Raw genomic sequence first — 56,523 nt, 5'->3', positions numbered from 1 at the left:
GAATATCGACAGCATGGCAGACTGGAAGCAATACCCCATCCTGACGGCAGTAAAGAAAAACAATTTCTATGCAGTCAAGGGGGACTGGCTTAATCGCGCCGGGCCACGCATACTCGATGGTACCGAAGCACTTTGCAAGCATCTGGTCACAGCAAGAAGCAAATAGGCGCTGGCAGCAAAGAATTACTTTTCAAGCGATAATGTTTGCCTTGCTTGCTGCCGCAAGCCTTACTGATTGCTTCTCATGCGCCAAGGTATTTTGTTTGCTGGCTCCGCGTATTTTCTCTGGGGCTTGTTCCCCATCTATTTCAAGACCCTGCACGACATACCGGCACTGGAAATTCTGCTAAACCGCATGCTGTGGTCACTGCTTTTTCTGGTTGGCGTACTGACCTGGCGCAAGCAATGGGCCTGGGTCAGTACCGCATTCAGGCAACCAAAACTGATAGGCGGCTTTGCACTTAGCGCCGTACTTTTATCCGCCAACTGGTTTGTGTATATCTGGGCAGTCAATCATGGTCACATCGTTGATGCCAGTCTCGGTTATTTCATCACACCTCTCGTCAATATCCTCATAGGCTCAGTCTTGTTGCGGGAGAAACTGCGCCCTGGTCAATGGCTGTCGGTAGCATTAGCTGCAGTAGGCGTCGCCTGGTTGACAATACAGACTGGTCACCTGCCATGGATAGGCCTGGTGCTGGCTACGACCTTTGGCACTTATGGCTTGCTGCGCAAGACCTCGGCCCTGGGTGCACTGGAAGGCTTGTCACTGGAAACCGCCCTGCTCTTTCCGTTTGCCTTTGGCTGGCTATGCTGGATGACTTTTCATGGACAAAACAGCTTTGCCTCCAGCAGTATAGACATCAAGATGCTGTTGCTCATCAGCGGCCCAATTACCGCCATCCCCTTGTTATTGTTTGCTGCTGGTGCCCGCCGCATACCGATGACGACCCTGGGATTATTGCAATACATTTCACCACTGGTGCAGTTATTGCTGGGTGTCTGGCTATATCACGAGCCCTTCGACATCAACAAGCTGGCCGGTTTTATCGCCATCTGGGCAGCGCTGGTCGTCTATTCGGCGGAAGGTTTATGGCGCAATTTCCGCACTGTCAAAATTGGAGCAAAGCAAGGCAGTTAAGCGCCAATTGCTCCAAAAAGGCCATGTAAATGGATTCGTGTTAAACTGCCGCCTACGCTAGGGGTCCTGGAAATAATATTTCCGGGTGAGAGAGTCCCTTCTACCTGATCTGGATAATGCCAGCGAAGGGAAGCGCAAAGTCCCGGCTCTTCTTGCTTCTTTGTTTGCTCCCGCGCTGTCACCCACAACGCATTAAGAGCAAACAATGTCCAACCTTACTGTATTACGCCCCACCGTCATCGCACTCTCCATCGCCCAGGCTTTCCTGTTGCTCTCATCTGCCCATGCCCAGAGCACAGCTGGCAATGATAAATCACTGCCAGAAGTGACAATCACAAGCAGCAAAAGCAATGAAGCCAAAGTAGAACGCAGTAAGGTCACTGGTTTCATTGATGCAGCGCTACTGGATACGCCAAACTCAGTCAATGCCTTCAACACAGCTCAGATGCAGGACCTGCGCATACGCCAGACCACTGATGCGATGAAATATGACGCCAGTGTCAATGACGCCTATAACGCCATCGGTTATGCCGAGCAATTCTCGATACGCGGCTTTGCCCTCGATAACTCCAGCAGCTACCGCAAGGATGGTTTTGCCATTCCTGGTGATGCCTCTATTCCTTTGGAAAACAAGGAACGTATAGAAATCCTCAAGGGTATCGCAGGTTTCCAGGCTGGCTTCGGCACGCCGGGCGGTATCATCAATTATGTGACCAAACGCCCTGCCAGCTATGCGGTTCGTTCAGCCACTTTTGAAATCAGTGAGCGCGGTACCGTGTATGGCGCAGCGGACATCAGTGATAATTCCAACGACAAGCAGTTTGGTTTCCGCATCAATGCAGCGGGTGAACGTCTGCGCTCTTACGTCAAAGGTGCGGATGGTCAGCGCCAGTTCGTCTCTGCAGCATTTGACTGGCACATCACACCGCAAGCCCTGCTGCAATTCGATGCTGACTATCAGCATAAATCGCAATTGTCTGTACCTGGCTTTCAATTATTCAATGGTACGGATTTGCCACGCGGCGTTCCTGCTGACTTGATGCTGAATTCACAGCCTTGGGCCAGGCCTGTAGATACCCGCAACAGCAATCTGGGGCTGCGTTATGAGTACCTGATCAATGCTGACTGGCGTGCCAGTGTCGCTGTCAACAAGCATGAATTCAAACGTGATGACTACACTGCCTTCCCTTACGGATGTGGTGCAGCCAATCTGTACCCTGGCTATTGCGCGAATGGCGACTATGACGTGTATGACTACCAAAGCGTAAATGAATCCAAATCACTTTGGGGCACTCAAGCCCTGCTGAATGGTAAATTCAATGCGGGTGGCATGCAGCACGAACTGGCACTTGGTCTCAGTAATTCGCAGCGCAAGGATTATTTTGGTGACTACATCTATGACTATGCAGGCAGCAGCAATTTGTTCCACCCTGTCAGCGTCACGCCATCGGCAAATAAAACCGGCCCGGCTTTCTTGCGCCGCACAGACAAGGAATGGTCTGCATTTGTACAAGACATTATCAGTCTGCAAGATGACTTTAAATTGCATCTGGGTCTGCGCCATTTGAATATCTCGCGCACTCAGTTTGATAACCCTGGCTATGACCAGAACAAGCTACTGTCAACGGCAGCGCTGGTATTCAAACCGACGCTGCAAGTGTCGGTCTACGGCAGTTTTGCGCAAGGTCTGGAACATGGTGGCATCGCCCCTTTTGGCACCAGCAATGAAAACAAAATGCTGAACCCAGGCAAATCCACGCAAATTGAATTTGGTGTGAAAGCTGACGTACTGCGCGACCTGAGCCTGTCTGCAGCCATCTTCCGCATCAAGAAGCCGCTGGAATATACCAATAGCAGCAATACCTATGTCAGCAATGGCGAAGCACTGCACACAGGCCTGGAACTCTCTGCACAGGGCAAACTGACATCACAGTTGAATCTAGGTGCCAGCCTGACTGCGCTGGATGCTAAACAGCAAAACACCGGCTTCAGCAGTCTCGACGACAAGCGTGTCATGAATGTGCCACGCTTCAAATCCACTATTTATGCTGATTATGCAGTAGCAGAATTCAAGGGCTTGAATGTGAATGCAAGCTGGCAATATGCCAGCAGCAAGGCTTTCAGCCCGGACAATAGTGTTACTGTGCCAGGTTACCATCTCATGAATCTGGGTGCGCGCTATACCACGCAAATTGGTAATACAGCTACCACCCTACGCTTCAATATCGATAATGCGCTGGACAAGTTTTACTGGCGTGATGTAACGCAATCACTGGGTGGTTATCTATTCCCTGGTGCGCCACGCACATACAAAGTGTCGGCACAATTCGATTTCTGATACAGCATGCCCTGTTCAAAAAGCGATGTCAGATTTATTTAGCATCGCTTTTTTATTGCCCGTGGTACTAATATTCAATACCTTGTAGACAACGCGTTGCATGGCATCCAGACTATGTCATTCTTAGCTCGCATTCAAGCAAACCTATGGGTCGTGACATGTGGAACATCTTCAAGTATATTTTTGTGATCGCAGGCAGCCTGCTTGCCAGTCTTGCAGGTGCGGAAGAGGTATTGAAATGCCGAGCCAACTTCCCAGATTTTGGGAATGGCAAACGTCAGTTTGACATACAGATAGATAAACTGGCTGACGGTAAACTCACAGGGAAAATTGATGGCAAGCCCGCCAATCAGGATATCAAGATAAAAGAGTACCCGATATCACCTGTACTGGACTATGAAACAGATCCGTATTTAGCCGCCTTTGGCAAGCTCAATGAAGCAGAAATAGCCCTCATTCATATCCATAAATTGCAGCAGGATACATATGCAGGAAAAAGACCGCTCGTTTCATTTCATTTAAAGGAAGTGGTCAAGGTTCACTATTACGATATGGTGGGCGGAGCGGGCAGTAAAGCCAACAAATTTGGCGGCACGGTAATTTTCGAAGCCTATAACAAGTCTGGAAAACTCCTGGGCCGCGTATTCAGGTCCATCATGGTCACTGATTGCATTTGATTGTATCAATCCTTGCCTTGCACAATTGCGAGGGCAAGGATAGCTGAGCAAGACACAGCAAAATTACACATTTGCCCGAACCAAAAAATCCACACCTATCTCACGCCAGGCTTCAATTTCTTTTTGCAACCAGTAGGCCACTGTAGGATGAACACTGACCCAGTCACGTTTCATTTCCAGCTCAACCCTACCCTTCATTTTCAAACGCACATCTTCAAAATCAATTTCTGCACGTGAATGCATAAGCATCACCGCCAGGCGCAGGGCCAGCACTGCCTTGGCAAAATCCTGGTCAGCCAAGCCATCACCCACCTTGCGCAGATTACCTTTCTGACTAAGGATGAGCTTGCTCATCACTCTTTGCTCACGTGTGGTAAAGCCCGCCATGTCGGCATTTTCTATCATGTAAGCACCATGCTTGTGATAACCGGTATGCGAAATCACCATTCCCACTTCATGCAGGATGGCACTCCATTGCAATAAGTGCACATAAGTATCACCAGCCGGTCTTAATTGCAGATACAGCGACCTCACCATATCAGCCACCCGGTTTGCGCGAGACATATCAGTACGGAACAGATTGGCGAAAGACTGTACAGCAACCTCACGGCGATCGCGCTTTGTTGCACGCAAATACAAATCCCACATCACGCCCATGCGCAAACCAGCCTCGATCGGCAGCAAGACTGTGATATTGAACTCGGTCATGAGACCTATGAGTATGGCCAGGCCGCCTACTACCATGGCGACGCGCTCAGGTTTGATGCCGCTGAGCTCCAGCTGATCCAGCTGTCCGCATTGCACACAATATTGTTTGAGTGCATTCAGGCTCTTCAAGGTCAAAGTGCCGTCACCCAGGCCACCTTTGCTGATGGCATCAGAAATCGCCCGCATCGTGCCTGATGAACCATAAGCCTTGCGCCAATGTTGCGGCTGATAAGGCGGCGCGGCGTCTTCAAACATCGAACGCGCAGACAAGATGGCTGCCTCAAACGCGGCATCAGTCAGACGCCCATCGGGGAAGAAACTGGTGCTATGCTTGACCGTTCCTATACTAAAGGATTCCACCCGCAGGATTTGATGCCCCTGGCCGAGTATCACCTCGGTTGAACCGCCGCCGATATCAAGGACAAGGCGACGCTCTCCAGGTACGGCAACCGCATTCGATACCCCTATATAAATCAGGCGGCCTTCTTCTTCACCTGAAATTACTTCGATGGGGCAGCCTATGGCGGCCTCCGCCAGCGGCAATAATTGCGCGGCATTCTTGGCGATGCGTATGGTATTGGTGGCGACAACGCGCAGATTTTCTACCGGGTAGGCATTCAGGATTTCGCGAAAACGTGCCAGGCAATTAATCGCTTTTTGCATGGCATCTGGTGTCAGATTGCCATCCTTGTCCAGGCCAGCTGCCAGGCGTATGGGGTCGCGCGCGCTTTTGATGACTTTGATGACGTCACCTTCATGCCGCGCAATGTGCATGCGAAAACTGTTGGAACCCAGATCAACGGCGGCCAGCATGCTTTTTATCCTTTACTAATGATGAGTGAAGCGATCAAAAAAACGCCTGGAAAAACCAGATGCTTTACAGATTAAGCATAAATGATATTAATCATTTTTTATGACCTAACAGTGACCTTGATGAGCTACGGTGGCAAGTGCGCCACAAATGCTCACAACTGTACAAAAAATCTTCTCTGCATGGCTTCCAGTCCAGTCGTTTTCAATACCTCGGCCAGGCGCTCTGCCGGTCGCTTGGCTGACAAGCCTTTGTATTCTGCCACGATCAATTCGTTTTTCATCGAATGTTCCCATCCTACCAGTTCTGTGACCCTGACCTGATATCCATGTGCTTCCAGTTGCAGGCAACGCAGCACATTGGTGATCTGGCTACCGAATTCGCGCGTATGGATGGGGTGACGCCACATTTCTGACAAGGGGTTATTCTTTACTGCGTCACCCTTGGACTTGCGCAGCTCTGCCGCCACTTCTGCCTGGCAACAAGGCACCAGCACCATGAACTGCGCTTTTTTCTTGAGAGCGAACTGTATCGCATCATCCGTCGCCGTATCACAGGCGTGCAAAGCGGTGACAATATCGATTTTTTCTGGCAAGGCAGATGAAGTAATCGAATCAGCAACAGACAAATTCAAAAAAGACATTCCCGGAAAATCCAGGCGCTGTGCCAGCTCTGTGGAACGCTGCACCAGCTCATCCCGCGTTTCTATGCCATAAATCCTGGCCTTGCTTTGGGCCTGCTCTGACTTGAAGAACAAGTCATACAGGATGAAGCCCAGATAAGACTTGCCCGCACCATGATCTACCAGACTGATATCAGCATGGTCTTGCTGCAATTTCTGCAATAGCGGTTCTATGAACTGATAGAGATGATAAACCTGCTTGAGCTTGCGGCGGCTATCCTGGTTCATCTTGCCATCCCGCGTCAGGATGTGCAACTCCTTGAGCAACTCCAGCGACTGGCCAGGACGTATCTCGTGTTTTTCCTGCACTTCAGGCGCAGCCTGCTTGTTTGCACTGCCAGATTTTTTTTTCATGGTAATAAGCTCACTCAAAGGACAAGGCCATGATAGTCCCACGATCAGTAATATGGCAGGGGACCACGACACAGCTCTGGCATTGTCTTGGCATTACATATTATGGGGGAACATGCCATCAGCCGTGATGCAAAAACAAAAAAGGACTCAGGTTTGACACCTGAGTCCTTTGTTTTGGTAGGCCGTGCGGGATTCGAACCTGCGACCAACGGATTAAAATTCCGCTGCTCTACCAGCTGAGCTAACGACCCAAAACTGCTACATACTGCTAAAAAATTTAAAGACTTAGTAAAGTGACCTAAGTCTTTGGTATTCGTGGTAGGCCGTGCGGGATTCGAACCTGCGACCAACGGATTAAAAGTCCGCTGCTCTACCAGCTGAGCTAACGACCCGAAGACAAAGATTATAGGGGGTTTCGGGGTCGCTGTCAACGCTGCTGCCAGATTAAGAGGTAAGCTGCCCTATTTCAATGCAGCCAGACGGTTCTTTGCTGCCTGTGCAGCTTCGGTGTCAGGGTATTTTGCCAGCACGCTTTCCAGGACTTTTTTGGCGGCCGCCTTCTCTTTCAACTCTATATGGCAGGAAGCGATATTCAACAAGGCATCAGGCGCCTTGGGATGATCAGGGTAGTTCTTCACTACTTGCTGCATATTCAAAATGGTATTGCGGAAATCACGTTGCGCAAAATAAGAGAAGCCCAGCCAGTATTGCGCAGAACCGGCAAATGCCGATTGTGGATTATTCATCAAAAAACTGGAAAAAGCTGGTGTTGCAGCCTTATAGTCACCCGCCTTAAACAAGGCCATGGCAGCGTCGTAGGACCGTTGCTCGCTGACATCCACTGTCGCCTCCTGCCCATCCACTGTCATGCGCTTGGGCTCAACCTTGCGGACACGGTTATCAAGATCGACATAAAAATCTTGCTGACGCTTTTGGGTATTCGCCAGGTCGTTGGATAGGACCTCTATCTGACCACGCAATTTGGCAATTTCTGAACGCAGCAATTCATTTTCATTCGCCAGTTCCAAAGCGGTGCTTTTATCTGCCTTGCTTTCAAGCTTGGCATCGAGTCTGGCATTCACGGCATCCACTTTTGCCCGCAGGTCCAGGATGGCTTTACGTGCTTCATCATCATCAAAAATACCGGCAGATGCCGCAGATGGCAAAATTGCGCAGGATAGTGCCGCAGCGAGAAAGGTAGTGCGTAAAGAATTGAGTTTCATGGCAATCTGAAAAAATGGATACGCGCTGCACTTCTGGAAAAGAAACACAGCGCCAAATGCAAAGAAAGCCTCAACAGAGGCTTTCAAACACAAAATTACTTGTACAGAATATCGGAACGACGGTTTTCTGCCCAGGAAGCTTCATCACTACCTGTTGCCTTTGGTTTTTCCTTACCCAAAGAGACAGCTTCGATTTGTGCATCGGACACACCCAGCAGTGTCAAAGATTTGCGTACTGCTTCAGCACGCTTTTGACCCAGTGCCAGATTGTATTCGCGGCCACCACGTTCATCGGTATTACCCTGGATCAGGATATTGCGGTTTTTGTTCGCAACCAAATATTTGGCATGCGCTTCTACCACTGGCTTGAATTCATCTTTGACTGCGTAGCTGTCATAGTCGAAGTAGATGCTACGTTTTGCCAAGGCGCCTTGTGTCAATGGATCGACTACGGCAGTCACTTGCTTGACTGTGTTAGTGTCAGTTTGTGTAGTTGTACCCTTGTTAGTGGAATTATCTTCGATTTTCTTGTCTTCCAGAGGCACTTTGGAAGCACAGGCTGTCATCAAAACAACGCTGGAAATCAACATTGCGAGTGTTTTGGATTGGGATGTAAAACGCATTTTCTCTCCTGATTAAAATAGCTAAACAAATAGTCAAATACTGCTTATTTCATGAAGGGACCCCAGGTGGGCTCCCGAATATCTCCGGCCTGGACCGTCAATTTTTGCTTCACCTTGCCATCAATAGACACTACCGCGAGCGAGCCGCGGCGGCCTGACTCGGTTGCATACATAATGTAACGTCCATTTGGTGAAAAGCTCGGTGACTCGTCCTTGGTAGTGTCAGACAGCCTTAATTCCTGGCCGCTGGCTAAATCCAGTACATATAACTGGAATTTACCGTCGCGACGTGAAATATAAGCCAAAGTCTTACCGTCGGGGGATATTCTTGGAGTGATATTGTAGGTGCCGCCAAAAGTAACACGCTTGGCCTCGCCCCCACCTGCACTCATTTTATAGATTTGCGGGTTGCCACCGCGGTCGCTGAGGAAATAAATCGACTGGCCATCAGCAGCAAATTGTGGTTCAGTATCGATAGCAGAACTGGAAGTCAGTTTTTGCAGATTGCCGCCATTGGCATTCACCGTAAAAATCTGGGTCTGGCCATCGCGCGACAATGCCACGGCCAGCTTGCTGCCATCTGGCGACCATGCTGGTGCGGAATTATTACCCTTGAAATTGGCGATTTCAGTTCTTTCACCTGTGACCAGGTTTTGCACCAGAATTACGGGCTTGCGCTTTTCAAAGGATACATAGGCGACCTTGGTACCATCTGGTGACCACGCTGGCGAAATGATGGGCTCAGAAGAACGCAAGGCGATTTTGGTGCCTTCGCCATCGGCGTCTGCCACTTCCAGGCGATATTCAGAACCAGCCTTGGTCACATAGGCGATACGAGTTGAAAATATGCCACGTACGCCAGTCAGTTTTTCATAGATATCATCCGCAATGCGGTGAGCCGTCAGGCGTACATTGGCTGGTGGCGCGGTCACAGAAAAACCGGACAAAGTGCTGGATTTGACCGTATCAAGCAATTTGTAACGCACATCGAAGCGGCCATCGGCCAGGCTTTGCACACTACCTACTACCAGTGCATCTGCACCCTTGGCTTTCCAGTCGCCAAAATTGACAACGGCATTTTCGTTCAGGACAACATTGGCATCAATAATCTTGAAATAGCCACTGCGTGTCAAATCATCCTTGATGATGCTGGTCACTTGTTGAGGAGTAAGGGCCTCATCTGTGAATCCAGCAATAGCGATAGGTATCTGGTTGGAACCTACGCCAGATACTTCGACCCTGATCTGGGAGTAAGCAGGGGCAAGACCAGATAAATTAGCGACAGCAGCGATCACTGCCGTCACTGCAATTTTTTTCAACATGGACATCATCGGGTTTTATTCTTCCTTCATACGATAAACCAGCGTCAGGCTGGACGGGACTTGACCACTCTTGTCACGCGGGAAAGGAGCAGACTTTTCTATTCCTGCAGCCACCGCATCGTCAAAACTGGCAATCCCTGAGGATTTAACTTTGCGTATTCCACCACGGAGTGATCCATCTGGCAATAGGTTAATGCTGTATTCCACGGTAGGATTACCCGCAGTACTGTCAATTCCGCTGAAATTCGTGTTGGACCTGACCTTGGCGGCAATTTTTGCGATATAACTTGGATCACCGCGGGTGTTCCCGGTGGATTTTTCACTGGTCCCTGAGCCACCACTACCTGTATTCGCCGCCTGTTTGGTGACACGCGCGAGTTCATCTTTAAACAGCTTGTCCGTCTTTTCTTTTTCTTTGGCGGCCAATTTCTTTTTCTCTGCGGCTTCCTGGGCCAGCTTTTCTTCCTTGCGTTTTTGCTCGGCAAGTTTTTCTTGCTGTTCTTCCTTGCGTTTTTTCTCAGCCAATTCTCGCTGGAGCTCTTCTTCCTTTTTCTTTTCGAGCAATTTACGCTTTTTTTCCTGCGCCAGAGCTATTTCTGGGTCTTCCTGACGCACTTCTTCCTTGACCGGGACAGGCTCTTTTGGCTTTTCTTCCACAATAGGTTCGGGTACGGGGACAGGTTTCGGGGCAGCTTCACGGTTCGTTAAGTCCCAAATTTCTGCCACTGTTTCATTACTAGCCTTATTTTGCCAACTCACTCCCACCCACAAAAAACTTAACAAAACAGCATGAACAACAGAAGCCAGTGCGATGGCTCGCCAGTGTCCTGTCTGATGTTGATGAAAATCCGGATGTGCTTGATTGGAAACCTGATTCATAGTCCTTAAGACTTTATTTGCCCGACTTGGTTCCGGAAATGTTGACCACGTCAGTGACAAAAAATGCGCATTAGCTGTTGTAACAGCTGAAATTATAAACCGCATTCGGCTTTTTACCTCAGAGTTACTACCTATTGCCTATCTTAGCGCATAACAAAAAGCTAATCCGTGTAAAATTTACAGGCAATTTGCGCCCACTTTTGAAGAAGACAACATGAATACACCTTCATCTACCCCTCCTTCCGCATTAAAGCAGTTGAAAATTGACCGTGGCAGCAGTGCGCCAGGCAAAAAAATACGCTGGGGCCGCTGGATTACTGGCTTCGTTATCCTTGCCGGAGCAATTGGCTTTGCCCTGAAACCCGGCAAAATCGAGGTGCAAGTCACTTCTGTCATCACAACCTACCCTTCCCAGCAATATGCGCAACTGACAGCCTCAGGCTATGTCGTCGCGCAAAGGCGCGCCGCAGTAGCCAGCAAGGCCACTGGCCGCCTGATACAACTGAATGTACGTGAAGGCAGCCAGGTAAAACAAGGGGATTTGCTGGCCAAACTTGATGCCAGCGACATCCTGGCCGCCAAAGCCCAGGCCCTGGCTGGCATACGGCAAGCTGAAGCCAGCGTTGCCCAGGGCAATGTAGAACTACTGAATGCAGAATCCGAACTGAAACGCAGCCAGGGCCTGCGCACGCAAGGATTTTTATCTCCACAAGCACTGGACACAGCGATTAATCGTGTGAATATGGCAAAAGCCGTCATCAGGTCGGCGCAGGCAGCCGTTGGCGTTGCTCAAGCACAATTTAAAGTACAGCAGGTAAGCCAGGACTTTACGGAAATCCGCGCGCCTTTTGATGGCGTGGTATTGGTCAAGAATGCCAATGTCGGCGACATCATCACCCCCTTTTCAAATGCTGCGGGCAGCCAGGGTGCGGTAGTCACCATGGCAGACATGACGACGCTGGAGGTCGAAGCAGATGTATCGGAGAGCAATCTGGCCAAGGCCAAAATAGGATCTCCAGTTGAAATCACGCTGGATGCCTTGCCCGACAGCCGCTTCAAAGGCAGCATCGTCGGTATCGTGCCTACCGTAGACAGAGCCAAGGCCACGGTCATGACCAAGATACGTTTTGAAAAACTGGACTCACGCATCCTGCCTGAGATGAGTGCCAAGGTGACTATCCTGTCACAAACAATCACCGATGCGGATCAAAAACCCCTGCTTGCTGTCAACCCCAAGGCCGTCGTCGACCATGAGGGTAAAAAGCAAGTTTACCGCCTCAAGGACGATAAGGTGGAATTGATACCTGTCACGCTGGGCCGCAAGATAGGTGATAACGTCGAAGTCAGCAGCGCATTGAAGTCAGGCGACAGACTGGTGTTGTCCCCCTCTGAGAAAATAAAACCTGGTGCGCAAGTAGTGGTGGCGACAAAATGACCGCAAACAATGAAGAAGTGCTGATACGCATACAACAACTGGGCAAATCCTATGAGCGCGGCGGGCAACATATACCCGTGCTTGAAGGTGTAGACCTCGATGTGCACGCAGGTGAATTTGTTGCCTTGATGGGACCCAGTGGCTCAGGCAAAAGCACCTTGCTCAATTTGATTGCTGGCATAGACAAACCCACCAGTGGCAGTATAGAAATTGGCGGTATCGATATCGCCAGGCTCAGCGAGTCTGAACTGGCTGACTGGCGCGCTGCCAATGTCGGCTTTATTTTTCAGTTCTACAATCTCATGCCGGTGCTGACAGCGTTTGAAAATGTAGAGTTGCCGCTATTGCTGACGAGATTGTCCCGCAGCCAGCGCAAAGCCCATGTCGAAGCGGCACTGGGCATGGTGCGCCTGACCGACAGAATGGATCATTATCCGAATGAGTTGTCTGGTGGGCAGCAGCAGCGTGTTGCCATTGCCAGGGCGCTAGTGACTGACCCTACCCTGATAGTCGCTGATGAACCTACCGGCGATCTCGACAGAGTGACTGCTGGTGAGGTGCTGGATTTGCTGGAAGAATTGCATAGCGAGTTGGGCAAAACTATCGTCATGGTGACCCATGACCCGAAAGCTGCGATGCGCGCGAAACGCCTGGTGCATCTGGAAAAAGGCGTCTTGGTGCCGGATGAGGCCATGGACGCTGCTGTGCACTTGACTGCACATTGAAGATATAAAGAACACCCGCCATTATGTTCATCTTTCGCCTTTTACTGAAAAATGCATTTCGCCACAAGCTGCGCACCTTGCTGACCATGGTTGGCCTGGTCGTGGCAATTTGCGCTTTTGGCTTGCTACGTACAATTATCGATGCCTGGTACGCAGGCGTAGAAGGTACCTCCAGCACCCGTCTCATCACCCGCAATGCGATATCACTCACCTTCCCTCTGCCATTAAATTATGCCGAAAGATTGAAAACGGTGGATGGTGTAACAGGCATCAGTTGGTCGAACTGGTTCGGCGGCATCTATATCACCGAAAGAAACTTCTTCCCACAGTTTGCAGTGGAGCCCGCCAGCTATCTGGCGCTCTATCCTGAATATGTATTGAAAGACGAAGAGAAAAAAGCTTTCCTGCTTGACAGGCAGGGTGCTGTGGTTGGACGCAAGCTGGCCAATCAATATGGCTGGAAAATAGGTGACCAGATACCGATACGTGGCACTATCTTCCCCGGCACCTGGAACTTTACCTTGCGTGGCATCTGGGACGGCATTGATGCCAAGACAGATGAATCACAACTGCTGTTTCACTGGCAATTTTTGGCGGAATCGGTGCGCAAGCGGGCTGCCAAAGGGGCAGACTATGTCGGTGTGTATGTGGTACGCATTAACGAACCCAACAATGCGCCGATTATTTCTGAACGCATAGACGCCCAGTTTAAAAATTCACTGGCAGAGACACTGACGGAAACCGAGAAAGCATTTCAACTGGGTTTTGTCTCCATGAGCGAAGCCATCCTGGTCGCAGTCAACGCCGTCAGCGTCGTGATTGTCGTCATCATTATGGCAGTGATGGCAAACACTATGACCATGACGGCACGTGAGCGGCTGGCTGAGTACGCGACACTTAAAGCACTGGGATTTTCGCCCAGCTTTGTCGTCAAACTCTTGTTTGGTGAAAGCCTGGTGATCGCCCTGCTGGGAGGTGGGCTAGGCTTGCTATTGACTATCCCCATTGCCAATGCCTTTGCCAAGGCCGTGGGCACACTGTTTCCCGTATTCATGGTGTCTGATCTCACCATGCTGCTGCAATTGCTGGCAAGTGTGGTCGTAGGCGTCGTTGCAGCAGCCTGGCCTGCATGGAAGATGAGCCGGATAGATATCGTCAACGGTCTGAGGCATGTCGCATGAAAGCGATTCCATTCTCTTATATCGCCCGCAACCTGTGGGTCAGGCGCGTCACCACGCTGCTGACTGCGGGTGGCATGGCGCTGGTGGTATTTGTCTTTGCCACCGTGCTGATGATGAGTGAAGGCATACGCGCCACGCTGGTCGCAACAGGGCAGCCTGACAATGTACTGGTCTTGCGTAAAGGCGCAGGCGCGGAAATTAATAGTGGTATTTCGCGCGAGCAGGCCGCCATCGTCGAGAGCCTGCCCGGCATTGCCACTAACGGCGATGGTGAGCGACTGGTCAGCAAGGAACCAGTGGTATTGAATAATCTGCCCAAACGCAGCAATGGCAAACCCAGCAATGTCACCGTGCGCGGCACATCTGCGCTGGGACTGGAATTGCGGCCACAGGTCAAGCTGGTGCAGGGCCGCATGTTCCGGCCCGGCACCTCAGAAATCATCACTGGCAAATCCATCGCCAGTGGTTTCCGTGGCACTGATCTTGGCGAAACCTTGCACTTTGCCCAAAGAGACTGGGTGGTCGTCGGTGTATTCGATTCTGGCAAGACTGGCTTTGACAGCGAAATCTGGGGCGATGCTGAGCAAATGATGGCAGCCTTTCGCCGCAATGCCTATTCAACCATGGTGTTTCGCCTGGCCGACAAGTCGGCTTTTGAAAAAACAAAAACTGCCATTGACACTGACCAACGCCTGCAAATTGAAGCCAAACCGGAGATTCAATTCTATGCAGAGCAAAGTGAAGCGCTTGCCACCTTCATCCGCATCCTTGGCTTGAGCCTTTCCATCATCTTTTCCATCGGTGCCATTGTTGGGGCCATGATCACCATGTTCGCCGCCGTCGCCCAGCGCGTCGGGGAAATTGGTACGTTGCGCGCCCTGGGTTTCAGGCGCAGCGCTGTATTGATTGCTTTTCTATTTGAGTCACTCTTGCTCTCTCTGGTGGGCGGCTGTATAGGCTTGTTTGCCGCTTCATGGATGCAAGCAGTCGATATCTCAACGACCAATTTTCAGACCTTTAGTGAGTTAGCCTTCCAATTTAAACTGACGCCCGAGATCGCGGTCCAGACTATCGTGTTTTCTTTGTTTATGGGTTTTGTCGGTGGCTTCATTCCGTCATGGCAGGCAGCCCGAATGAAGATCGTTGATTGTTTGCGCGCCAGTTAATCCAGGCGCAAAAATAGCTACACCAAGTCGGGATTTTTTTGAAACTTTCATGGCTTTGTGCAGTCCATCATTCTTTAATCAGGATGAGTACAAATGATGGACAAACCCAACAAGCTCAGCATGCTGACTATTTCTCTGCATTGGATCATCGGCATCCTTATCATGGGTCTATGTGCAGCAGGTGTGTATATGACCAGGGCAGAAGCCTGGGACTTGTACCCCATTCATAAGTCCCTGGGCGTGCTGGTGCTTTCTGCTGCCCTACTGCGTGTACTATGGCGCATTAAAAATGGCTGGCCTGCACCCGTAGCGGATTATTCCCGACTCGAACATTTAGCAGCAAAAGTCGTCAAATGGGTATTGATCATTGGCACAATAGCTTTACCCGTCAGTGGCATGTTGTTTTCTGGAGCCAGCGGCCACGGCTTTGGCATATTCAGCCTGGTACTGGTTCCTGCTCAGCATATGCCTGGCAACCCCGCAGAAGTGTTGGCTTATAGTGAATTCTGGGCAAGAGCTGGTGCCAGCATACACCAGGCGACAGCCTATATCCTGATTGCGGCCATCCTCCTGCATGTGGCGGGCGCAGGCAAACACCACTTTATCGACAAGGATGCGACTCTAAACCGCATGCTGAACAAGTAAATTCTGCCATTTTAAAAGCGCCTATCTATGATGCAAAAAACCTGGATAAGCGGACTATTGTTCGCTCTTGCCCTGCCCGCAGCAATCGCACAAACCAGATCACCCGAATGGGATACATGGCTAACAAAAAACACCAGCGCGATCACAGATAAAAATGCCAGCGATGACTACGCCGACCTTGCTGCTTTTGGTGCAGCCATCAAAGATAGCCACATCATCCTGCTGGATGAGCAAAGCCATGGAGAAGAAAATGTCTTTGCATTGAAAGCCAGGCTGGTGAGATATCTGCATGAGAAACATGGTTACCAGGTGTTGGTGCTGGAAAGTGGTCTATATGATGTTGAGCACATCTGGCGAACTACCGATGCAGCCAACACCATTCGCTCACAAGCACCAGGCAATGTGTTTTACCTGTATGCAAACAGCCCTGCAATGCAAGGGCTATTCGAATATCTCCAAACTCAAAAACAGGGAAATTCTCCCCTGATACTATCGGGCATGGATAGTCAGCATACTGGCACCTATGCCAGACAATACCTGTTGAATGACCTGAAGAATCAACTTAACAAGACAGGCAATACCAAGTTGGGCAACAATATTTTCTGGAGTAAATTTGCCGAACTCAGCCTGGCCTTGTTCAACATGGACCGCACAGCACCCGATACCAAGACCCAGGAACAATATTTTCAATTCATGCAACAATTAAAAGCTGCTTTCCCTTCAAGTGAGCAGTATTTCTGGCAACGCATTGTTGCCAGTATCGAGGATCAGGCGAGGCGTTACTGGGGAAACAGACATGAACACCGCAGTGCGGTCATGGGCGAGAATTTGCTTTCCCTGCTGCAGCATCGCTATGCGAATCAAAAAATCATCGTCTGGGGGCATTTCGTGCACCTGAATCGTAGCGGGTTACCGCGCCATGGCAATCTTGGTCACCTTGTCAGCGATCGGTTTAAGGACAAGGCCTATGTTGTCCATTTCACAGGCAATAAGGGGAGCTACTACAATTTTTTCAATGATCAGAATACCCCAGTCCTGAGCTTCCCTGCCAAGACCATAGAAAATCATCTAGAACGCCAGCCAGGCCCTTATAACTTTACTGACTGGCGCAAACTACCACCACATCTGAAACAGGATGTGAGTATGCAAGCTGCGCTCAGCTCTTACATTCCTCAAGGCTTGTTTGAATTACCTGAAGCTGGAGCACATTGGCATGAACGTGTAGATGGAACTTTTTACCTGAACAAGATCACAAGCACAAAACCATGAACTTGTTGAGCAATGCTGCTTATATCGTGTTGATAAACGTCTTGTAAAAATCAACGAAAGCCCTGACCTTGCCAGGCATATGCCGCCCTGGTGGCAGTACGGCATATATGCCGCCCTTGGGCAACTCGTAGTCAGGCAGCAAACGTTGCAACTTGCCAGCCTTGATCGCCATGGCTGAACTCAATTCCTCCATGGCAGAAATACCCGCACCAGCTTGCAGCAAGGCCAGCAAGGCATTTGGCGAATCAACCTGCATGCGCGATTTCATGTGTATGGTTTGTACTCTACCTGAGGCATCTGCAATTTTCCAGGTCAATGGCGCAGGCAACAGGGACAGCGCAATCCATTGATGCTCGCTTAAATCCTCTGGTACTTTGGGTATGCCATGCTTTTTTAAGTAAGCAGGAGCGGCCACGATGAATTGCTGAAATTCACCGAGCTTGATGGCCCTTTGCGATGAATCGCGCAACCAGCCCATACGAAAAGACAGATCTATGCCATCTGCGACCAGATCAGATATGCGGTCACCCGTCCGCAAGTCTATACGCAAGTGCGGATGCAACCGGGAAAACTCTGCCACGGCTGGCGCGATAGACAAAGTCGCATGACTGACGCTGGCAGACAAACGCAGCAAACCTGTCAACTCCCCCTGCTCACTACCCACTTGCGTCAAGGCATCGCGCAAGCCCGCCAGCAAGGGCTGGCACTGCTCATGCAGATTGCGTCCAACATCGGTCAGTGCCATCTGGCGCGTAGTGCGAGTGAACAAGGCTGCTCCCAGTTGCCGTTCCAGCCGGTTTATTTGTACGCTGATCTTGGCTTTTGCCACATCCAGCCTGTCTGCTGCTGCAGTAAAACTGCCCGCCTCAACGACGGCATCAAATATGGTCAGGCTATTCAAATCTATTTGATCCAGTGTTGCCATGTTCATCCTTACATTGCGTCAATTGCCTGATGAGGTGCAAATCCACAACTTTAATTGATAACAAATTTAGAACAATGAATTATTAATTATCACATTTATCTAGTCAATAAAAAATGTCAGACTGCGCCTCATCAACACATTCATCAAGGAGAAGCAAATGAATATCGCCATTATCGGTGCCAGTGGTTTTATAGGATCCGCAATTTTGACAGAAGCATTGTCACGCCAGCACAAAGTCACAGCCTTTGTTGCCCACCCTGAGAAATTGGCAGCAACTAATCAATTGCAAGTGATTGCCACTGATGTGCAAGATCTGCAAACCCTGAGCAAGCAATTGACCGGATTTGATGCCATCATCAGCGCTTTCAGCGGTCATGCAAATGGCGACACCCTGAGATATTACGTCAGCGGCATCAGCAATATTATTCAGGCGGCCAGGGATATACAAACACCGCGCCTGCTGGTAGTTGGCGGCGCAGGCTCGCTGGAAGTTGCACCTGGCGTACAGGTATTGGATACACCAGACTTCCCTGAAGCGTACCGGGCATCGGCTGAAGGTGCGCGCACTGCATTGCAACTGCTGCGTCAGGAAACAACGCTCAACTGGACCATGCTCAGCCCCTCAGCCATGATTGCGCCTGGTCAGCGCACTGGACATTTCCGACTGGGCAAGGATAATTTATTGATTGCTGCAGATGGCAAGAGTCATATATCGGTAGAAGACTATGCGGTAGCGATGATCAATGAACTGGAAGTACCGGCAAATCAGTATCAAAGATTTACCGTAGGTTACTGATCTGGCGGTGAGAACATACTTAAGTATGACAGCTTATGGGGAAAGTATTTAGTAAGATACGTATTCATCTCAACTGAATCTGGCTTCCTGGACCAGGGTGTGTTGACATATCTTTTCGCCTAAAAGGCATGTCAACACACCCAAATAACCCTTGCAGCTTCCACCAACTCACAAACTTGAAGGTAACCGCATGAGCGCACTGGTAATAAAAGAATGGAAGACTGACACCAAACCTATCGACGACAAGAATAATTTCATCAGCATTACCGGTCGCCAAAGCGGTTTGATTGCATGGATTTTGTCGCTGATGGGCGTTGATCCTACCACCAGAATTTTGGTAGGCGTCGACAGGGTCGAGTTTACTGCGAATTCATTAGCGGGAACAGAGTCCCGTATGTTACCGCTGCAAGGCATTTGCTCAACTTATTATGGCTATCACAAGCCGTGGAAGCAGGCTTTGAGCTACTTTTCTATAGGATTTTTTATTGCATACTTCTTAATGGCGGCGCAGCTATTTACCCCGGCACTGTTAGTCATTTTCGCTGGTGCAGTGATAGGGTTGGTGTACTACTTTCTGAATCGAGAACTGACGCTGGGATTCGTTGAGAACAGTGGTGTCATTAGCGGCATACGCTTCAAGCGTTCTGTTATTGAAAATATTGATGTCAACGAGGAACAGGCGAAATCCGCATGCGTCATCATACAAAAACTGATAGAAGCGAAAGAAAAACGTAGCAAGGCTACGGCTAGCTGAACAGCGACTGAGCGACTCCATCATCAGTCCTGCGTATTGCATTTATTCCTCAATGAGGCCGCATAAAATTTATGCGGCCTCACTTCATTTAGGCCTCACCCTTGTGTCCACCAAAAATGCATCGGGACATTGAATACTTGTCAATATGTTGAGGCTGAAAAGTGGTTGCTGCAGAAATCCTGTGTCATGAAGCGACCTGAAGAAATTTTTAGCGCTTGTAACTTACCAATGATGGAAAAACCCATTAAGTACCAGATTTCAGTACTAATCGTTCAAGCATACTAAGCCTGGCATATTCTATTGGCGTAGTTTTTTTATCTTTGCGAGACTTCGCTCCGAGCTCTCCGCCGGAGAGTAGTTGTGCGGCAGGACTGCCGCCCGGACTGTTTAGCTTCCATTGATAAAAGGATTACCATGAAACATATTTTCAAACTGACAGCCATCGCGTTCTCCAGCTTCATGGCCATGTCGTTTTCTGCTCACGCACAAGATAAAACGGCGCAAGAGCCTGAGTCTACAGCGATAATTGGTGCTGGTGTGTTCTATGCGCCTGAATACCTGGGTGCGAAGAAACATCGCTTTGGCCCTGCTATCTATGGCGAATACCAAAACAAAAACGGATTTTTTGTCAGCACCGCGCGCGGCATAGGTTATGGTCAGAAAGTCGGTGATTTCTCACTTAGCGCAGGAATAGGCTATCGCGCAGGCCGTGAAGATTCACGCGATTCGAAAAAACTGTTCAGTTCAGATGACTTGAAAGGCATGGGTGATATTCCTGGCTCTGTCACAGCCAACCTGCATGCAAGCACCACCTTTGCTGGTGGCATCAATGCCAGTTTTGGTGCCAACCTGGCGTTGTCTCATAGAGAAAATGGCAATTCCTACGAATTTGGCTTGTCCGCCCCGATATTCCAGACTACCTCAGACAAAGTTGAAATTGGTGGCAGCCTGACTTATGGCGATGCTAAATATAACCAGACTAATTTTGGTGTAACTGCCAAGCAAAGTACTAATTCAGGCTACAAGACATTTAACGCAAAGGCCGGATTCTCGCAAGCGCTGGGCACTGTCTCATGGACACATATGATAGACAAAAACTGGTCTGTACGCAGTGCCGCAGGTGTTTCTCAAGTGATGGGTGATGCTGCAGACAGCCCGTTGACGAAAAAGAAAACCAGCCCGATATTGATGACAACAGTAAATTATACTTTCTGACTTGCATAATGTAATTCTTGCGTGAGTACAGGCCCTGACGATAGAGATACATTATCAACAGGGCCAGCATCGCTAATGAGCCAGCGACTACACTGAGATAGTCACTTTTTGACGCGTAAGGCCGTGACGACACCAATAATCAAAAAAGTAATCCCCAGCAAAACTATGGGTTCTGGTATGCGCTTACTCAGAATGAATGCATAGGCCAGCGCTGCCAGCGTTTCAAACACAATGAGTTGCCCTGCAAGGTTGGTAGGCAAGCATTTGCTGGCCTGGTTCCAGCACATCGTGCCTAGCCATGAGGCAAACAAACCAATAATCAACATCAGAGTGATGAAGTATTGTGGCCGGGGGCCGAATGGCATGGAAAAATCCTGCCCGCTGACACTCATGTATATCCATAAGCCCAAATAACCGAGCACAGCAAGCGGCAAAGTGGCAACACCTTGGGCACTGGCCCAGACTCTGGGATTACGGTCAGGGTGGTGGCGCAACCAGTCCGCATTTCTTAAGGGGTACCAGGTCCAGCAGGCCACGGCAACAAGGGCAAACAGGCCACCTATGATATACGTCCTGATATCTTTGTCGGAGGCCGCCTGCAATACGCTTATTTCCACACTGTTGACGCAGGCCACGCCAGCAAAAATAATCATTAGCGATGGCAGCATGCGTCGCCAGGCAATGCTTCCATCGCGCTGGGCATTACGGTAATTGGCAGTGATGGCAATCACAACAGGCAGCGTGCCTATCAACATGGTGGGCAGCGGCGCACCTGAGCGTTGTATGGCGCTGGCCAGACACAGGTAGTACAGGATATTGCCCACCGCTGCCAGCTTCAGTGCCTCTATCCAGTCGGACTTCTTCAACAAGCGTAATTGACGCCTGTCCATCCAGGCTATCGGCAGCGTAATCAGGCCAAATGCGAGGTAGCGGCCAAATGATTGCAGAGCTGCCGGATACTCGGGCAAGAGCAAAGGGCCAATAAATACCAGGCCCCACATCAAACCTGCTGCCATTGCATATAAAACACCGATACCCATAAAGTCTACCCTCAGAAAAGAGTCAGCTTAGAACATCTTGGGATGGCAGTCTTGTACCAGATTGCGCTTAGAACCTGTTTACGATCTTACTGCGCGTGCGTGATCGGGGCGCATCTGCTGCTGATAACGTGCAGGTGTCACGCCATAGCGACGCACGAATGCCTTGTTCAAATGTGACTGGTCTGTCAGGCCAGTTGCAGCTGCCACCTGTGCCGGTGGCAAGCCCTTGGCCAATAGGCATTTGGCCTCGTACAAACGCAATGCCATCAGCATTTGCTGTGGCGTCGCGTGATATTGCGCCTTGAAGCTGCGCAAGAAGTGAAAGGGGCTTAGTCCAGCAACCTGCGCCAGTTGCTCAAGGCTGATGCGATCTGCCATGCAGGCACGCATATAATCAAGCACCGCAGCAAAGCGTTGCTTAGCCAGAGATATTGGTGCTTGCGGCGCACTGGCATAGCGTTTGAATTCGAACAAAATATCAAACAAGAGGCTGTCGAAACTCAACTTGTCCGTGGCTTGCCAGATTTGCTCCAGCATGACACCCAGCTTGCGTGCGCTAATAACATTGTGCGCAACTGCATCCTTGAACCACCAACCGCGTTCACCCGTGACTTCTGCGACGACTTCAGGGTCTATATACATCATACGATAGCGCCAGCCGGTATCTGTCTCTGCCCTGCCGGTATGCAATTCGTCCGGATTCATCAGAACCACGGAGTCTTGCGGTGCCAGATGATCACTACCCAGATAACGGAAACGCTCTACCCCGCTGGCAATAGACCCCAGGCCAAAAGCTTCATGCGTATGCGGCTCGAAGGCATGAGCAACGATATGTGCGCGGTATAACTCGACTCCGGGCCGATGTTGTACCCTTTTGAATTCTGCACGGTCACTCACATGTTCAAAGCTTTCAGGCACACCGGGCATGGACAAAGCGTCCTCATTGCCCTGAAGGCCCTGTTGTATGCTGATATGGATGTCGGCTATGTTCATGAGATATCTTGCCTGCTTTTACAGTACCGTTTCAACACCACGGTTAGCCAGTTGATCAGCTCTTTCATTACCAGGATGGCCGGTGTGGCCACGCACCCAGCGCCAGTCAATTTCATGGATGGTGCGGGCGGCATCGAGTTGCTGCCACAGATCGACATTTTTTACCGGCGCCTTGGACGCTGTTTTCCAGCCCTTGGCTTTCCAGCCGGTAATCCATTCAGTGATGCCCTTCAACACATACTGGCTATCGGTGTGCAGAGTGATATGACAGGGGCGCTTCAATGCACCCAGTGCCTGTATCACTGCCATCAATTCCATGCGGTTATTGGTGGTTTCTTTTTCACCGCCAAATAATTCTTTTTCTTTATTACCCGCTATCAGCAAAGCGCCCCAGCCACCAACGCCAGGATTACCCTTGCAGGCACCATCTGTGTAAATTTCTATATTATCCATTTGATTCTTTTGATTTGTTTGCCACTGGCAAGGCATGTGCACCGGATACCCGTTTTTGCTTCCATGCGGGTCCTATCAAATGCATGCCTTTTACTCTTTTCACGGCCTGCAATATATACACCGCGCCAAAATAAGGCCACCAGCGTTGTCCTGCTTTTTCCATGAAACGATAGCGTTGCAGCCATTTTTCTGATTTGACAGGCGGCGCATAGCAACCAAAATCGCAGCTTCCCACTTCCATATTCAATAACTTAAGCCAATCCTTCAAACGCGGTGGGCTGATAAATTCACCCTCTTTGGGCAAGAAATAATTCTTGCTCAAGCGCCCGGTCACCTGCCTTGCCCCCCACAGGCTGGCGCGGTTAAAGCCGGTGATGATGACCCTGCCTTCAGGTATCAGGACCCTTTCCACCTCGCGCAATATCTGATGTGGCTCTTGAGCAAATTCAAGCACATGCGGCAAGACGATCAAATCTATGCTGTGTGCGTCAAAAGGCAATTCGGCAAAGTCATGAATGACAACGACAGGCCGCTTTTGCCCTGGCTGACTTTCATCCGGCAAGCGGGAATTGGTCAGCCAGCGGTGTGGCATGCGGCTGGCTGCCAGCGCATCAATCTGTGGCAAACCTATCTGCAAGGCATTGAAACCAAAGATGTCCACCGTCAATTTATCGAGCATGGCCTGCTCCCATTGACGGATATAGCGACCTGCTGGCAGCTCTAACCATGATCCAAGGTCTATAATGTTTTTTTCCAAAGCATCCATGCCTGATATGAAGAATTCCCTGAGTATATTGACTGTCCCCGCCTTTGACGACAATTATCTATGGATTATCCATGATGACCGACATGCTGCCGTGGTTGATCCTGGCGACGCCATGCCAATTTTACAAGCTCTGGCGCAACATCAACTGACATTGTCCGCTATTTTACTCACTCATCACCATGCAGATCATATTGGCGGTGTGCCGCGCCTGCTGGAACATGCGGATGTCCCGGTATTTGGCCCAACTATAGACAAGATCGCTGTAGTCACCCAAAAACTGCGACAAAGTGATGTAGTGACCGTCCCTGGCATCAATCTGGAATTGAAAGTGCTGGATGTACCTGGCCATACGCTAGGCCATATTGCCTATTTCGCACCTGAACAACATTGGCTGTTTTGTGGTGACACACTGTTTGCCGGAGGTTGCGGCCGCCTGTTTGAAGGCACACCTGCACAGATGCTGCATTCTCTGGACCAACTGGCTGCCCTGCCAGATGACACGGCAGTCTATTGCGCCCATGAATATACGCTATCCAATTTACGCTTTGCCAAAGAAGTAGAACCAGGCAACCAGGATTTGCTTGAGCGGATCAAACGCGAACAGGCCAGACGTGAACAAGGCATACCTACCGTGCCCACCCAGATAGGACTGGAAAAACAAACCAATCCCTTCTTGCGCAGCCGCGAAACCAGCATCATCAATCGTCTTTTGGAAAGCGGCAAAATCCCTGCCTCACAAAATGATGTCAGCCACTTCGCCGCCTTGCGTGAATGGAAAAACCGCTTTTAAGAACCATGGCAATGCATTTAACAGAAATAAATACAAACTCCCAAGCAAAATCTTTGGCCCTGTTTTGCAAGGTCGTCGATAACTTTGGCGATATAGGCATTTGCTGGCGCATGGCCAGGCAACTGCAGCAAGAACATGGTATCGCCGTCACGCTATGGGTAGATGATTTGCGCAGCTTCCAGCGCATCTGCCCGCAAGTGACTACAGATTCCAAAACACAGGAAATCGCTGGTGTCACCGTCAGGCATTGGCGCGATCAACAAGGCTCATTCACGGTTGCCGATATTGCCGACATCGTCATCGAGTTTTTTGCCTGCGACATACCACCCGGCTATATTCAAGCCATGGCTACGTGCGAGCCACGGCCAGTCTGGCTCAATCTTGAAGGCCTGACAGCCGAAGAGTGGGTGGAAGGCTGCCATACCCTGCCCTCGCCTCATCCGTCTTTACCATTGACCAAACATTTCTTCTTCCCTGGTTTCAATAGCAAAACTGGCGGTCTGCTGCGCGAAGCCCGCCTGGATAGTGAACGTACAGCATTTCAATCAGATCCAGAGGCCATGACAGCATTTCTGCAGCAATTGGGGCTGACTGAAGCTGAGATCAGTAACACAAAAGTATCGCTGTTTTGCTACCCGCATGCGCCGGTAGCAGATTTACTCGAAGCATGGCAAAGCGCAGATACACCTGTCACCTGCCTGGTGCCTGAAGGTGTCGCCGCTGAAACCGTAGAAACATTTTTGGGACAAGCCGCCAAAGCAGGTGTCAGCGTGATCCATGGTGCATTAACAGTCCGCGTCTTGCCATTCATACCGCAAACCGATTACGATAAATTGCTGTGGGCTTGCGATATCAACTTTGTCCGTGGTGAAGACTCATTCGTCCGTGCCCAGTGGGCCAACAGACCCTTCATCTGGCATATCTATCCCCAGGATAAAAATCTGCATCATAAGAAGTTGAATGCATTTTTAAAAACTGCTACATCTGCAACTGCCAGCCTGGCTGCCTTGTCACACGCGTGGAATGCAGTAAGCCATTCCCCCTTGGACTGGACAGAAATATGGCAAGACTTTCAAGTGGATTTGCCTGAAATTGCACGGCTTTCTGGCATCTGGCAGAAAAAAATGCAAGAAAATGGGGATATGACGAGCAATTTGTTGAAGTTCGTCAACGCAGTTAAGGTGGCAAGCCAAAAAGATGCAGTATAATGTTGGGTTAATTTTTAACCTGTTTTAAATCTCAATCAAACGTGGGCTTGCGGTGATTTTTTGCCAGTAGGCAACAGATGATTTTTACGCAACCTACTTTTTACGTATACTCGCTATGAAATTTGCAAAAGAAATTCGTGTTGGCAACATCATTATGGTCGACAGCAAACCAATGATCGTATTGCGCTCTGATGTCAATGGTTCCAGCCGTACAGGTTTCACTTACAAGTGGAAAATGAAAAACCTGTTGACCAACAGCCCACAAGAAAACGTCTTCCGTGGCGACGACAAGTTTGACGTAGTTGTATTGGACAAAAAGCCAGTTACTTATTCTTACTTCGCTGACCCACTGTTCGTATTCATGGACCAAGAATACAACCAGTATGAAATCGAAGCAGAAAACATGGGCGATTCCCTGAATTACCTGAAAGATGGCATGGAATGCGAAGCCGTATTCTATGACGGCAAAGCGATCTCTGTTGAATTGCCAACGACCATTGTTCGCCAGATCATTTATTCTGAGCCAGCAGTCAAAGGTAATACTTCAGGCAACGTACTGAAAGAAGCCAAGATCGAAAACGCAATCGAAGAAAATTGCCATATCGTTCAAGTGCCACTGTTCGTCAGCCAGGACGACATGATCGAAATCGATACACGCACTAATGAATACAAAAAAGTCGTACGTAACTAAGACGTAATTACTTTGTAAAAAAAAGCCGCTGAATACAGCGGCTTTTTTTCGCCAAAAATCATTACATTACCATTTCAGCGCCGTCACCTTCACCGGATTTACTGCAAGGAAAAAGAATTTACCAGTCAAATCTAGACCACTCAAAGACTTCAGATAACAATCAAAGCTCAGATAGATAGCTCGTCATAATTTATTCATTTGACAATATTTGCCACGACCCCTAATATTTTATTATTTCTTACTATTATTTGCTTAAATATATTCCAGTCACGATATGAACAGCAAATATTAGACTTCACCAACAAGCGCCTGGATGACGCTCATTATCAAAATACCCGTGAAAAAAATAAACACGCTGTTCGGAATTTTCTTTGCCTCTGGTTTTGCTGCGCTTGCTTACCAGATTTATTTCGCGAAAAAACTTGCCCTGGTATTTGGCAGCCAGTCCAGCGCTACTTATACTGTGCTGGCAATTTACATGACGGGCATGGCAATCGGTGCAGCCATAGGTGCTGGTCTGGCGAAACGCACGCGTTTTCCTGTACGGATGTATGCAATCGCAGAATTGGCCATCGCTTTATACTGTTTGTGTACGCCCTACATATTTTCATTAGCACATGATATCTATCTGATGATTGCAGTCGGCTATAGGCCTGATTCCAGTTCCCTCGTCATTTATCAGGTTTTACTGGGCGCACTGGTCTTGCTTTTCCCGACCATCTTGATGGGTCTGACCTTTCCCTTATTGGTAAAAGCCGCAGCAGACAGCAAATCCTGCATCGCCTCCATCTCCGGGTTTTATTCCGCCAATACTTTTGGAGCTGCGTCTGGTGCTTTGTTATCCGGCTACCTGATCATTCCAGCTCTGGGCATGAATGGCACGCTTTGGCTTTCCTCGGCAATAGATATCCTGGTCGCCGTACTGGGTTTCTTGTTGGTCAGTGAAGCAAAAACTTCAAATGACCTGCCAGCAAAAGTACATGAGCAAGCAGATCCACATGTACACGGATCACATCGCTTTGGCCTACTTGTCTTGCTTGTCGTCGGTGCACTCACAATGATGATGGAAGTCTCGACCATCCACTTGCTGGCGGTAGTCATAGGCAACAGTACCTATGCATTTTCTCTTATGCTGACCTGCTTCCTTGCTGGCTTGGCACTAGGTGGGCGATATGCAGGAAAGGCATCCAGACGTTCAGCCAATGAACATTTGAATGAAGCTTTGTTCTTGCTGACCTGCACCATCTTGTGCTCTACATTCATGTGGCAGCTTTCTTCCCTGTATTTTTTTGCCCTGGCACAAATTACCGTTCCACACTCATTCTGGTTACGCGAATTTTTGCGAGCCATTCCTGCCATCATCATTGCCCTGCCACCGGCATTCGCCATCGGTGCTATTTACCCTGTCAGCATGAACATAGCATCCAGAGGGCAGCATGATAGTATAGGTTTTCCTTCAGCCATTAACACCTTGGGTAACATCGCCGGAGTATTGCTGGCGGGATTTGTGCTCTTGCCTGCCATCGGTGGATTTCATACCAGTTTGCTATGCGGCATTGTCGCTTTCGTGTTGCTGCTGATTTCCACCTGGAATACGCGCGATAAATCTGCTCCGGCATTTCAGCAGTATGGCAGCGCCATTGCCGCCTCAGTGCTACTGATTGCATGCCCCAAACAACTGGACTTGAATGTTATCGCCACCGGCATCAATACATACTTCAGACCTCCGTATTACGCAGGCTGGAAAATGATAGAGCATGCAGAAAGTGCAGATGGCGGCCTGACTGCAGTCATGGCACAGAACATCGAAGGTATAGAATTTAAAACCTTGACTACCAATGGCAAGTTCCAGGGAAACAATGCCATGAAAAGTGGCAGTGAAATGGCCGCACAAACAGGCTATGGGCTCATTCCTACGCTCCACCTGAGCAATTATGATAAGGCCCTGGTAATAGGATATGGAACGGGCGTTACCGCGATGGCAATACATGAATCTGGCTTCAAATCCATGAACATCGTTGACCTTAGCCGTGACTTGGTGAATATTTCCAATCGCCATTTCGCTGACGTTAATCAGGATGTTGCGTCACAAGCTGGAGTATCTTTTTTTTACACAGATGGCAGAAACTATTTATCACTGACTCAAGACAAATATGATCTGATCGCTATACAACTCACGTCCATCTGGTTTGCTGGTGCTGCCTCACTTTACAACCAGGAATTTTATGCCTTGGCCGCAAGCAAACTTGCCCAAGAGGGAGTTTTAAAACAATGGTTTCAACTAAAGCATATGTCAAAACGAGATTTGGGAGTCATGATCGCCAGTGCATCCCAAACGTTTCGCTATGTCTGGGTGTATGTAGTAGGTACGCAAGGTGTCATGATTACCAGTAACAGTCCAAGTGCATTTCCAAATAGCCAAAAGGAAGAACGTCTGCGCTCCATGGACACGAACGCGAAGATCAGAGCATATCTTGATCTATATCCAAATGGGGTAGGAAGCATACCTGAAGCACTTGTACTGACTCCTGAGCAAGTCCGGTTCATGATTTCATCCAGGGAATTGCTGCTATCCAACGACAACAATCTCTTACTAGAATACAGCACGCCAAAAGGCAATGCGATGAAAGACGCTGATTTTCGAGACAATCTTGATTATCTGAAAAGCTTTGCGTCCAAACCAACACTAAAGCAGGCAGCAACCGAACCAGCATTAATGAACTGAGAGCAACTAACAAAAACTGGTTTAAAAACGAAACAGCCCTGCAAAAGAATGTTTCAGGGCTGTTTCCTTCATCAGAAAACTATTAAAAAGCCGGTACGACCGCGCCCTTGTATTTCTCTTCGATGAATTTTTTGACTTCTGGTGAATTCAATGCTGCAACCAGTTTTTTGAATGCCGGACTGTTTTTATTGTCTTCACGTGCCACCAGTAAATTCGCATATGGGGAATTTGCATCTTCGATAAACAGCGAGTCTTTCACAGGATTGAGTTTCGCTTCTATCGCATAATTGGTATTGATCAAAGCCAGATCAACCTGGTTCAATACACGTGGCAGAGTCGCGGCTTCCAGCTCTTTGAATTTCAGTTTCTTAGGGTTTTCAATAATATCTTTCTGCGTCGCCGAGATATTTTTTGGGTCCTTCAATTTCAACAAACCTTGTTTGGCCAGCAACAGCAAGGCACGGCCCGAATTGGATGGGTCATTCGGAATAGCGACCGTAGCACCATCAGGTAAATCAGCCAGTTTTTTATACTTGCTTGAATAGGCAGCGAAAGGCTCTACGTGCACCTTGGCGATAGGCACTTCGATATCGTTCTTGTGGTTTTTCTTGAATTCGTTCAGGTAAGGCTGATGCAAAAAGAAATTGCCGTCCAGGTGTTTTTCATTGACTTGTACTGCTGGCTGTATGTAGTCGGTGAATACTTTCACTTTCAAATCCACACCTTCTTTAGCCAGTTTTGGCTTGATAAATTCCAGTATCTCTGCATGTGGCACAGGGCTGGCAGCAATGTGTAAAGTTTCCACCGCAAATACTGTTGCTGGTGCAAACACGGCAGTTGCTGCCAGACTGCCTGCCAGGATAAGAGAGAAACGACGTTTCAAGTTCAAAGACATATAGACTCCAATTTAATTAATGTAAACTTACTTACGTGTGAATTTCAAAACCAGCTTGTCACCTGCAAATTGCAGCAACTGCACCAGTACAATCAAAATAAATACCGTGACCACCATGACCTCAGTCTGGAAACGCTGGTAACCATAGCGCAGGGCCAGATCACCCAGCCCACCTCCGCCGATCACTCCCGACATGGCCGCATATGACACCAGAGCTATCGTGGTCACCGTTGCAGCAGCCAGCAAACCAGGCAAAGCTTCAGGTAATAAGGCATGCCAAATAATTTGCCAGGTCTTGGCACCCATGGCCTGGCAGGCTTCGATAATTCCTTTATCCACTTCACGCAAAACGTTTTCCACCAGCCGCGCAAAGAATGGTGTCGTACCTATCACCAGCGGCGGTATCGTGCCTGGCACACCCAGCGATGTTCCCATCAATATCAGCGTGAAAGGGATCAGTACAATCAGCAGAATAATGAAAGGGATGGAGCGCAAAATATTCACCACAACAGATAACACCCCGTAGAGAAAACCCTGCTCCAGCAATTGTTTTTTACCTGTCAAAAATAGCAACACACCCAGAGGCAAACCCAGCAACACTGTGAATAGCAGTGAGGCACCTGTCATGGTCAAAGTATCGAGTGTCGCCAGTGCGATATCACCCCAGTCAATTTGAGAGAAATCCATCAATGTACTCCTGCCGCTGCGTTGATTCTTGCGACCCTGACACCTGCATTGATGAGTAAATTCTCCACAGTCTCAGACTGCTCTTGCGTGCTATGCAATTCAACCAGCAACTGTCCATACGGCGTATTCTTAATGCGCCCTATCACCCCTTGCAAGATGGCGATATCAATTTTTGTTTGCGCTGCAATGCGGGTAATAATGGGTTCATGCGTGCTGGTGCCGACATAACTCAGGCGCAGCAAATGACGGCCTGGATCTTGGTCACTGCGTTCCAGCGCTGACAAATCCAGGGCCTGATTTTCAGCAACCAGGCTCTGCGTTACCTCATGCTGAGGGTGCAGGAAGACATCGACTACATCACCCAGTTCAACAATTTCACCAGCATCAATAACTGCTACCTTGTCGCAGATAGTGCGTATCACCTGCATTTCGTGTGTAATCAAAACGATGGTCAGTCCCAGCTGTTGATTGATATCCAATAGCAGGCGCAAGATGGCTTGCGTAGTCTCAGGATCAAGTGCCGAAGTCGCCTCATCGCACAACAATAGATGCGGATAATTTGCCAGCGCACGGGCAATCCCCACTCTCTGCTTTTGTCCACCCGATAATTGTGAAGGATATTTATTACCCTGATCTTGCAAACCCACCAGTTCAAGCAATTCAATGACTCTTGCCTGAATTTCCTGCGCTGTATATTTCCCGCTCAGCTTGAGGGGAAAGGCGATATTTTCAGAGACGGTTTTTGCATACAGTAGATTAAAATGCTGGAACACCATACCTATGCGCTGGCGCAAATTGTGTAACTGCGGCCCGTCAAAAGCAGTAATGTCTTCGCCTTCTATCCACACCTTGCCCTGGCTGGGGCGCTCCAGTAAATTCAATGTGCGCAGCAAGGTACTCTTGCCTGCCCCAGAACGGCCTATGATGCCAAAAATTTGTCCTTTATTAATTTCCAGATTGATATTATTGAGGGCCAAAACATCCTGGCCGTTGACCTTGTAATACTTAGCTAATTGCTCAATTCGTAACACTGATTTCCCAAACAAAATATATAACCGATGGGGAGCACTGTATCGAAAGGAACCGAGCTTTTCCAATCATATAATCGAATTTGTATATACAAAAAAATGTCTAAAGTAAGACGAAAATCGAACGAAAAATAAATCATTAACTTGCCCGTCATCAAGTTTTCCTAAAGCAATAAATATGAATTTGTGTTTAAATCGCTTGAATATTCCAGGCCTGACTACTATGTTGGAATAAGTTTCAATCTACGCTCCAAGTGAGCAAAAGCGAGTGCGATAATGGTGACTTCAATCAATTCTTCCAGTTCAGCGCAAACCCAGCAGCTACTTCAGCAAGCTGCAGAAGCGCGTGCAAAACAAAATAGCGAAACCATAGGTGCGGCACCAGACCGCGATTCCGGTAAGGTTGATGCGATCGCTGATGCAAAAAGGGTTACCGATGCGCAAGCTACGCAGCAAGCGCAGTTGAAGCAAAACGCAGCGAAGCAACCGGAACCACCGCCGGAGCAACCCAAGCCTGTGGTCAATACCAGTGGCCAGATAACAGGAACAAGGATTAATACTACAGCCTGAATTTGCGTTACCCTCAAAAACCGCCAGCGGAAATGCATGGCGGTTTTTTATTGTCCAAACCTGTCATAAGCTCATAAATAAAGATTATTTGCAATCAAGACAAGTGCTCAGCACATAATGGCGGTGAATGCTAAGCTCTGTATCTGTGCGCTATTCAACAGTGCTTGCAAATAAACAAGGTAATAATGCAATTTATGAATAAGAAAAATCTACTCGCCACCTCCATCGCTGCATTGTTAATGACAACGGTCAGCTTCAGTTTTGCTGCGAATTTAAAAATTGGTCTGGCAGCGGACATCAATTCTTTGGACCCGCATTATTTCAATAGCGGCCCGAATAACGCCATGGCATCACACTTGTTTGAGGCGCTGGTGAGCGTGGATGCTGACGGACGTATCGCACCAGGCCTGGCTTTGTCCTGGAAAGCGATCAATCCCACTACCTGGGAATTCAAATTGCGCCAAGGCGTGAAATTTCATGATGGTAGCGAGATGACTGCAGACGATGTGGTGTTTTCTCTCGACCGGCCAGCACAGATAAAGAACAGCCCCGGTCCCTATACCAGCTACACCAAGCAAATCATTGCCAAACAGATTATTGATCCATATACCGTGCGCCTGAAGACAGCGAGTGCATATGGCCCACTGCCGCTGGACATGAGTTCTGTCTTTATTGTTTCAAAAAAGGCCGCATTACAGGCGAGCACCGATGATTTCAATAGCGGCAAGTCCACAATAGGCACTGGCCCGTATAAATTCGCCAATTTCAAGCGTGGTGATGTCGTTGAATTGACGAAAAACGATGCTTACTGGGGCGAGAAATCGGCCTGGAATAAAGTTTCCTTCCGTATCATCACTGCAGGCGCGCCACGGATGGCGGCCCTGCTTTCTGGCGATGTTGATGCCATAGAAAGTATCCCTCCGGCAGATTTAAGCAAGCTGAAAAGCAATGCCAAATTCAAGCTGGAACAAAAGGTTTCGTGGCGCACCCTGTTCTGGCATCTGGATCACCAGGCCAGGGTCTCACCTTATATTACTGACAAGGCAGGCAAACCGCTGACGACCAATCCGCTGAAGGACATTCGTGTGCGCAAGGCCATCGCCAAGGCCATCAACCGCGCCGCATTGACTGACCGCATTTTGGAAGGCCTGGCAGTACCTGCATCCAACCTCGTCGCACCTGGCGTGTTTGGTTATGACGATAGTTTGAAGGTGGAAGCGTATGACCCGGAAGGAGCAAAAAAATTGCTGGCAGAAGCCGGTTATCCGAATGGCTTTGCCATCGCCCTGCACGGGCCGAATAATCGCTATATCAATGATGAACAAATAGTACAGACCGTAGCACAGTTCCTCAGCAAGGTGGGTATACAAGCCAGAGTAGAAACTCAACCACTGGCTGTCTACTTTCCTAAAGCGGCGAAAGGTGATTACAGCATGGCCTTGCTGGGCTGGGGTTCGCTGGCGGGTGACTTTGCCTTGCGTACAGTGCTGGGCACCGTCAATGCGGAAAATGGCTGGGGTAGCTGGAACTGGGGCAAATACAGTAATCGTGCATTGGACGAAGCGGTAGAATCATCCCTGGCGTCGACTGAAGCCGATAAACGCGAAGCCTTTGCAAAAAAAGCTGCTGCAATCGCCCTGCAAGACTATGCGATCATCCCCCTGCATCACCAATATGCGAGCTGGGCATTGCGCAAAGGCTTGAAATACAAGGCAAGGACGGATGAATTTACTTTTGCCCATCAGTTCAGGCCAGAGTAAAAACGGTAATTGGTGCTGGCTCAGTTCACAAGTGATCCAGCCCACGCTCTTTGGCTGCTGCAGCAAGTTGCCTGTCATTGCGATGGATATGATGGGTGAGCCAGAAACGCAATAATTCAGCAGTATCCGTGGCAACAGTATGCGCACCTTTGTTCAAAGCTTCTTGCAAAACCAGGACCTGAGCAATCAGTTTTTTGTGCAATGCTTTATGCGCTAGCTGGTCAGGGTAATTCATATACTCCATGAGCATTTCTTCTCGCTGGAAATGTTCTTGTGTATAGCTCAGCAAATTATCCAGAATACGACCAATAAGAGCTGCATCCCTGCCATCGCTAGCCGCTAGGTGCAGGCTATTGACCAACTCTATCAATTCCTGATGATCACGGTCTATCAAGGTGTTGCCCACGCTTAAACCCTCATCCCATTGAAAAAAGTCCACGGCCATTCTCACTCAGGTTCAAGCAACTTGTTTATCCAATAAAAAATCCTGCAGCACCACTGCCGCAGGACTCATCTTAACTCAAATTCCTTGCTGTTATCTCTTTCAAGACTTATTCAAGACACCCTGGCAAACAGACTTTTGTGGATCGTTCGCTGGCAACTTGTTGCAAATGCCATCGAGTTGTGTGCGCACTTTCTGGTAGGTGACTTGATGCTTCCCCTCTTTATTCCAGTCTGTGAGCTTTTTACCCATTTTTTCAAGGTAGGCACGATTGCGCTCATAGAAAGCATTGTCCACTTTGGCGGCTTCACCGAAGACACTTTGCACGGCTTTTTCTATTCGCGCATCATCATTCGGCGCCAGATCAACCAGATTGCTGACATAGTTGGAACCCCATTGCAAACGGGTGGCAGGCCCTTTGGCTGCGTTATAAGCCTGCTCATACCAGTTTGCGGCAGCCACTTTGTCACCACGTTTTTTGGCATTTGAACCGAGAGTGGACATGAAATAATACGGCGAATGTGAACGCTTGAGTTCGGCCTTGAGCAAAGTATCGGAATCATCCAGCAAGCCGGCGCCACCCAGTGCATAGGCAGCGGCATTGACGACGGACTGGCGCTCATACGCATCGCTGGTAGCTTTCTCTATCAAGCCCACACGCTTTTGCACCTCTTTTTGCAGAGCTGCTTCAGGCTTGGCATTGTCCAGGCTGGCCAGGGATACTTGGGCAATGATTGCGCCCAGCCTGTCGGTTTTGGAAATACTGGCATCATCGGCCAGTTTGACCAGGGCTGCATTCCAGGCATTGACCAGTTTAATGCGCTGCTCTGATTTGCTGGTGGTCAAAAATTCGGTTATTTCTTTTGCACCATTCGACAGCAAGTCCATGTTGTCCCGTGCTGTTTTTGGATCTGCAATGGCTTTCAAGACTTTCTCTGTCGCCTGTGCCTTGTCTATCGTTGGCACGGTCTGGCCTGGCTTGGCAGAGGCTGCAGCATATATGCCGCGCAAGTACAGGCGTGTTGCATGCAAACCTGCGGGGCTGACCTCAGACAGCTTCAGCAAAGTGGGAACCAGTTCCTTGCCTGGAACAAGTTTTTGCTCTGGATCATCCCATGAATAGTCAGCCAGCAAACTCCAGTCTTCATCCTTGAGGTTTTTACTACCTGCCAGCGCCAGTTTCATCGTGTCCTGAACGGACAATGTGGTGTTCAATGCTTGGGTCAGGACTTGCAGATACCGCTCAGAATCCACTTCACCTGGCAGACGAGTGATTTCTGTGCCATCTGGTTTAAACAGGATCATGGTGGGATAACCACGCACCTTGAACTGCGAAGCAAACTTTTGCGCGCCTGGTGTATCCCCATCCAGGTACACAGGGATGAAATGACGTGATTTATCGATGAATTCCTGACGATTGAAAATCGTCGCTTTCACTTGATTACAAGGTGGGCACCAGACTGCCCCCCAATACAAAAACAAAGGCTTGTTGCTGGCCTTGGCCTGGGCAAAAGCCGCATCCACATTATTGTCTTTGCGCCAGTCTATACCAGCTTGTGTAGTCTGGGCAGAAGCACTGGCCGCTTTACTGTCAGCCGCATAAGCTGGCAATGTTGCAGTACTAGTAGCCAGTAAAGCCACCAGCAGGGAGGAAATTATCTTCATGGATTTGGACCCGGGATAAATATATCAGGCAATCAGTGTAACAAAATTCATGCCCATGTTGTGCAGTCAACATACCCGGTTATCAGACTAATTTTGAGTATGCTTATTTGTTTCTTCCCGTACCTGGCGCGTGGATGACTTATGCCATTTCTGTCTAAGCAAGTATAAATATCATCGTTCACAAGGCAGGCATTTTTGCTCATGATGGCTAACCTGAAACTGGAGAGCAAAAAAATGAACAAAACCGCATATGTAAAACAATTAATCAAAACCCGCCAACGCCAGCGCCGTAATACTTTCGCAGCCACCTTGCTGATTGCAGGTGTCGGTCTGATCGCTGCCTACAAGCCCGCACAGGCAGCCACTGGCATCCTGAATGCATCCTACGACGTGACGCGAGAATTGTTCAAGGACATCAATCCTGCCTTTGTCGCTGACTGGAAAAAGAAAACCGGCGAAAGCATCAGCGTCAACCAGTCACACGGTGGCTCCAGCAAACAGGCACGCTCTGTCATTGATGGACTGGAAGCATCAGTAGTCACCATGAACCAGGCCAATGATATCGACATCCTGGCAGACAAGGGTTTGCTGCCACAAGACTGGGCCAAGCAATTCCCAAACAATTCAGCGCCGTTTTATTCGACCATGGTGTTCCTGACACGCAAGGGCAATCCCAGGCAAATCGCTAACTGGGAAGACTTGGGCAAACCCGGCTTAAAGGTCATCATCCCCAACCCAAAAACATCAGGCAATGGCCGCTATAGCTACCTTGCTGCATGGTGCTCAGTCATCAAGAATGGCGGCACAGAAGCACAAGCCAGGCAACTGGTGGAAAACTTGTTCAAGAATGTCCCGGTACTCGACGGTGGCGGACGTGGAGCCACCACCACCTTCACCCAGCGTGAAATTGGTGACGTACTGGTGACTTTTGAAAATGAAGTACAACTCGTGCGCCAGGAATTTGGTGACAACTTTGAAGTCGTCTATCCAAAAATTTCCATCCTGGCAGAGTCACCTGTTGCAGTAGTGGGTAAGGTCGCAGACAAATTGGGTACCCGCAAAGTCGCTACCGCCTATTTGCATTTCCTGTACACCGAAGCAGGCCAGGACCTGATCGCCAAACACTATCTGCGCCCACGCTCAGAAGTCGCGGCAAAAAAATATGCTGCTTCTTTCAGGCCTGTGAATTTGTTTACTGTCGATGATGTCTTCGGTGGTTGGAAGCAAGCGCAGAAGAAGCACTTTGATGATGGCGGGGAATTTGACCGGATCTACATCAAGAAGTAAGCCAATAATAAAGCCCCCCGCAAACTGTACGACAGAAATCGATATAAACAACTTATTTTGTTTATACGCCCAGCATGGGAAGATGTTTTCTGTCGTGATAAGTCAACGACAAAAGAATGCAGTGCTTCACTTCATCCACTGGAATTTCATCATCCCGATGAAAAATAATGGCGCGATTACCTGCAAACTTTAGCTTGTCGCTGTAAAGCTCTTTAAATGTATCAAGCAGTCTGGTCTGGCAATGAAAATACATGGCGTATTGTTCAGGCGCCGAACTCTTCCAATCTATTCTGACAGTACTGCCTTTTTTCGCGAGATAACTTGGCTCGCCCCATTTCAGGGTTTCCTCCAGCGTATCCGCCACCTTACATTCTGATGCAGTATCCAGTACCAATTGACGCAGGTACATCAGCTTTTGCCTCATGTGAGGTGGATAGTTATTGAAGACATCTGCAACCTGGGGATTTTTGAATTTATCCATCCCTCCCCTCCTTTTCGCTGAGACATCATGTTGGATGCTTATTGTCGAAATTGCCGAAAGAAATACAGAATCGAAAAAACTGATGAAGAGTAAAGCATACCGCAAAAACAAAAAAGCCTTGATCTCTCAAGGCTTTTTTGTTTCTCTTAACGAGAACTTACTGGCGTCCCCAAGGGGATTCGAACCCCTGTACTCACCGTGAAAGGGTGATGTCCTAGGCCTCTAGACGATGGGGACATATTCTGTCCGTGTTACTGACCTAATACTAACAACTTGTTGCCCACAATAACTTAATAAAGTTGATTGGCGTCCCCAAGGGGATTCGAACCCCTGTACTCACCGTGAAAGGGTGATGTCCTAGGCCTCTAGACGATGGGGACAACAAGTATGTTTTCTGCTCTGCCACATTTTTTGGTGGAGGTAAGCGGGATCGAACCGCTGACCTCTTGCATGCCATGCAAGCGCTCTCCCAGCTGAGCTATACCCCCGACGCTGCAGAACAGAAACAAGATTATAGGGGATACATCGTCAGATGTAAAGCCCCCAGACTTTCTAGCCTGCAATCACGCTCAGACGTTGCGTAACAACTTCACGGCCAAACAGCTCGATGACAGCATCGATAGATGGTGTCTGCAATTGGCCTGTCAGCAGCAAGCGCAAAGGCATGGCCAGTTGTGGCATCTTCAGTGAGAAGTCTGCCAGGGTTTGTTTCATGGCGGCAGACAGGGCTGCTTTATTCCACTCCACGGTTTTGCATAGCTCGGCGTATTGACGCAAGGCTGGCAATATCGCCTCAGTCACATGCTGGGTCATCAACGCCGGGTCTGCTGCTGGCTGGCGATAGAACAGCATGGCCGCCTGTCCCAGTTCTACCGTGGTATTGGTGCGCTCTTTCAACAGTGCGATCACGGCTTCCAGTGCGGGCGCATTATCAAACTGCGCCCCGTCGTCCAGCATTTGCTGCTTGATCAAACCAGCCAGGCGCACATTGTCTGCCGCCTTGATATAGTGGTTATTGATCCACGCCAGCTTTTCAGGATTGAACTGGGCAGCAGAACCAGACAAATGACTTAAATCGAACCAGCTGCACATTTGCTCCATGGAGAATATCTCATCGTCACCATGGCTCCAGCCCAGGCGGGCCAGGTAATTGAGCATGGCTTCAGGTAAATAGCCCTGTTTTGGATATTCCATCACACTTACAGCACCGTGGCGCTTGGACAGTTTTTGACCATCAGGGCCTAATATCATAGGCAAATGACCATAATGCGGCAGAGTCGCACCCAGCGCGTTCAGGATATTGATCTGGCGCGGTGTGTTATTGACATGATCATCACCACGGATAACGTGAGTGATTTGCATATCCCAGTCATCGACTGCAACGCAGAAGTTGTACGTTGGCGTGCCATCAGGACGAGCAATAACCAGATCATCGAGCTCACGGTTGCCGATAGTGATTTGCCCCTTGACGACATCCAGCCAGCTAACTTCACCTTCCAGAGGGTTTTTGAAACGTATTACTGGTTTGCGGTCAGCCGGAATCGCTGGCAAAGTCTTGCCAGCTTCAGGACGCCAGGTGCCGTCATAGCGCGGTTTTTCACCTGCGGCACGCTGACGTTCACGCATGGCTTCAACTTCATTCGGTGAAGAATAGCAGTGATAGGCAGTGCCTTTTGCCAGCATGTCGGCCAGCACTTCGCTATAACGCTCCATGCGTTTCATTTGATAGAAAGGGCCTTCGTCATGATGCAGACCCAGCCAGTTCATGCCATCGAGAATGGCTTGCACGGCTTCTGGCGTGGAGCGTTCAAGATCGGTATCTTCAATACGCAGCACGAACGTGCCACCAAAATGACGGGCAAATGCCCAACTGAACAAGGCAGTGCGGGCACCACCAACATGGAGATAGCCGGTAGGGCTGGGAGCAAAACGGGTACGTACAGTCATGAGATCACTAGCCTGCGCCCTGCTGTCGATATAGCTGACATACTAGAACGCGATAATGGTTAAAACCAGCATTTTACCGTTTTAACATCCCGGGCGGATAGTTTCATGATGCCAGGCAGTCAGCCAAACTCCTGACTGATGCCTGCGTGATAGTATGGCGGAGCAAATAGACCACCCGATAAACGATCAAGCATGCAAGTCCAGTCTCCTCCATTTCTGCCGTTACCCGTACGCGATGGCATCGCCCCCAGCTATATCTGGATACCAGAAGGTCATTGGGACAATGTCTTCCTTTTTTTGCAAGATCATTTCCCTGATGTGGCTGCCCACACCTGGCGAGCACGACTGGACAAACAAGAAGTCGTTGATCAACACGGCAATGTCCTTATTGCTGACAGCACAGTCAAACGCGGCATGTGTATTTACTACTACCGTGAAATCGAGAATGAAACGCCTATTCCGCTTCATGAAGAAATCCTGTTCCAGGATGAACATTTGTTGGTAGTCGATAAACCGCACTTCTTGCCCGTCATTCCATCCGGTCGTTTTTTACAGGAGACTCTACTGGTCAGGCTGAAGAAAAATACTGGCTTGATGGATCTGACGCCCATACACAGGCTGGATAGGGAAACCGCTGGCGTCATGCTGTTTTCACACAACCCATCTACTCGCGGCCAGTATCAGTCCCTGTTTCAACGTAAAAGCATGGCAAAGACTTATCACGCAGTCGCAAAGCACCTGTCTGAACTGTCTTTCCCCCTGCGCCATTGCAGCCGCATGGAAGAAGCAGAAAAGTTCTTTGTCATGCGTGAGGTCAACGGTATCGCCAATTCCGAGACCTTGATAGATATCAAGGAAAGACGTGGAGAAAATAGCCTCTATCAACTACAGCCTGTGACTGGTAGAAAACATCAATTGCGACTTCACATGAGCAGCCTGGGTGCACCTATTGTGAATGATGCCTTTTATCCGGTCGCCCTGCCCTGCAAGGCCGATGACTTTTCTGCACCATTGCAATTATTGGCAAAGTCCATCCGATTTGATGATCCACTCACTGGCCGAGAGCGATATTTCGAGAGTAGAAAATCATTGTAAGTAGCTGGCATAGTGGGCTATGCAGGCAAACGGGTTGACAGCAAGGCCCTAAAGCAGTAATATTGCGGTCTTCGGAGTGTAGCGCAGCCCGGTAGCGCACCTGCTTTGGGAGCAGGGGGTCCAAGGTTCGAATCCTTGTACTCCGACCAGATTCCAGGGATCGTCAGAGACGGTCCCTTTTATTTCGGAAGATTCAGATCTTGTTTTTTAAGACTGCATCAACTTAAATAATAAATGACAGACCAGTTTTTCGGAGTGTAGCGCAGCCCGGTAGCGCACCTGCTTTGGGAGCAGGGGGTCCAAGGTTCGAATCCTTGTACTCCGACCAGTTAAAAAGGATCGTTGATTTTTCAACGATCCTTTTTTCTTTTCTGCTGCGCAATTCAAATGATTTATCTGAAGCGCGCCAGCATCCTCAAATCATCACCCACGTGGCTGATTTCGTGAAATTGCAAAACCCTCGCCTGATCCACATGCGCCAATTCTGGTAAATTAAATAAACCAGCCCCACGCCCCAGGAGCTTGGGTGCCAGGTAAAGTAATAATTCATTGACACAGCCTTGATTGATCAATGCACCATTCAGTGTCGCACCCGCTTCCACATGTAATTCATTGATTTGCCTGCGACCCAGTTCTTGCATCAACAATGGCAAATCCACTTGCTGATTCGCACCCGGTAAGCAAATCACTTCTGCCCCTGCCTGCTTCAGTTGCGCCTGCTTTTCTGCATCTGGCACAGCACATACGATCAAGGCACCGCCTTGCAACACTTTGGCTTGCGGCGAGATGCGCAGATGTGAATCGACAATGATTTTTTTTGGCTGACGTGGCGTGTCTATACCCCTCACATTCAGCATGGGGTCGTCTGCCAACACCGTGCCTATGCCAGTCAAAATCGCATCTGCACGCGCACGCCAACGATGTCCATCCTGCCTGGCTGCTGGTCCGGTGATCCACTGGCTTTGGCCATTACTCAAAGCGGTGATACCATCGAGGCTGCCAGCAACTTTCATCCTCACCCAGGGCTTGCCTGTTTCCATGCGCTGAAAAAAACCTATGTTCAATTCCCGCGCCTGCAAAGCCAAGTCAGGAAAGGTACCACATTCAACTTCGATGCCTGCTTCCTGCAAGATACTTAAACCGCGCCCTGCCACTTGTGGATTGGCATCCTGCATGGCCGCAACCACGCGCGCAATTCCCGCATCTCGCAGACCATTTGCGCATGGTGGCGTGCGGCCAAAATGGCTACAAGGCTCCAGCGTGACATAGGCAGTTGCGCCATGCACGTCATGGCCTTTTGCGGCAGCATCGCGCAAGGCTTGCACTTCTGCATGCGCCCGCCCTACAGGTTGGGTCCAGCCCTGCCCCAGCACCTGACCCTCACGCACTATCACGCAACCCACCTTGGGGTTAGGTGAAGTTTCTATGGTGGCACGTCTGGCCAGCTCCAGCGCCTGCTGCATGTAAGCATAATCAGCCTGCTTATCCATACTCGCTTGCACCTCAGGTATTTTGTATGGTGATGGTCGGAAACTTGCTGGTCATATCCTTGGCTTTTTCAGCGACCTTGATTGCGACCTTACGGGCGATGTCTTTATACAAGCCAGCAATTTTCCCGTCAGGCTCAGCAACTACTGTCGGCGTACCAGAATCAGCTTGCTGGCGTATAGCCATTGTCAAAGGCAAGCCACCAAGGAAATCAACGCCAAAATCGGCGCACATCTTCTGCCCACCACCTTCGCCAAAAATATGCTCGGCATGACCGCAGTTGGAGCAGATATGGATGCTCATGTTCTCGACGATGCCCAAGATAGGGATGCCAACTTTTTCAAACATCTTGAGACCCTTGCGCGCATCCAACAAGGCGATATCTTGCGGTGTCGTTACGATGACAGCACCAGTGACAGGCACTTTTTGCGACAGCGTCAATTGCACGTCACCCGTACCTGGTGGCATATCGACGATCAGATAATCCAGATCGCGCCAGTTGGTTTGCCCCAGCAATTGCTGCATAGCCTGGGTTACGAGGGGACCACGCCAGACCATGGGTTCGTCAGGGTCTATCATGAAACCTATGGAAGATACTTGTAGGCCATGGTTTTCCATTGGCTCCATGGTTTTGCCGTCCACCGTCTCAGGGCGGCCAGAGATACCCATGATCATGGGTTGAGACGGGCCATAGATGTCGGCATCCAGAATACCGACGGCAGCACCTTCAGCCGCCAGGGCCAGGGCAAGATTGGCAGCAGTAGTCGATTTACCAACCCCACCCTTGCCAGAGGCCACGGCAATTATATTCTTCACATTAGGCATGAGCTTGATACCAGGCTGCACGGCATGGGCAATGATTTTCGAACTCACATTAACTGTGACCTTGCCTGCACCTGGCAAGGCTGCAATGGCTGCCACAACGGCAGCGCGTATCATTTCAAACTGGCTTTTCGCAGGGTAACCCAGCTCGACGTCAAGGCTCACATCTACGCCTTCTATCTTGATATTTTTTACTGATTTAGTCGTTATCAGGTCTTTATTTGTGTTTGGGTCTGTTACTTTTGCCAATGCGGCTTTAATGTCGTCAACTGTAATACTCATGCAATTCTCCATAGATATCCTGCAAGTCTAGCGCAATTTGTGCGTCTGGGCTGCAATACCCTTGCTGACAGGCTTGTTGTAAGTGAGCATCTTGAGAAGATACAAACTCCTTTGCCAAATAAAGTTCAAGCATAATAGCCCTGCGCTCATTTGTTTTTATAAGAAAATCAGGAGAAATTGATGCAAATCCAAGCAAAACTGCCGCCCCGCAAATTCCGCCTGCCATTATCTGTTTTGGGATTGCTCAGTTATTCACTAACTGCCCAGGCTGGCTTGCTGGTGGGGCATTTGACCGACAAGAACGGGCAAGCCATGAGCAATGCCGTTATGTTCGCAACACCATTGGATACGCCTTCACCTGCAAAAAAACCTGGTGAAACCAGCATTGTGTCGCAAGAGAATTATGCCTTCAGCCCTTTCCTGACTGTCATACGCAGTGGGACGCAGGTGCGTTTTCCCAACAAGGATAATCACGAGCATCACCTGAAATCATTTTCTCCAGCAAAGACCTTCGAGCTGCGCGTGAATAGCAAAAAAGAAGAACCAGCACCTGTCCTGTTTGACAAAGTGGGTGAAGTCGCCCTGGTCTGCCACTTCCACGACTGGATGCGCGGTTTTATCTTTGTAGTTGATACGCCGTATTTTTCCAAGACCGATGCGTCAGGCAGTGTGGCCCTGAATAATCTGCCCGCCGGCAAGTATGAAGTCAAAGCCTGGGCGCCGAATATGTTTGGCGAACCGCTTGCACAAACTGTGCAAGTGGCAAATGACGGCCCAAGCAATGTCAAATTCCAGTTCAGCTTCGTACCTAAAGCGCCACCTGCTCCGCGCAATCTGAACAAAAGTACAGCCACATTTGGTTATGACTAGCTTATGAGGTCTTAATGAGTGCCCGGCATGGTGCCAGGCACTCTCTCAGTTAGCTGGTTTGCATCTGCTGTTGAAAGGTCAGTACGATAAATTCTGCCGGATGCGTAAGCGCGACTGAAACTGTCACCTTCATCACACCATCGAGTATGTCTTGCCCTGTCATGGTGCTGCCCAGCCCAACTCTGACACTATATGCCTCATCTGGCTTGCTGCCAGCCAGAGCACCCTCCTTCCATAGTGCATTCAAAAAACTGCTGATTGAGGCATTCACGCTAGTCCAGGTCAGGCTATCGTTGGCTTGAAACACACAGGATTGCAAAGCTGTTTTAATCGATTGCTCCAGCATGATCATGGTGCGTCTGACATTGATGTAACGCCAGTCATCGCTATTTCCCGCCAGGGTGCGCGCTCCCCAGACCAGCAAACCGTAGTTGGGAAAAGTGCGTATGGCATTCACAGCCAATCCATTCAAGGGCATATTTAAATCTGCCTGCTGCTGGTCATTGACAGTCACAGCAGGAGAAATGGCATTGATGATGGTCGTATTAGCTGGCGACTGAAACACACCAAAAGTATGATCAGTACGTGCATAGACACCAGCCATGGCTGTAGAGGGCGGCAAAAGATTAACGCTGCCAGCGATATTGTTCATGCAGGATTGATACAACGGCGATACCGCCATCAGGCTTTGATGACGCTGACGCACTGCCACTGCGTCACTTGTTTGCGGCAACAAGGCGACGATGCTTAAGTAAGCCTTTAGCTTTGTCGCATTACCAGCAGGGTCGGCAGGAAATAAAGTGGTTGCTTCCGTATTCAAATCTGCTACCAGCAAAGGCAAGGTACCAGCTGAAACCCAGCTGTAATCGATGTCACTGATACTGACGATATTCGTATTCAGCCATGGATAATAACTGACGCCATATTTATTGAACTCATCACCCAGCCCGGCAATCCTGTAGAAGCCACCGTTGCCTGTGCCGCCAGTGACAGGGTCTTGCGCACTGCCATCTGCGGGTAAATAGCCATTGAGTACATCCAGTACGCACATGAGATGCTGCGCTTGTTCACAGCTTTGCAAAGCCAGTTGCGAAACACTGGTCCAGTCATCCAGGCTGAGGTGCACAGCATCGGGCATGACCAGCAAATCAGCTTCTGTACATGCAGCGACAACAGCCAGCGCACTGGTATAAGCGTCCTTGCTAAAAGTACCCACAGCAATTACATCGCCATAAGTACCAAGAGAAAGGATGTAGCAAACCCCGCCACCATTATTGAAGAACAATTGCAAACCAAAATATAAACCGAAAGCCGGCGCAGCTTTATTGGCCCGATATGGTGGCATCGCCTGCGTATTGCTCACGTAGTCATACTCTATTTGTGGTGCAGCGCCGAAAATGCTGATGTACTCACTCAGGGATGAAATGAGTATGGGCTTACCCGCACCGCTGGCCTCGGCTGTATATCCCACAAAGACAGGTATGCCAGTTGGCACCGCCACCACGGCACTGGAAAAACCATCCACTTCAGTGACATAGACACCTGGTGTTGCAAGTTGTTGAATCATGGTCGAGTACTCCGTAGTAGCCTGCTGCCATCTTTTAAAAAGACGATCCAGGTTCAGATAAAAATTTCACTTCTTCTGGTGTTGATGCTCTTCCCAAAATTGCATTCCTGTGCGGGAAGCGGCCAAAGCGCTGGATGACTACGCGATGCTTGATGGCGAATTGATAAAAACCTTCAAAAGTCTCGCGCTGTGCTTCAGGCACTTCCTGGCGCAAGGCATCAAACAAGGCCACAGCCCTGTCCTGGTCTGCCAGCGACTCTGAATGTTCCAGCGGCAGGTAAAAGAAAACTCTTTGGATAGGGCGCAACTGGCGGTCAGCCTGTGCCAGCAGACCCGCCTCACAATAAGCCCTGGCCTGCGCATCATAAGCGAAGGACTCGGGCGTGTTTCTATACATATTCCTGGGGAACTGGTCACACAGGATGATCAGTGCCAGCCTGCCTTCTGCTGTATTTTCCCAGCCTGCCAATTCCTTTTGCATTGCTTGTTCGGTTAAATTGGCGAAACCATCCCTGATGGCAGCATCCAGATCATCGCTCTTGGACCACCATAATCTGGTCTGGGATTGCGCGGTCTTGGCATCGTCGGGATCCATCCCAAACCAGAAATTTAATACTGCGTGCAAATCATCCATCAATGCCTCTCTTCTTTGATATCTTGTTAAAGTCTCATTCACAGCAATTTTATCTTTTATTAAGGAAATTTATAATTCTTTTATTTCTGTCTTGACTGAAATAAAGGAATTAACTACACTGTGCTCATGGAACTTACACCCGTCAAACAAAAATTTATCCTGCACTGGGGCGAAATGGGCACCTTATGGGGTGTTAACCGTACCGTGAGCCAAATTCATGCCCTGCTGTATATCGTTGGCTGCCCCATGCAGGCAGAAGAAATTGCAGACACATTGGGTGTAGCCAGATCGAATGTATCCAATTCGCTGAAAGAGCTGCAAAACTGGAAGCTGGTGAAACTCGCGCATGTCATGGGTGACCGCAGAGCACATTATGAAACTTCGCTTGATGTCTGGGAATTGTTTCGCACAGTAGTGCGTGAGCGCAAGGAAAGAGAGTTCAATCCCACCATCACTACTTTGCAGCAATGCCTGGATAGCCCTGATCTGGATCAGGAAGACAAGGCCACACAGTTGCGCATAGCAGAAACGCTGGCACTAATGAAGACCGTCACCACCTGGACCGATGAAATGCTGCGACTGGAACCGAATACCCTGATGAAGCTCTTGAAAATGGGGGCGGCAGTACAAAAATTTGTGCGCGGGGATGACAAGCAATAAGCTTGCTGCAATAAGCTCTTCATCTGATTCGCACAAGAAAAAAATGCAAAGGCATTTTTTTTGAAGATACATTTCTGTTTTGACAGAAATGTCAGAAATAAAGTTAAACTGAGGAAGATTAAAATGAACGACTATCCACTCACCCTTCTGTATGATGCCTCGTGCCCTGTCTGCAAGCTGGAAATGGACAATTTGCGGGAGCGTGATCAATTGAATAAATTGAATTTCGTCGATGCCTCGGCACCTGGTTTTGATGCTGGTAAATACGGCGTCAACCTGGAAGAAGCAATGCGCGTCATCCATGGTGTCAAACCCGATGGCACGGTCGTCACTGGCGTAGAAACCATCCACCTTGCCTATCGCGCCGTGGGACTGGGCTGGCTGACTGCGGCGAGCAATTTACCGATACTCAAACCTATCTGTAATTGGGGTTATGAGTATGTCGCCAAAAATCGTCACTGGGTTTCCGAAATATTTGCAGATGCGATCATTCGCATTGCCGCGAAACGCGCGGAAAAACGTAGCCGCGCCTGCAAACAAGGCAAATGTTCAATTAAATAAGTTTCATCATGAAAATTCTTATCTGTGGCGCACAAGGTTTTCTGGGGCGCCACATCAGCCAGGTTTTGCAGGATGCAGGGCATGAAGTCTGTCATGGAGTGCGCAAACCAAAACTGCCCGAACGCCTGACTGATCCTGAAGAAATAGCGATCAATTATACGCAGGACATTGAGCCAGCCATCTGGGAAAAACGTCTGCGTCGCTTAGGGAAAATTGATGTCATCATCAATGCTGTAGGCATACTCAATGAAACGACAGAACTAAGTTTCGATGCCATCCATCGCGATGCACCTGCTGCCTTGTTTTACGCGGCATCTAGTTGCGGCGTTAAATCCATCATTCAAATATCTGCTTTGAGTGCTGCAAACGAAACAGAACATCCGGAAGCCATGACAGGCTATATGCAAAGCAAGCGCGCGGCTGACAAGACGCTGATAGCTAGCGGCCTCTGCTATCTGATCATGCGCCCTTCCTTGGTCGTTGGCATTGATGGTGGCAGTAGCCAGCTATTCCGCAGCATGGCCAGCCTACCTGTGCTTGGTTTGCCAGGTCGTGGTGAACAGCAGGTACAACCCGTGCATGTAGATGACTTGTGCGCAGCAATAGCTATCTGGCTAGCTGATGAAAACCGCAATAGCATGATTTTGAACACAGTAGGCCCGCAAGCCATTTCTTACCGGCGCATGCTGGAAATCTATCGCAAAGCCATGGGCATGCCAGCGCAATGCATGTTCTCTATCCCCATGCCTTTGATGCGCATGGCAGCCAGCGCGGCAAGGCTGTTGCCGCAAAATGTGCTGACGCCAGACAGTTTGCGCATGCTGGAGCAAGACAATGTTGCTGACGCCGTCCCCTTTGCTGCGCATCTGAGCAGGCCAGCAAAATCGTATAAAAACTGGTTCGCAGACGTCCCAGCCCATATGCTCGCCAGCAGCGCGATTGCAGGCTGGAGCCTGCCACTGTTTCGCTATGTGTTGGCTCTGATCTGGTTTGTTACGGCAGCGTTATCATTTGGTCTCTACCCCATCTCTGGCAGCCTGGCCTTATTGCAGCCTCTCGGCCTTAGTGGTGCGCCTGCCATGTTCATGTTGATGGCAGCATCTGCCCTGGATTTATCCTTAGGGCTAGCAACGCTGTTCTGGCCCAAGCGTATTTTATGGTTGATGCAAATTGCCCTGATTGCTGGCTATAGCTGCATCATTGCGATCTATTTGCCTGAATATTATTTACATCCATTTGGCCCTGTCCTGAAAAATCTGCCAATACTGGCTTTACTTGCTTATTTATTTGCTCATCAAAGAGACACAAAATGAACACCTATCTCTTGCTTAAAACCCTGCATATCCTGTCCTCTGTCTTACTGGTTGGTACCGGTTTTGGCTCGGCGTTTTATATGTTTTTTACCAACCGCAGCAAGCAATTCAAGGCGCAAATTGTGGTTGCGCGACTGGTGGTTTTGGCTGACTGGTGTTTTACGACACCCGCAGTAATCATCCAGCCCCTGACTGGTTTTGCCATGATGCACATGGCAGGCTGGCCCTTGAGCACACCCTGGATCATGTGGTCTTTCGTCCTATACCTTTTTGCAGGTGCCTGCTGGCTGCCTGTGGTGTGGTTGCAAATTCGCATGAAAGCCATGCTGGAAATTGCCGATGCCAACAACACTACTGTGCTGCCAGAGCAGTACTGGCGCTATGCGAAGATATGGGAATGGCTGGGCTATCCAGCATTCATCGCCATGATAGGTGTGTACTTTTTGATGGTGAACAAGCCCAGTTTTTAAGAACCCGGATACAGCAGGCGCAGAATACTGCGCTTGCTTTATTAACTAAATGCCTTTTACCTGACGCGCCGCCTGCACCATCTCATGCACATCATTGGTCATAACGGCCAGGAAGCCCAGCAAGATCAGGTAATAGGCTGCATAGGTAAATCGTACCTGGGATGACATATTGTAGTAAGCCTTGTTCTCTTCAGCCTCTGGATCGTATTTCCAGGCGCGCCACAATTGTGGCCAGGCCAGAAAACCGATAATGATCAGCATGGGGCTAGGGCGAAAATAAAACACAGCCAGCAAGATGGGAACGCCAACGAACCAGATGCGAGGCGTCAGCACTGCGGTGATGCGTCCGCCATCAAAAGGCATCATGGGTATCATATTGAAGAGGTTTAAAAAGAAACCTGAATATGAAACCGCCAGGAGCAAGTCGCTATTGTAGTTACGGGCGAGGAAATAACAAAGTATCGAAGCAACTGTTCCCGCCAAAGGACCGCCCATTCCTATATATGCTTCAGTCTCGGCATCATGGGGTTGATCTTTTATCTCAGTCCAGGCGCCCAGGAAAGGGATGAAAGTCGGCAAACCCGCGCGCAAGCCGCGCTGACGGGCCGCAATAAAATGGCCCAACTCATGGATAAACATGAGCAAGACAAATCCCACGGCATACCACCAACCAAATATCCAGGCGTAAAACACTACAGAAATAATCATGGTGCCGCCCGAGGTCAGCAACTTGCCAAATTTGACGCCAGAGAATAGCAGGAACAGCAACTTCAACATTTTTATTTATCCTTACCTGTACTTCATATAGAACTACGCTTTCTTGTGACCAAACAACTTGGCCACCAAGGCGCCCAAGCCTACCACGGCAACCAGAGCCAGTTTGGCGAACTTGGCCAGGAAAGCGAAAATCAATGCAAACAAGCCCAGTTTCTTGGCGGCGACGCCGCCAATCAAGGCAGCAAGACCATACTCAGCTACTTTATCCGTGCTGGCATTAAAGTCGCTATAACGTTTGCCGTTTGAAAATTCCAGATGCCCCAATAAATCTTTGGCGATGGCTTTTTGTTGCGGTAAATCATTGAGGGCTGTCACCAGATTCAAGCTGATATAGCCTTCGCGGCCAAGTGCATAGGTATTGTAGTTAACACCCTGGTTATCATTATTAGCCTGTTTGTCTTTGGTGATGGCCGACCAAACCAGTCTGTGCGTTGCAGCATCGTAGTTAGGCTTCTCTGCCCAGCCTACCAGTTGCATTTCAGGGATACCACGCTGAACACGTTCTTTATTGCCCTCTTCAGTACCTTCCCGCAAACTTTTCAGCAAATCGTCTGCATTCCAGTCTTTGGCGTCATCATCCTTGATATAGCCTGACTTTTCATACTCGGCCACAATCATCCAGTCACCCTCCTCAGGGAAAATCGCACCCAGCAAGCTTTCAATAGAAGAATTACCCATCGCACGCATGATGCGGCCAGCTGCGGGCATAGGGACAAAGAACTGACCGGCAGGCACTTTCAAGACAGCCTGATCTATCAATTTAATTTCTGCAGGACCTGCCTGCATGACCTTCTTCGCTTCATCAAAGGCAGCTTTCATCTCAGCTTCAGTCGCGGCATTTTGCGCATAAGCAAAATGGCTAAAGGCTATCAAAAATAAGGTTCCTACCCACTTTAAAAACTGCTTAACGATCATATTCATTCCCTGTAAATTTATATTTTGATGAGCAAGATGCCATCAAGGCATTCGCTGATCATTTATTGTGCGCAACTAATTTATGGATTTTTGTGAATTTATATACACTTTGTTTCCATTAAGTTAAGCATAATGCCTTGAAACATGGCCTAAATCAAATCCATACTTAAGTATTAGGCGCTAAAATAGCGTCCCCAGCTCAGGCTTCCCATTCAGATAAAAGTGCTTGCAGCCCTTACCAAAGAGCAAGCACTGGCAGAATCATGACCACCTTCGCAAGCGATACCAATACCAATACAGACAACTCAGCGTTGCACTTGCCTGCCGACATCATTGCAATGGCGAAGCAACATTTGCGCGACATCCTGCAGCTCGCGTTTGAGCACACGGATCAACATCAGGCAGTAGTCGTTTATGACCAGCGCTGCCCTCTGGCAGTCGCATTGACCAGCGCCTACCGCGCTTGCCTGCCCAATGCCCGCTTCATCGATTTTGATGCAGAGACACCTGAGTTTATTTTGTCAGCTTTAAATGCCCTGCAAGCATCTGATCTGGCTGTGCTGGTTCAATCCACCAATTTTCGCCTCGAAGCCTACAGGCTGCGCGTGGAATTATTCAAGCGCGGCCTGAAAGTCATAGAACATCCCCACCTGGCACGCATGGAAGGTGATGAAAACCTGTATTACATAGAGTCACTGGCTTACGATGCCAACTACTATCGCGGCACCGGCAATGCACTCAAACAAAAAATCGATAACGCCAGCCGTGGCGTCGTCGATAGTGGCGGCGCAGAACTGATCTTCAGTGGTCGCTTTGAACCGGCCAAGCTCAATGTCGGTGACTATCGCCAGATGAACAATGTCGGTGGTCAATTTCCCATTGGCGAAGTATTCACAGAATCGGTAGCGCTGGAAAATGTTTACGGAAAAATCCGCATTTTTGCCTTTGGCGATACGACATTTACCGTCAATCGTCCGGAACAGCCGATCACTCTGATCGTGGAAAAAGGCCAGGTCGTGGATACCGTCAATTCCACACCTGAATTTGATCAGGTGCTGACCAATATACGTGCTGACGACAGCGTAGTCTGGGTGCGTGAACTGGGCTTTGGCATGAACAAGGCCTTTTCCAAAGACAAGACAGTGCGAGACATAGGCACCTATGAACGCATGTGCGGCGTCCACTTATCCCTGGGAGCCAAGCATGGCAGCTATGCCAAGCCGCATATCAAGCGTGGCGAAGGCCGCCATCATGTCGATGTATTCGCCGTCACCGAAGCCGTCAAACTTGACGATGAAGTTGTCTACAGGAACGGTGCCTGGGTAGTTTGAGCATCATCCATTAGCAAAACAACACAAAAACCTCTTTACTATTACCCCGGATCAGGGCATAGCGGCTGCAATTTGTGCATTCGCTGTTAGAATAATGCCCTTATCCGTTCATAAAAAGTGCATCAACCATGACCCGTAAGCTGTTTGTCACCACTGCCCTGCCGTACGCTAATGCGCCCTTCCACCTTGGTCACATCATGGAATATATCCAGGCTGACATTTGGGTAAGGCATCAGCGAATGTCGGGTCACGAGGTACATTTCGTCGGCGCGGATGATGCACACGGTGCACCTATCATGATTGCGGCTGAAAAAGCCAATATCACTCCACAAGAATTTGTGGCGAAAATTGCTGCCGGACGCAAACAATACCTCGACGGTTTCCATATCCAGTTTGATAACTGGCATTCAACCGATGGCGAAGAAAACCATCAGTTGTCACAGGACATCTATCGCAAACTGAAGTCTGCTGGCTTTATCACCAGCAAAACCATAGAACAGTTCTTTGACCCGGTCAAAAACATGTTCCTGCCTGACCGTTACATCAAGGGCGAATGCCCTAAATGTGGGGCCAAGGATCAGTATGGCGATTCCTGCGAAGTCTGCAGCGCCGTGTATGCGCCTACAGAATTGAAGAATCCCTATTCCGTCCTGACCGGTGCCACACCGATCATGAAATCGTCTGAGCATTTCTTCTTCAAATTGTCTGATGAAAAGTGCGTGGAATTCTTGCGTGGCTGGGCTTTGAAAGACAACCGCCTGCAGTCTGAAGTGGCAAACAAATGCAAGGAATGGCTGGAAGGCGAAGGCGGCCTGGGCGACTGGGATATCAGCCGCGATGCGCCTTATTTTGGTATCGAGATTCCTGATCAACCGGGCAAATATTTCTACGTCTGGCTGGATGCGCCTGTGGGCTACCTGGCTTCGCTGAAAAATTACTTCGGTAAAATCGGTCGTGATTACGATGCTTTCATGGCTGACCCGACGACTGAGCAAATCCATTTCATCGGTAAGGACATCACTTATTTCCACACACTGTTCTGGCCAGCGATGCTGAAGTTCTCTGGCTACAAAACGCCAGACAATGTGTATGCCCATGGCTTTGTGACTGTCTCTGGCGAAAAAATGTCCAAGTCACGTGGTACTGGTATTTCGCCGCTGCGCTATCTGGAAATCGGCATGAACCCTGAATGGCTGCGTTATTATTTCGCCGCCAAACTCAATGCCAAGGTAGAAGACCTGGATATGAATCCGGAAGACTTCGTTGCGCGTGTCAATTCTGACCTGATCGGCAAATACATCAACATCGCCAGCCGCGCTGCTGGTTTCATCAGCAAGCGCTTTGATGGTGTCGTGGCGACAGACTGGGCGACGGCTGATGATGCCTTCCTGAATAATCTGCGCAATGTAGCGCCAGAAATCCAGGCCCTGTTTGAAGCACGCGAATACGGCAAAGCCCTGCGCGCTGCGATGGAACAGGCTGACCTGGTGAATGCCTATGTTGATCACAACAAGCCCTGGGAACTGGCGAAGAAACCAGAGAACGACGCAAAATTGCAGGAAGTCTGCAGCCGCTTGCTGGAAGCCTTCCGCATCCTGACCATCTTCCTGAAACCGGTCTTGCCACATCTGGCAGCACAGGTAGAAGCACAATTGAATATCAACCCATTGCAATGGGCAGACGTTGCTCAACCATTGCCGCACCAGCACAAGATCAATCCTTACAAGCATTTGATGCAAAGGGTGGATCTGAAGATATTTGATGATTTGTTTGATGCACCAGCACCCGTAGCTGCGGCGGCTACCGAGACGGCAGAAGCATCAGAGGTAGCGGCATCTGACATCGAACCACTGGCCGAAGAAATCAAAATTGATGATTTTGCCAAGGTAGATCTGCGTATTGCCAAGATCGTCAATTGCGAACATGTAGAGGGTTCAGACAAGCTCTTGCGCCTGACTCTGGATGTAGGCGAAGGCCGTACCCGCAATGTGTTCTCCGGCATCAAATCTGCTTACCAGCCAGAACAGCTGATAGGCAAATTCACGGTCATGGTGGCTAACCTGGCACCACGCAAGATGAAGTTTGGCATGTCAGAAGGCATGGTATTGGCCGCATCAGCGGCGGATGAAAAAACCCATCCAGGTTTGTACATACTGGAAGCATGGCCCGGTGCTCAGCCTGGTATGCGTGTTCGTTAATATCTTGACCAGCGTATGAATATTGTTGTCCGCGAAGCTGCCATAGAAGATGCGCAACTCATCGCGCATCTGACCCGCACTTGCTGGACTGACAAGGTAGCCGCCACCTCCAGCGGCCATCATGAAAGCAGTGAGCGTGTCTGCAATGACTTAATGCAGGGCGGCGGTTTTATTTTGCTGCTGGATGATGAACCAGTAGGTTCTGTACGCTGGCTACCACTGGATACAGAAAATAATTGTTGGGAAATGCTGCGCATGGGTGTGCTGCCCGCTTTTCGCGGTTCGACCCTGTCCCAGCATTTGCTGGAAGCCGTCATCCATGCAGCCCAGGCATCTGGCATAGAAGAATTGCGCCTTGGTGTACGCAGTGACCAGCCCCGCTTGCTGGACTTGTATGCAGCCTTTGAGTTTGAGCTCGCGCCTGAACTCGAGTATTCCCACGCCAATCCAAATGAGCCTGCCCCGCATGTCATGCGCCGTTTCTTAAGATATTAGAGAAATCGGCATACTTGCTCATATCTAATATATTTTAGGTATACTCTTTCCCAGTTTTGCGAATGCAAGCATATGCTGACATATTTACAATGCAACCAAGCTTCGCCAGCATTCATACCATTCTTGCAATACACTTGTTCTCACTCTTTGTTGATCCTGCTTTGGAAACTCATCCATGAACAGCCCTGTTATCCCTTCCGCAGTCACCTCTCCTATCCCTGCCCGTCTTGTCCAATTACGTGCTGCCATGCAGGCTCAGGGGCTGGATGCCTATATTATTCCATCGTCCGACCCACATCTGTCTGAGTACTTGCCTGACCGTTGGCAGGGCCGTAGTTATTTTTCAGGCTTTACCGGCTCGGTGGGCACTCTGATTGTTACTGCTGATTTTGCGGGTCTGTGGGTAGACAGCCGCTACTGGAGTTCGGCAGAAACTGAGCTGGCACCCACTGGCATCAAGATGATGAAAATAGCCTCAGCCGCAGCTACCCTTTACATAGACTGGCTAGCTGGCAATCTGCAAGCTGGTCAAACGGTGGGCGTGGATGGCGCAGTATTGGGGCTGGCAACTGCGAGGGCGCTGGAACAGGCTTTGCAAAGCAAAGGCATCAAACTCAATACCAGCCATGATCTTTTGGATAAGGTGTGGAGCGAACGCCCAAGCTTGCCGCAGGCGGCCATCTATGAACATGCAGCACCTTATGCCGTAGTTGCCCGCGCTGACAAACTGGCAATGATACGTGAGCAA

General features: G+C 49.3%; 54 protein-coding genes, 7 tRNA genes and 1 riboswitch (2 of these 62 only partly in view). Of the genes, 32 read left to right on the top strand and 29 right to left on the bottom strand.

Annotation, left to right across the window (positions count from 1 at the left end; all coding sequences use genetic code 11):
- The 4 genes from Q8K39_RS19235 to Q8K39_RS19220 form a co-directional block, all read left to right on the top strand.
- A protein-coding gene (locus Q8K39_RS19235; RefSeq protein WP_305262725.1) for a cobalamin-binding protein crosses the window boundary here: on the top strand, positions 1-166 show its 3' end. Its footprint begins 734 nt before the window's first position; the window shows 166 of its 900 coding nt (coding positions 735-900); its start codon lies off the left edge, out of view; the stop codon is at positions 164-166.
- Between the two features lie 78 nt (positions 167-244).
- Positions 245-1,141 carry an EamA family transporter RarD gene (gene rarD, locus Q8K39_RS19230; protein ID WP_186951838.1) on the top strand — a complete coding sequence of 299 codons (897 nt, stop codon included), beginning with the start codon at positions 245-247 and terminating at the stop codon, positions 1,139-1,141.
- 49 nt (positions 1,142-1,190) lie between these two features.
- Positions 1,191-1,289: riboswitch (TPP riboswitch) on the top strand.
- A gap of 57 nt (positions 1,290-1,346) precedes the next feature.
- The gene (locus tag Q8K39_RS19225) at positions 1,347-3,479 is read left to right on the top strand and encodes a TonB-dependent siderophore receptor (protein ID WP_305262722.1); all 2,133 of its coding nucleotides are present in this window, start codon (positions 1,347-1,349) and stop codon (positions 3,477-3,479) included.
- Between the two features lie 146 nt (positions 3,480-3,625).
- Complete coding sequence (locus Q8K39_RS19220) at positions 3,626-4,156, top strand: hypothetical protein (protein WP_305262720.1); 531 nt, start codon at positions 3,626-3,628, stop codon at positions 4,154-4,156.
- 63 nt (positions 4,157-4,219) lie between these two features.
- Here the strand turns inward: Q8K39_RS19220 and Q8K39_RS19215 are convergent, their stop codons facing one another.
- The 8 genes from Q8K39_RS19215 to Q8K39_RS19180 all read right to left on the bottom strand — a co-directional run bounded on the left by Q8K39_RS19215 (position 4,220) and on the right by Q8K39_RS19180 (position 10,863).
- Positions 4,220-5,677 (bottom strand): Ppx/GppA phosphatase family protein, encoded by a 1,458-nt coding sequence (locus Q8K39_RS19215; protein WP_305262718.1) that lies wholly within the window; start codon positions 5,675-5,677, stop codon positions 4,220-4,222.
- Between the two features lie 152 nt (positions 5,678-5,829).
- Complete coding sequence (locus Q8K39_RS19210) at positions 5,830-6,711, bottom strand: SAM-dependent methyltransferase (RefSeq protein WP_305262716.1); 882 nt, start codon at positions 6,709-6,711, stop codon at positions 5,830-5,832.
- A 175-nt stretch (positions 6,712-6,886) separates the two neighbouring features.
- Positions 6,887-6,962, bottom strand: a tRNA-Lys gene (locus Q8K39_RS19205).
- 65 nt (positions 6,963-7,027) lie between these two features.
- Positions 7,028-7,103 (bottom strand) — tRNA-Lys (locus Q8K39_RS19200).
- 69 nt (positions 7,104-7,172) lie between these two features.
- On the bottom strand, positions 7,173-7,934 hold the full coding sequence (ybgF, locus tag Q8K39_RS19195; protein ID WP_186951844.1) for a tol-pal system protein YbgF: 762 nt from the start codon (positions 7,932-7,934) through the stop codon (positions 7,173-7,175).
- Positions 7,935-8,029: 95 nt separating this feature from the next.
- The gene (gene pal, locus Q8K39_RS19190; protein WP_186951845.1) at positions 8,030-8,557 is read right to left on the bottom strand and encodes a peptidoglycan-associated lipoprotein Pal; all 528 of its coding nucleotides are present in this window, start codon (positions 8,555-8,557) and stop codon (positions 8,030-8,032) included.
- A gap of 44 nt (positions 8,558-8,601) precedes the next feature.
- On the bottom strand, positions 8,602-9,879 hold the full coding sequence (tolB, locus tag Q8K39_RS19185) for a Tol-Pal system beta propeller repeat protein TolB (RefSeq protein WP_186951846.1): 1,278 nt from the start codon (positions 9,877-9,879) through the stop codon (positions 8,602-8,604).
- 15 nt (positions 9,880-9,894) lie between these two features.
- Positions 9,895-10,863: a cell envelope integrity protein TolA gene (locus Q8K39_RS19180; protein ID WP_305262715.1), complete on the bottom strand. Its 969-nt coding sequence runs from the start codon at positions 10,861-10,863 to the stop codon at positions 9,895-9,897.
- A 109-nt stretch (positions 10,864-10,972) separates the two neighbouring features.
- On the opposite strand from Q8K39_RS19180, the gene Q8K39_RS19175 reads away from it, so the two are divergent.
- The 6 genes from Q8K39_RS19175 (at position 10,973) to Q8K39_RS19150 (ending at position 17,179) form a co-directional block, all read left to right on the top strand.
- Complete coding sequence (locus tag Q8K39_RS19175; protein WP_305262713.1) at positions 10,973-12,193, top strand: efflux RND transporter periplasmic adaptor subunit; 1,221 nt, start codon at positions 10,973-10,975, stop codon at positions 12,191-12,193.
- Complete coding sequence (locus Q8K39_RS19170; RefSeq protein ID WP_305262711.1) at positions 12,190-12,918, top strand: ABC transporter ATP-binding protein; 729 nt, start codon at positions 12,190-12,192, stop codon at positions 12,916-12,918. The genes Q8K39_RS19175 and Q8K39_RS19170 overlap by 4 nt, the downstream gene beginning before the upstream one ends.
- Positions 12,919-12,941: 23 nt before the next feature.
- Entirely contained in the window at positions 12,942-14,099 is a 1,158-nt protein-coding gene (locus Q8K39_RS19165; RefSeq protein WP_305262709.1) for an ABC transporter permease, read from the top strand.
- Positions 14,096-15,265 carry an ABC transporter permease gene (locus Q8K39_RS19160; protein ID WP_305262708.1) on the top strand — a complete coding sequence of 390 codons (1,170 nt, stop codon included), beginning with the start codon at positions 14,096-14,098 and terminating at the stop codon, positions 15,263-15,265. The genes Q8K39_RS19165 and Q8K39_RS19160 overlap by 4 nt, the downstream gene beginning before the upstream one ends.
- 93 nt (positions 15,266-15,358) lie before the next feature.
- Positions 15,359-15,910 (top strand): cytochrome b, encoded by a 552-nt coding sequence (locus Q8K39_RS19155; protein ID WP_230413561.1) that lies wholly within the window; start codon positions 15,359-15,361, stop codon positions 15,908-15,910.
- A 27-nt stretch (positions 15,911-15,937) separates the two neighbouring features.
- Positions 15,938-17,179, top strand: coding sequence for an erythromycin esterase family protein (locus tag Q8K39_RS19150; RefSeq protein ID WP_305262704.1), 1,242 nt, complete (start codon positions 15,938-15,940; stop codon positions 17,177-17,179).
- A gap of 19 nt (positions 17,180-17,198) precedes the next feature.
- Here Q8K39_RS19150 and Q8K39_RS19145 read toward each other — a convergent pair whose 3' ends face one another.
- A complete protein-coding gene (locus tag Q8K39_RS19145) occupies positions 17,199-18,104 on the bottom strand; it encodes a LysR family transcriptional regulator (protein ID WP_305262702.1) in 906 nt (301 codons plus the stop codon).
- A 157-nt stretch (positions 18,105-18,261) separates the two neighbouring features.
- Here Q8K39_RS19145 and Q8K39_RS19140 point away from each other — a divergent pair, with 157 nt between their 5' ends.
- The 3 genes from Q8K39_RS19140 to Q8K39_RS19130 all read left to right on the top strand — a co-directional run bounded on the left by Q8K39_RS19140 (position 18,262) and on the right by Q8K39_RS19130 (position 20,869).
- Entirely contained in the window at positions 18,262-18,900 is a 639-nt protein-coding gene (locus tag Q8K39_RS19140; RefSeq protein WP_305262700.1) for an NAD(P)-dependent oxidoreductase, read from the top strand.
- Positions 18,901-19,090: 190 nt separating this feature from the next.
- Positions 19,091-19,654 carry a hypothetical protein gene (locus Q8K39_RS19135; protein ID WP_186951854.1) on the top strand — a complete coding sequence of 188 codons (564 nt, stop codon included), beginning with the start codon at positions 19,091-19,093 and terminating at the stop codon, positions 19,652-19,654.
- Between the two features lie 414 nt (positions 19,655-20,068).
- Positions 20,069-20,869: a MipA/OmpV family protein gene (locus tag Q8K39_RS19130; RefSeq protein ID WP_305262698.1), complete on the top strand. Its 801-nt coding sequence runs from the start codon at positions 20,069-20,071 to the stop codon at positions 20,867-20,869.
- Between the two features lie 101 nt (positions 20,870-20,970).
- Here the strand turns inward: Q8K39_RS19130 and Q8K39_RS19125 are convergent, their stop codons facing one another.
- From Q8K39_RS19125 to Q8K39_RS19110, 4 genes are all read right to left on the bottom strand, one after another.
- A complete protein-coding gene (locus Q8K39_RS19125) occupies positions 20,971-21,909 on the bottom strand; it encodes a DMT family transporter (protein WP_305262696.1) in 939 nt (312 codons plus the stop codon).
- A gap of 78 nt (positions 21,910-21,987) precedes the next feature.
- A complete protein-coding gene (locus Q8K39_RS19120; protein WP_305262807.1) occupies positions 21,988-22,836 on the bottom strand; it encodes an AraC family transcriptional regulator in 849 nt (282 codons plus the stop codon).
- Between the two features lie 84 nt (positions 22,837-22,920).
- Positions 22,921-23,355, bottom strand: coding sequence for a ribonuclease HI (rnhA, locus tag Q8K39_RS19115; RefSeq protein ID WP_186951857.1), 435 nt, complete (start codon positions 23,353-23,355; stop codon positions 22,921-22,923).
- On the bottom strand, positions 23,348-24,121 hold the full coding sequence (locus Q8K39_RS19110) for a class I SAM-dependent methyltransferase (protein WP_305262695.1): 774 nt from the start codon (positions 24,119-24,121) through the stop codon (positions 23,348-23,350). The genes rnhA and Q8K39_RS19110 overlap by 8 nt, the downstream gene beginning before the upstream one ends.
- Here Q8K39_RS19110 and gloB point away from each other — a divergent pair.
- The 4 genes from gloB (at position 24,099) to Q8K39_RS19090 (ending at position 29,535) form a co-directional block, all read left to right on the top strand.
- Complete coding sequence (gene gloB / locus Q8K39_RS19105; RefSeq protein ID WP_305262694.1) at positions 24,099-24,911, top strand: hydroxyacylglutathione hydrolase; 813 nt, start codon at positions 24,099-24,101, stop codon at positions 24,909-24,911. The genes Q8K39_RS19110 and gloB overlap by 23 nt on opposite strands.
- Before the next feature lie 11 nt (positions 24,912-24,922).
- Positions 24,923-26,119 (top strand): elongation factor P maturation arginine rhamnosyltransferase EarP, encoded by a 1,197-nt coding sequence (gene earP / locus Q8K39_RS19100; protein ID WP_305262806.1) that lies wholly within the window; start codon positions 24,923-24,925, stop codon positions 26,117-26,119.
- Positions 26,120-26,234: 115 nt separating this feature from the next.
- Positions 26,235-26,810, top strand: coding sequence for an elongation factor P (locus tag Q8K39_RS19095; RefSeq protein ID WP_186951860.1), 576 nt, complete (start codon positions 26,235-26,237; stop codon positions 26,808-26,810).
- A 337-nt stretch (positions 26,811-27,147) separates the two neighbouring features.
- The gene (locus Q8K39_RS19090) at positions 27,148-29,535 is read left to right on the top strand and encodes a fused MFS/spermidine synthase (RefSeq protein ID WP_305262692.1); all 2,388 of its coding nucleotides are present in this window, start codon (positions 27,148-27,150) and stop codon (positions 29,533-29,535) included.
- Between the two features lie 82 nt (positions 29,536-29,617).
- On the opposite strand, the gene Q8K39_RS19085 is transcribed toward Q8K39_RS19090, so the two are convergent.
- The 3 genes from Q8K39_RS19085 to Q8K39_RS19075 are packed head-to-tail and all read right to left on the bottom strand — an operon-like array spanning position 29,618 to position 32,148.
- Positions 29,618-30,430: a MetQ/NlpA family ABC transporter substrate-binding protein gene (locus Q8K39_RS19085; RefSeq protein ID WP_305262690.1), complete on the bottom strand. Its 813-nt coding sequence runs from the start codon at positions 30,428-30,430 to the stop codon at positions 29,618-29,620.
- Positions 30,431-30,457: 27 nt separating this feature from the next.
- Complete coding sequence (locus Q8K39_RS19080; protein ID WP_186951863.1) at positions 30,458-31,117, bottom strand: methionine ABC transporter permease; 660 nt, start codon at positions 31,115-31,117, stop codon at positions 30,458-30,460.
- The gene (locus Q8K39_RS19075) at positions 31,117-32,148 is read right to left on the bottom strand and encodes a methionine ABC transporter ATP-binding protein (RefSeq protein WP_305262687.1); all 1,032 of its coding nucleotides are present in this window, start codon (positions 32,146-32,148) and stop codon (positions 31,117-31,119) included. The genes Q8K39_RS19080 and Q8K39_RS19075 overlap by 1 nt, the downstream gene beginning before the upstream one ends.
- A 273-nt stretch (positions 32,149-32,421) precedes the next feature.
- On the opposite strand from Q8K39_RS19075, the gene Q8K39_RS19070 reads away from it, so the two are divergent.
- Both Q8K39_RS19070 and Q8K39_RS19065 read left to right on the top strand, forming a co-directional pair.
- Entirely contained in the window at positions 32,422-32,715 is a 294-nt protein-coding gene (locus tag Q8K39_RS19070; RefSeq protein WP_186951865.1) for a hypothetical protein, read from the top strand.
- A 194-nt stretch (positions 32,716-32,909) separates the two neighbouring features.
- The gene (locus Q8K39_RS19065; protein WP_186951866.1) at positions 32,910-34,475 is read left to right on the top strand and encodes an ABC transporter substrate-binding protein; all 1,566 of its coding nucleotides are present in this window, start codon (positions 32,910-32,912) and stop codon (positions 34,473-34,475) included.
- A gap of 25 nt (positions 34,476-34,500) precedes the next feature.
- On the opposite strand, the gene Q8K39_RS19060 is transcribed toward Q8K39_RS19065, so the two are convergent.
- Positions 34,501-34,914 carry a bacteriohemerythrin gene (locus Q8K39_RS19060; RefSeq protein ID WP_305262684.1) on the bottom strand — a complete coding sequence of 138 codons (414 nt, stop codon included), beginning with the start codon at positions 34,912-34,914 and terminating at the stop codon, positions 34,501-34,503.
- A gap of 105 nt (positions 34,915-35,019) precedes the next feature.
- Positions 35,020-36,582 (bottom strand): thioredoxin fold domain-containing protein, encoded by a 1,563-nt coding sequence (locus Q8K39_RS19055; protein ID WP_305262683.1) that lies wholly within the window; start codon positions 36,580-36,582, stop codon positions 35,020-35,022.
- A 234-nt stretch (positions 36,583-36,816) separates the two neighbouring features.
- Between Q8K39_RS19055 and Q8K39_RS19050 the strand changes: the two genes are divergently transcribed.
- Positions 36,817-37,869, top strand: coding sequence for a sulfate ABC transporter substrate-binding protein (locus Q8K39_RS19050; RefSeq protein WP_305262681.1), 1,053 nt, complete (start codon positions 36,817-36,819; stop codon positions 37,867-37,869).
- Between the two features lie 61 nt (positions 37,870-37,930).
- Here the strand turns inward: Q8K39_RS19050 and Q8K39_RS19045 are convergent, their stop codons facing one another.
- The 5 genes from Q8K39_RS19045 to gltX form a co-directional block, all read right to left on the bottom strand.
- Positions 37,931-38,350: a DUF1801 domain-containing protein gene (locus Q8K39_RS19045; RefSeq protein ID WP_305262680.1), complete on the bottom strand. Its 420-nt coding sequence runs from the start codon at positions 38,348-38,350 to the stop codon at positions 37,931-37,933.
- 161 nt (positions 38,351-38,511) lie between these two features.
- Positions 38,512-38,587: transfer RNA gene (locus tag Q8K39_RS19040), tRNA-Glu, on the bottom strand.
- A gap of 67 nt (positions 38,588-38,654) precedes the next feature.
- Positions 38,655-38,730: transfer RNA gene (locus tag Q8K39_RS19035), tRNA-Glu, on the bottom strand.
- A 32-nt stretch (positions 38,731-38,762) separates the two neighbouring features.
- Positions 38,763-38,838, bottom strand: a tRNA-Ala gene (locus Q8K39_RS19030).
- 64 nt (positions 38,839-38,902) lie between these two features.
- Positions 38,903-40,297: a glutamate--tRNA ligase gene (gene gltX / locus Q8K39_RS19025; protein WP_305262679.1), complete on the bottom strand. Its 1,395-nt coding sequence runs from the start codon at positions 40,295-40,297 to the stop codon at positions 38,903-38,905.
- Between the two features lie 192 nt (positions 40,298-40,489).
- On the opposite strand from gltX, the gene Q8K39_RS19020 reads away from it, so the two are divergent.
- From Q8K39_RS19020 to Q8K39_RS19010, 3 genes are all read left to right on the top strand, one after another.
- Positions 40,490-41,392: a pseudouridine synthase gene (locus Q8K39_RS19020; protein ID WP_305262678.1), complete on the top strand. Its 903-nt coding sequence runs from the start codon at positions 40,490-40,492 to the stop codon at positions 41,390-41,392.
- Positions 41,393-41,464: 72 nt separating this feature from the next.
- Positions 41,465-41,541, top strand: a tRNA-Pro gene (locus tag Q8K39_RS19015).
- Between the two features lie 102 nt (positions 41,542-41,643).
- Positions 41,644-41,720: transfer RNA gene (locus Q8K39_RS19010), tRNA-Pro, on the top strand.
- 64 nt (positions 41,721-41,784) lie between these two features.
- Here the strand turns inward: Q8K39_RS19010 and ribD are convergent.
- Together ribD and apbC are read right to left on the bottom strand one after the other, a co-directional pair.
- The gene (ribD, locus tag Q8K39_RS19005; protein ID WP_305262677.1) at positions 41,785-42,882 is read right to left on the bottom strand and encodes a bifunctional diaminohydroxyphosphoribosylaminopyrimidine deaminase/5-amino-6-(5-phosphoribosylamino)uracil reductase RibD; all 1,098 of its coding nucleotides are present in this window, start codon (positions 42,880-42,882) and stop codon (positions 41,785-41,787) included.
- Positions 42,883-42,895: 13 nt separating this feature from the next.
- Positions 42,896-43,984, bottom strand: coding sequence for an iron-sulfur cluster carrier protein ApbC (gene apbC / locus Q8K39_RS19000; RefSeq protein WP_305262676.1), 1,089 nt, complete (start codon positions 43,982-43,984; stop codon positions 42,896-42,898).
- A gap of 180 nt (positions 43,985-44,164) precedes the next feature.
- Between apbC and Q8K39_RS18995 the strand changes: the two genes are divergently transcribed.
- A complete protein-coding gene (locus Q8K39_RS18995; RefSeq protein ID WP_305262675.1) occupies positions 44,165-44,854 on the top strand; it encodes a carboxypeptidase regulatory-like domain-containing protein in 690 nt (229 codons plus the stop codon).
- Between the two features lie 49 nt (positions 44,855-44,903).
- Here the strand turns inward: Q8K39_RS18995 and Q8K39_RS18990 are convergent, their stop codons facing one another.
- Together Q8K39_RS18990 and Q8K39_RS18985 are read right to left on the bottom strand one after the other, a co-directional pair.
- Positions 44,904-46,421, bottom strand: coding sequence for a phage tail sheath C-terminal domain-containing protein (locus tag Q8K39_RS18990; RefSeq protein WP_305262674.1), 1,518 nt, complete (start codon positions 46,419-46,421; stop codon positions 44,904-44,906).
- 34 nt (positions 46,422-46,455) lie between these two features.
- Positions 46,456-47,055, bottom strand: a complete 600-nt coding sequence (locus Q8K39_RS18985) for a DUF924 family protein (RefSeq protein ID WP_305262672.1) — start codon at positions 47,053-47,055, stop codon at positions 46,456-46,458.
- A gap of 126 nt (positions 47,056-47,181) precedes the next feature.
- On the opposite strand from Q8K39_RS18985, the gene Q8K39_RS18980 reads away from it, so the two are divergent.
- The 4 genes from Q8K39_RS18980 to Q8K39_RS18965 all read left to right on the top strand — a co-directional run bounded on the left by Q8K39_RS18980 (position 47,182) and on the right by Q8K39_RS18965 (position 50,059).
- A complete protein-coding gene (locus tag Q8K39_RS18980) occupies positions 47,182-47,715 on the top strand; it encodes a GbsR/MarR family transcriptional regulator (protein ID WP_110254021.1) in 534 nt (177 codons plus the stop codon).
- A gap of 123 nt (positions 47,716-47,838) precedes the next feature.
- On the top strand, positions 47,839-48,276 hold the full coding sequence (locus Q8K39_RS18975) for a thiol-disulfide oxidoreductase DCC family protein (RefSeq protein WP_305262669.1): 438 nt from the start codon (positions 47,839-47,841) through the stop codon (positions 48,274-48,276).
- 8 nt (positions 48,277-48,284) lie between these two features.
- On the top strand, positions 48,285-49,589 hold the full coding sequence (locus tag Q8K39_RS18970) for an SDR family oxidoreductase (RefSeq protein ID WP_305262667.1): 1,305 nt from the start codon (positions 48,285-48,287) through the stop codon (positions 49,587-49,589).
- Positions 49,586-50,059, top strand: a complete 474-nt coding sequence (locus tag Q8K39_RS18965; protein WP_305262666.1) for a DUF2269 domain-containing protein — start codon at positions 49,586-49,588, stop codon at positions 50,057-50,059. The genes Q8K39_RS18970 and Q8K39_RS18965 overlap by 4 nt, the downstream gene beginning before the upstream one ends.
- A 45-nt stretch (positions 50,060-50,104) precedes the next feature.
- On the opposite strand, the gene Q8K39_RS18960 is transcribed toward Q8K39_RS18965, so the two are convergent.
- A complete protein-coding gene (locus Q8K39_RS18960) occupies positions 50,105-50,836 on the bottom strand; it encodes a site-2 protease family protein (protein ID WP_186951882.1) in 732 nt (243 codons plus the stop codon).
- Positions 50,837-50,869: 33 nt separating this feature from the next.
- On the bottom strand, positions 50,870-51,757 hold the full coding sequence (locus Q8K39_RS18955; RefSeq protein WP_370868642.1) for a DUF2167 domain-containing protein: 888 nt from the start codon (positions 51,755-51,757) through the stop codon (positions 50,870-50,872).
- 257 nt (positions 51,758-52,014) lie between these two features.
- On the opposite strand from Q8K39_RS18955, the gene Q8K39_RS18950 reads away from it, so the two are divergent.
- The 4 genes from Q8K39_RS18950 to Q8K39_RS18935 form a co-directional block, all read left to right on the top strand.
- Positions 52,015-53,082, top strand: a complete 1,068-nt coding sequence (locus Q8K39_RS18950) for a hypothetical protein (RefSeq protein ID WP_370868641.1) — start codon at positions 52,015-52,017, stop codon at positions 53,080-53,082.
- Positions 53,083-53,210: 128 nt separating this feature from the next.
- On the top strand, positions 53,211-55,280 hold the full coding sequence (gene metG, locus Q8K39_RS18945; protein ID WP_305262660.1) for a methionine--tRNA ligase: 2,070 nt from the start codon (positions 53,211-53,213) through the stop codon (positions 55,278-55,280).
- 15 nt (positions 55,281-55,295) lie between these two features.
- On the top strand, positions 55,296-55,775 hold the full coding sequence (locus Q8K39_RS18940) for a GNAT family N-acetyltransferase (RefSeq protein WP_305262658.1): 480 nt from the start codon (positions 55,296-55,298) through the stop codon (positions 55,773-55,775).
- 175 nt (positions 55,776-55,950) lie between these two features.
- On the top strand, positions 55,951-56,523 hold the start of the coding sequence (locus tag Q8K39_RS18935; protein ID WP_305262656.1) for an aminopeptidase P family protein. It continues 1,260 nt past the right edge of the window; 573 of the gene's 1,833 nt are visible here — the first part of the coding sequence; it begins with the start codon at positions 55,951-55,953; the stop codon falls past the right edge of the window.

The sequence above is a fragment of the Undibacterium sp. genome, from assembly GCF_030683615.1.
Classification (GTDB): domain Bacteria; phylum Pseudomonadota; class Gammaproteobacteria; order Burkholderiales; family Burkholderiaceae_D; genus Undibacterium; species Undibacterium umbellatum.
Note: the sequence above shows the minus strand (reverse complement) of the source record. Positions and strands in the feature narration are given on the sequence as shown.

What these genes read in the sequence shown, in the direction of transcription:
- gloB (WP_305262694.1), top strand. Translation starts at nt 24,099, where the DNA reads ATGTTTTTTTCCAAAGCATCCATGCCTGATATGAAGAATTCCCTGAGT.
- Q8K39_RS18950 (WP_370868641.1), top strand. Translation starts at nt 52,015, where the DNA reads ATGACCACCTTCGCAAGCGATACCAATACCAATACAGACAACTCAGCG.
- rnhA (WP_186951857.1), bottom strand. Translation starts at nt 23,355, where the DNA reads ATGGATAATATAGAAATTTACACAGATGGTGCCTGCAAGGGTAATCCT.
- Q8K39_RS19180 (WP_305262715.1), bottom strand. Translation starts at nt 10,863, where the DNA reads ATGCGGTTTATAATTTCAGCTGTTACAACAGCTAATGCGCATTTTTTG.
- Q8K39_RS18970 (WP_305262667.1), top strand. Translation starts at nt 48,285, where the DNA reads ATGAAAATTCTTATCTGTGGCGCACAAGGTTTTCTGGGGCGCCACATC.
- Q8K39_RS19130 (WP_305262698.1), top strand. Translation starts at nt 20,069, where the DNA reads ATGAAACATATTTTCAAACTGACAGCCATCGCGTTCTCCAGCTTCATG.
- Q8K39_RS19045 (WP_305262680.1), bottom strand. Translation starts at nt 38,350, where the DNA reads ATGGATAAATTCAAAAATCCCCAGGTTGCAGATGTCTTCAATAACTAT.
- Q8K39_RS19140 (WP_305262700.1), top strand. Translation starts at nt 18,262, where the DNA reads ATGAATATCGCCATTATCGGTGCCAGTGGTTTTATAGGATCCGCAATT.
- Q8K39_RS19220 (WP_305262720.1), top strand. Translation starts at nt 3,626, where the DNA reads ATGGGTCGTGACATGTGGAACATCTTCAAGTATATTTTTGTGATCGCA.
- Q8K39_RS19095 (WP_186951860.1), top strand. Translation starts at nt 26,235, where the DNA reads ATGAAATTTGCAAAAGAAATTCGTGTTGGCAACATCATTATGGTCGAC.
- Q8K39_RS18990 (WP_305262674.1), bottom strand. Translation starts at nt 46,421, where the DNA reads ATGATTCAACAACTTGCAACACCAGGTGTCTATGTCACTGAAGTGGAT.
- Q8K39_RS19175 (WP_305262713.1), top strand. Translation starts at nt 10,973, where the DNA reads ATGAATACACCTTCATCTACCCCTCCTTCCGCATTAAAGCAGTTGAAA.
- tolB (WP_186951846.1), bottom strand. Translation starts at nt 9,879, where the DNA reads ATGTTGAAAAAAATTGCAGTGACGGCAGTGATCGCTGCTGTCGCTAAT.
- Q8K39_RS19065 (WP_186951866.1), top strand. Translation starts at nt 32,910, where the DNA reads ATGAATAAGAAAAATCTACTCGCCACCTCCATCGCTGCATTGTTAATG.
- Q8K39_RS19120 (WP_305262807.1), bottom strand. Translation starts at nt 22,836, where the DNA reads ATGCCCGGTGTGCCTGAAAGCTTTGAACATGTGAGTGACCGTGCAGAA.
- Q8K39_RS19150 (WP_305262704.1), top strand. Translation starts at nt 15,938, where the DNA reads ATGATGCAAAAAACCTGGATAAGCGGACTATTGTTCGCTCTTGCCCTG.
- Q8K39_RS19215 (WP_305262718.1), bottom strand. Translation starts at nt 5,677, where the DNA reads ATGCTGGCCGCCGTTGATCTGGGTTCCAACAGTTTTCGCATGCACATT.
- Q8K39_RS19155 (WP_230413561.1), top strand. Translation starts at nt 15,359, where the DNA reads ATGATGGACAAACCCAACAAGCTCAGCATGCTGACTATTTCTCTGCAT.
- Q8K39_RS19160 (WP_305262708.1), top strand. Translation starts at nt 14,096, where the DNA reads ATGAAAGCGATTCCATTCTCTTATATCGCCCGCAACCTGTGGGTCAGG.
- Q8K39_RS18940 (WP_305262658.1), top strand. Translation starts at nt 55,296, where the DNA reads ATGAATATTGTTGTCCGCGAAGCTGCCATAGAAGATGCGCAACTCATC.
- Q8K39_RS19110 (WP_305262695.1), bottom strand. Translation starts at nt 24,121, where the DNA reads ATGGATGCTTTGGAAAAAAACATTATAGACCTTGGATCATGGTTAGAG.
- Q8K39_RS19080 (WP_186951863.1), bottom strand. Translation starts at nt 31,117, where the DNA reads ATGGATTTCTCTCAAATTGACTGGGGTGATATCGCACTGGCGACACTC.
- Q8K39_RS19050 (WP_305262681.1), top strand. Translation starts at nt 36,817, where the DNA reads ATGAACAAAACCGCATATGTAAAACAATTAATCAAAACCCGCCAACGC.
- Q8K39_RS18955 (WP_370868642.1), bottom strand. Translation starts at nt 51,757, where the DNA reads ATGAATATGATCGTTAAGCAGTTTTTAAAGTGGGTAGGAACCTTATTT.
- Q8K39_RS19165 (WP_305262709.1), top strand. Translation starts at nt 12,942, where the DNA reads ATGTTCATCTTTCGCCTTTTACTGAAAAATGCATTTCGCCACAAGCTG.
- ybgF (WP_186951844.1), bottom strand. Translation starts at nt 7,934, where the DNA reads ATGAAACTCAATTCTTTACGCACTACCTTTCTCGCTGCGGCACTATCC.
- Q8K39_RS19170 (WP_305262711.1), top strand. Translation starts at nt 12,190, where the DNA reads ATGACCGCAAACAATGAAGAAGTGCTGATACGCATACAACAACTGGGC.
- Q8K39_RS19055 (WP_305262683.1), bottom strand. Translation starts at nt 36,582, where the DNA reads ATGAAGATAATTTCCTCCCTGCTGGTGGCTTTACTGGCTACTAGTACT.
- Q8K39_RS19135 (WP_186951854.1), top strand. Translation starts at nt 19,091, where the DNA reads ATGAGCGCACTGGTAATAAAAGAATGGAAGACTGACACCAAACCTATC.
- apbC (WP_305262676.1), bottom strand. Translation starts at nt 43,984, where the DNA reads ATGAGTATTACAGTTGACGACATTAAAGCCGCATTGGCAAAAGTAACA.
- Q8K39_RS19070 (WP_186951865.1), top strand. Translation starts at nt 32,422, where the DNA reads ATGGTGACTTCAATCAATTCTTCCAGTTCAGCGCAAACCCAGCAGCTA.
- Q8K39_RS19210 (WP_305262716.1), bottom strand. Translation starts at nt 6,711, where the DNA reads ATGAAAAAAAAATCTGGCAGTGCAAACAAGCAGGCTGCGCCTGAAGTG.
- gltX (WP_305262679.1), bottom strand. Translation starts at nt 40,297, where the DNA reads ATGACTGTACGTACCCGTTTTGCTCCCAGCCCTACCGGCTATCTCCAT.
- metG (WP_305262660.1), top strand. Translation starts at nt 53,211, where the DNA reads ATGACCCGTAAGCTGTTTGTCACCACTGCCCTGCCGTACGCTAATGCG.
- Q8K39_RS18980 (WP_110254021.1), top strand. Translation starts at nt 47,182, where the DNA reads ATGGAACTTACACCCGTCAAACAAAAATTTATCCTGCACTGGGGCGAA.
- Q8K39_RS19085 (WP_305262690.1), bottom strand. Translation starts at nt 30,430, where the DNA reads ATGTCTTTGAACTTGAAACGTCGTTTCTCTCTTATCCTGGCAGGCAGT.
- Q8K39_RS19145 (WP_305262702.1), bottom strand. Translation starts at nt 18,104, where the DNA reads ATGGCAACACTGGATCAAATAGATTTGAATAGCCTGACCATATTTGAT.
- Q8K39_RS18985 (WP_305262672.1), bottom strand. Translation starts at nt 47,055, where the DNA reads ATGGATGATTTGCACGCAGTATTAAATTTCTGGTTTGGGATGGATCCC.
- pal (WP_186951845.1), bottom strand. Translation starts at nt 8,557, where the DNA reads ATGCGTTTTACATCCCAATCCAAAACACTCGCAATGTTGATTTCCAGC.
- Q8K39_RS19225 (WP_305262722.1), top strand. Translation starts at nt 1,347, where the DNA reads ATGTCCAACCTTACTGTATTACGCCCCACCGTCATCGCACTCTCCATC.
- Q8K39_RS18995 (WP_305262675.1), top strand. Translation starts at nt 44,165, where the DNA reads ATGCAAATCCAAGCAAAACTGCCGCCCCGCAAATTCCGCCTGCCATTA.
- Q8K39_RS18975 (WP_305262669.1), top strand. Translation starts at nt 47,839, where the DNA reads ATGAACGACTATCCACTCACCCTTCTGTATGATGCCTCGTGCCCTGTC.
- Q8K39_RS18960 (WP_186951882.1), bottom strand. Translation starts at nt 50,836, where the DNA reads ATGTTGAAGTTGCTGTTCCTGCTATTCTCTGGCGTCAAATTTGGCAAG.
- Q8K39_RS19020 (WP_305262678.1), top strand. Translation starts at nt 40,490, where the DNA reads ATGCAAGTCCAGTCTCCTCCATTTCTGCCGTTACCCGTACGCGATGGC.
- Q8K39_RS19125 (WP_305262696.1), bottom strand. Translation starts at nt 21,909, where the DNA reads ATGGGTATCGGTGTTTTATATGCAATGGCAGCAGGTTTGATGTGGGGC.
- rarD (WP_186951838.1), top strand. Translation starts at nt 245, where the DNA reads ATGCGCCAAGGTATTTTGTTTGCTGGCTCCGCGTATTTTCTCTGGGGC.
- ribD (WP_305262677.1), bottom strand. Translation starts at nt 42,882, where the DNA reads ATGGATAAGCAGGCTGATTATGCTTACATGCAGCAGGCGCTGGAGCTG.
- earP (WP_305262806.1), top strand. Translation starts at nt 24,923, where the DNA reads ATGCATTTAACAGAAATAAATACAAACTCCCAAGCAAAATCTTTGGCC.
- Q8K39_RS18965 (WP_305262666.1), top strand. Translation starts at nt 49,586, where the DNA reads ATGAACACCTATCTCTTGCTTAAAACCCTGCATATCCTGTCCTCTGTC.